This is a genomic window from Pseudomonas sp. 22490 (genome assembly GCF_052044465.1).
GTDB lineage: Bacteria > Pseudomonadota > Gammaproteobacteria > Pseudomonadales > Pseudomonadaceae > Pseudomonas > Pseudomonas aeruginosa.
This window is the reverse complement of record NZ_JBQENS010000003.1, coordinates 113,167-167,470: the sequence shown is the minus strand read 5'-3', so window position 1 is coordinate 167,470 and position 54,304 is coordinate 113,167. Positions and strand designations below refer to the sequence as shown.

General features: G+C 65.3%; 56 protein-coding genes (2 of these 56 running past the window's edge). 11 read left to right on the top strand and 45 right to left on the bottom strand.

All coding sequences use genetic code 11. From position 1 onward, the window contains the following. Nucleotides 1-234, top strand: the 3' portion of a protein-coding gene (cobM, locus tag ACTJJX_RS04825; RefSeq protein ID WP_003102926.1) for a precorrin-4 C(11)-methyltransferase. 519 nt of this gene lie to the left of the window's left edge; the window shows 234 of its 753 coding nt (coding positions 520-753); its start codon lies beyond the left edge, outside the window; it ends in the stop codon at nucleotides 232-234. 128 nt (nucleotides 235-362) lie between these two features. Next, nucleotides 363-1,310 (top strand): alpha/beta fold hydrolase, encoded by a 948-nt coding sequence (locus tag ACTJJX_RS04820; protein WP_003091085.1) that lies wholly within the window; start codon nucleotides 363-365, stop codon nucleotides 1,308-1,310. Between the two features lie 72 nt (nucleotides 1,311-1,382). Here the strand turns inward: ACTJJX_RS04820 and fabV are convergent, their stop codons facing one another. From fabV to ACTJJX_RS04805, 3 genes are all read right to left on the bottom strand, one after another. Then, nucleotides 1,383-2,579 carry an enoyl-ACP reductase FabV gene (gene fabV, locus ACTJJX_RS04815; RefSeq protein ID WP_003102929.1) on the bottom strand — a complete coding sequence of 399 codons (1,197 nt, stop codon included), beginning with the start codon at nucleotides 2,577-2,579 and terminating at the stop codon, nucleotides 1,383-1,385. Nucleotides 2,580-2,763: 184 nt separating this feature from the next. After that, the gene (locus tag ACTJJX_RS04810) at nucleotides 2,764-3,693 is read right to left on the bottom strand and encodes an electron transfer flavoprotein subunit alpha/FixB family protein (protein WP_003091099.1); all 930 of its coding nucleotides are present in this window, start codon (nucleotides 3,691-3,693) and stop codon (nucleotides 2,764-2,766) included. After that, nucleotides 3,693-4,442 carry an electron transfer flavoprotein subunit beta/FixA family protein gene (locus ACTJJX_RS04805; RefSeq protein ID WP_003091107.1) on the bottom strand — a complete coding sequence of 250 codons (750 nt, stop codon included), beginning with the start codon at nucleotides 4,440-4,442 and terminating at the stop codon, nucleotides 3,693-3,695. The genes ACTJJX_RS04810 and ACTJJX_RS04805 overlap by 1 nt, the downstream gene beginning before the upstream one ends. A 320-nt stretch (nucleotides 4,443-4,762) precedes the next feature. Between ACTJJX_RS04805 and ACTJJX_RS04800 the strand changes: the two genes are divergently transcribed. Further along, a complete protein-coding gene (locus ACTJJX_RS04800; RefSeq protein WP_003102932.1) occupies nucleotides 4,763-6,418 on the top strand; it encodes an electron transfer flavoprotein-ubiquinone oxidoreductase in 1,656 nt (551 codons plus the stop codon). Nucleotides 6,419-6,466: 48 nt separating this feature from the next. On the opposite strand, the gene ACTJJX_RS04795 is transcribed toward ACTJJX_RS04800, so the two are convergent. From ACTJJX_RS04795 to ACTJJX_RS04780, 4 genes are all read right to left on the bottom strand, one after another. Continuing rightward, nucleotides 6,467-7,036 (bottom strand): DUF1285 domain-containing protein, encoded by a 570-nt coding sequence (locus ACTJJX_RS04795; RefSeq protein ID WP_003138614.1) that lies wholly within the window; start codon nucleotides 7,034-7,036, stop codon nucleotides 6,467-6,469. After that, nucleotides 7,029-7,661 (bottom strand): DUF4823 domain-containing protein, encoded by a 633-nt coding sequence (locus ACTJJX_RS04790; RefSeq protein WP_003091112.1) that lies wholly within the window; start codon nucleotides 7,659-7,661, stop codon nucleotides 7,029-7,031. The genes ACTJJX_RS04795 and ACTJJX_RS04790 overlap by 8 nt, the downstream gene beginning before the upstream one ends. A gap of 64 nt (nucleotides 7,662-7,725) precedes the next feature. Continuing rightward, a complete protein-coding gene (locus tag ACTJJX_RS04785; protein ID WP_016852672.1) occupies nucleotides 7,726-8,622 on the bottom strand; it encodes a radical SAM protein in 897 nt (298 codons plus the stop codon). A 166-nt stretch (nucleotides 8,623-8,788) separates the two neighbouring features. After that, on the bottom strand, nucleotides 8,789-9,427 hold the full coding sequence (locus ACTJJX_RS04780) for a TetR/AcrR family transcriptional regulator (RefSeq protein WP_003091114.1): 639 nt from the start codon (nucleotides 9,425-9,427) through the stop codon (nucleotides 8,789-8,791). Nucleotides 9,428-9,512: 85 nt separating this feature from the next. On the opposite strand from ACTJJX_RS04780, the gene ACTJJX_RS04775 reads away from it, so the two are divergent. After that, a complete protein-coding gene (locus tag ACTJJX_RS04775; protein ID WP_003118082.1) occupies nucleotides 9,513-10,646 on the top strand; it encodes an aminotransferase class V-fold PLP-dependent enzyme in 1,134 nt (377 codons plus the stop codon). A gap of 225 nt (nucleotides 10,647-10,871) precedes the next feature. On the opposite strand, the gene ACTJJX_RS04770 is transcribed toward ACTJJX_RS04775, so the two are convergent. The 13 genes from ACTJJX_RS04770 to ACTJJX_RS04710 form a co-directional block, all read right to left on the bottom strand. Beyond that, nucleotides 10,872-11,648 carry a TatD family hydrolase gene (locus ACTJJX_RS04770; RefSeq protein WP_003091117.1) on the bottom strand — a complete coding sequence of 259 codons (777 nt, stop codon included), beginning with the start codon at nucleotides 11,646-11,648 and terminating at the stop codon, nucleotides 10,872-10,874. 14 nt (nucleotides 11,649-11,662) lie between these two features. Then, complete coding sequence (locus ACTJJX_RS04765) at nucleotides 11,663-12,019, bottom strand: PilZ domain-containing protein (protein WP_003091119.1); 357 nt, start codon at nucleotides 12,017-12,019, stop codon at nucleotides 11,663-11,665. 33 nt (nucleotides 12,020-12,052) lie between these two features. Further along, on the bottom strand, nucleotides 12,053-13,039 hold the full coding sequence (locus ACTJJX_RS04760; protein WP_016852671.1) for a DNA polymerase III subunit delta': 987 nt from the start codon (nucleotides 13,037-13,039) through the stop codon (nucleotides 12,053-12,055). Continuing rightward, nucleotides 13,032-13,664, bottom strand: coding sequence for a dTMP kinase (gene tmk, locus ACTJJX_RS04755; protein WP_016852670.1), 633 nt, complete (start codon nucleotides 13,662-13,664; stop codon nucleotides 13,032-13,034). The genes ACTJJX_RS04760 and tmk overlap by 8 nt, the downstream gene beginning before the upstream one ends. Nucleotides 13,665-13,692: 28 nt before the next feature. Further along, the gene (gene mltG / locus ACTJJX_RS04750; protein ID WP_003104128.1) at nucleotides 13,693-14,742 is read right to left on the bottom strand and encodes an endolytic transglycosylase MltG; all 1,050 of its coding nucleotides are present in this window, start codon (nucleotides 14,740-14,742) and stop codon (nucleotides 13,693-13,695) included. 5 nt (nucleotides 14,743-14,747) lie between these two features. Continuing rightward, nucleotides 14,748-15,563, bottom strand: a complete 816-nt coding sequence (gene pabC / locus ACTJJX_RS04745; RefSeq protein ID WP_016852669.1) for an aminodeoxychorismate lyase — start codon at nucleotides 15,561-15,563, stop codon at nucleotides 14,748-14,750. Continuing rightward, on the bottom strand, nucleotides 15,563-16,807 hold the full coding sequence (gene fabF, locus ACTJJX_RS04740) for a beta-ketoacyl-ACP synthase II (RefSeq protein ID WP_003104132.1): 1,245 nt from the start codon (nucleotides 16,805-16,807) through the stop codon (nucleotides 15,563-15,565). Before fabF ends, pabC begins: the two co-directional genes overlap by 1 nt. Nucleotides 16,808-16,935: 128 nt before the next feature. Next, nucleotides 16,936-17,172: an acyl carrier protein gene (gene acpP / locus ACTJJX_RS04735; RefSeq protein WP_003091135.1), complete on the bottom strand. Its 237-nt coding sequence runs from the start codon at nucleotides 17,170-17,172 to the stop codon at nucleotides 16,936-16,938. A 195-nt stretch (nucleotides 17,173-17,367) separates the two neighbouring features. Further along, nucleotides 17,368-18,111, bottom strand: a complete 744-nt coding sequence (fabG, locus tag ACTJJX_RS04730) for a 3-oxoacyl-ACP reductase FabG (protein ID WP_003091137.1) — start codon at nucleotides 18,109-18,111, stop codon at nucleotides 17,368-17,370. 22 nt (nucleotides 18,112-18,133) lie between these two features. Then, nucleotides 18,134-19,072, bottom strand: coding sequence for an ACP S-malonyltransferase (fabD, locus tag ACTJJX_RS04725; protein ID WP_003091139.1), 939 nt, complete (start codon nucleotides 19,070-19,072; stop codon nucleotides 18,134-18,136). A gap of 105 nt (nucleotides 19,073-19,177) precedes the next feature. Beyond that, on the bottom strand, nucleotides 19,178-20,188 hold the full coding sequence (gene plsX / locus ACTJJX_RS04720; RefSeq protein WP_071533934.1) for a phosphate acyltransferase PlsX: 1,011 nt from the start codon (nucleotides 20,186-20,188) through the stop codon (nucleotides 19,178-19,180). Nucleotides 20,189-20,191: 3 nt separating this feature from the next. After that, nucleotides 20,192-20,374, bottom strand: a complete 183-nt coding sequence (gene rpmF / locus ACTJJX_RS04715; protein WP_003091143.1) for a 50S ribosomal protein L32 — start codon at nucleotides 20,372-20,374, stop codon at nucleotides 20,192-20,194. 13 nt (nucleotides 20,375-20,387) lie between these two features. After that, on the bottom strand, nucleotides 20,388-20,924 hold the full coding sequence (locus tag ACTJJX_RS04710; protein ID WP_003091144.1) for a YceD family protein: 537 nt from the start codon (nucleotides 20,922-20,924) through the stop codon (nucleotides 20,388-20,390). Between the two features lie 109 nt (nucleotides 20,925-21,033). On the opposite strand from ACTJJX_RS04710, the gene ACTJJX_RS04705 reads away from it, so the two are divergent. After that, entirely contained in the window at nucleotides 21,034-21,612 is a 579-nt protein-coding gene (locus ACTJJX_RS04705) for a Maf family protein (protein ID WP_003113992.1), read from the top strand. Nucleotides 21,613-21,660: 48 nt separating this feature from the next. On the opposite strand, the gene sppA is transcribed toward ACTJJX_RS04705, so the two are convergent. From sppA to rluC, 3 genes are read right to left on the bottom strand one after another with little or no spacing between them, the layout of a single operon-like run. Then, complete coding sequence (gene sppA, locus ACTJJX_RS04700; RefSeq protein ID WP_003091146.1) at nucleotides 21,661-22,641, bottom strand: signal peptide peptidase SppA; 981 nt, start codon at nucleotides 22,639-22,641, stop codon at nucleotides 21,661-21,663. Continuing rightward, nucleotides 22,634-23,326 (bottom strand): HAD-IA family hydrolase, encoded by a 693-nt coding sequence (locus tag ACTJJX_RS04695; RefSeq protein WP_003104140.1) that lies wholly within the window; start codon nucleotides 23,324-23,326, stop codon nucleotides 22,634-22,636. Before ACTJJX_RS04695 ends, sppA begins: the two co-directional genes overlap by 8 nt. Next, nucleotides 23,319-24,275 (bottom strand): 23S rRNA pseudouridine(955/2504/2580) synthase RluC, encoded by a 957-nt coding sequence (rluC, locus tag ACTJJX_RS04690; protein WP_003104143.1) that lies wholly within the window; start codon nucleotides 24,273-24,275, stop codon nucleotides 23,319-23,321. The genes ACTJJX_RS04695 and rluC overlap by 8 nt, the downstream gene beginning before the upstream one ends. 576 nt (nucleotides 24,276-24,851) lie before the next feature. Between rluC and rne the strand changes: the two genes are divergently transcribed. Then, entirely contained in the window at nucleotides 24,852-28,025 is a 3,174-nt protein-coding gene (gene rne / locus ACTJJX_RS04685; protein WP_016852668.1) for a ribonuclease E, read from the top strand. A gap of 157 nt (nucleotides 28,026-28,182) precedes the next feature. Here the strand turns inward: rne and murB are convergent, their stop codons facing one another. From murB to ACTJJX_RS04645, 8 genes are all read right to left on the bottom strand, one after another. Continuing rightward, a complete protein-coding gene (murB, locus tag ACTJJX_RS04680) occupies nucleotides 28,183-29,202 on the bottom strand; it encodes a UDP-N-acetylmuramate dehydrogenase (RefSeq protein WP_019416379.1) in 1,020 nt (339 codons plus the stop codon). After that, on the bottom strand, nucleotides 29,199-29,663 hold the full coding sequence (locus ACTJJX_RS04675; protein WP_003106924.1) for a low molecular weight protein-tyrosine-phosphatase: 465 nt from the start codon (nucleotides 29,661-29,663) through the stop codon (nucleotides 29,199-29,201). Before ACTJJX_RS04675 ends, murB begins: the two co-directional genes overlap by 4 nt. Then, nucleotides 29,663-30,427 (bottom strand): 3-deoxy-manno-octulosonate cytidylyltransferase, encoded by a 765-nt coding sequence (gene kdsB, locus ACTJJX_RS04670; protein WP_016852666.1) that lies wholly within the window; start codon nucleotides 30,425-30,427, stop codon nucleotides 29,663-29,665. Before kdsB ends, ACTJJX_RS04675 begins: the two co-directional genes overlap by 1 nt. Next, nucleotides 30,427-30,612, bottom strand: coding sequence for a Trm112 family protein (locus ACTJJX_RS04665; RefSeq protein ID WP_003091157.1), 186 nt, complete (start codon nucleotides 30,610-30,612; stop codon nucleotides 30,427-30,429). Before ACTJJX_RS04665 ends, kdsB begins: the two co-directional genes overlap by 1 nt. 37 nt (nucleotides 30,613-30,649) lie before the next feature. Beyond that, complete coding sequence (gene lpxK, locus ACTJJX_RS04660) at nucleotides 30,650-31,648, bottom strand: tetraacyldisaccharide 4'-kinase (RefSeq protein WP_003091159.1); 999 nt, start codon at nucleotides 31,646-31,648, stop codon at nucleotides 30,650-30,652. Further along, on the bottom strand, nucleotides 31,648-32,088 hold the full coding sequence (locus ACTJJX_RS04655; protein WP_003091161.1) for an ExbD/TolR family protein: 441 nt from the start codon (nucleotides 32,086-32,088) through the stop codon (nucleotides 31,648-31,650). The genes lpxK and ACTJJX_RS04655 overlap by 1 nt, the downstream gene beginning before the upstream one ends. Then, entirely contained in the window at nucleotides 32,085-32,720 is a 636-nt protein-coding gene (locus ACTJJX_RS04650; RefSeq protein ID WP_003091163.1) for a MotA/TolQ/ExbB proton channel family protein, read from the bottom strand. The genes ACTJJX_RS04655 and ACTJJX_RS04650 overlap by 4 nt, the downstream gene beginning before the upstream one ends. A gap of 72 nt (nucleotides 32,721-32,792) precedes the next feature. Continuing rightward, nucleotides 32,793-35,018: a DNA internalization-related competence protein ComEC/Rec2 gene (locus ACTJJX_RS04645; protein WP_016852665.1), complete on the bottom strand. Its 2,226-nt coding sequence runs from the start codon at nucleotides 35,016-35,018 to the stop codon at nucleotides 32,793-32,795. A 130-nt stretch (nucleotides 35,019-35,148) separates the two neighbouring features. On the opposite strand from ACTJJX_RS04645, the gene ACTJJX_RS04640 reads away from it, so the two are divergent. Beyond that, complete coding sequence (locus tag ACTJJX_RS04640; RefSeq protein ID WP_003091165.1) at nucleotides 35,149-35,682, top strand: DUF2062 domain-containing protein; 534 nt, start codon at nucleotides 35,149-35,151, stop codon at nucleotides 35,680-35,682. 87 nt (nucleotides 35,683-35,769) lie between these two features. Here ACTJJX_RS04640 and ACTJJX_RS04635 read toward each other — a convergent pair whose 3' ends face one another. The 3 genes from ACTJJX_RS04635 to ACTJJX_RS04625 all read right to left on the bottom strand — a co-directional run bounded on the left by ACTJJX_RS04635 (nucleotide 35,770) and on the right by ACTJJX_RS04625 (nucleotide 39,010). Then, entirely contained in the window at nucleotides 35,770-37,014 is a 1,245-nt protein-coding gene (locus ACTJJX_RS04635; protein WP_003113987.1) for a lipoprotein-releasing ABC transporter permease subunit, read from the bottom strand. A gap of 69 nt (nucleotides 37,015-37,083) precedes the next feature. After that, entirely contained in the window at nucleotides 37,084-37,767 is a 684-nt protein-coding gene (gene lolD, locus ACTJJX_RS04630; RefSeq protein WP_003091168.1) for a lipoprotein-releasing ABC transporter ATP-binding protein LolD, read from the bottom strand. Then, nucleotides 37,760-39,010: a lipoprotein-releasing ABC transporter permease subunit gene (locus ACTJJX_RS04625; protein WP_003091170.1), complete on the bottom strand. Its 1,251-nt coding sequence runs from the start codon at nucleotides 39,008-39,010 to the stop codon at nucleotides 37,760-37,762. Before ACTJJX_RS04625 ends, lolD begins: the two co-directional genes overlap by 8 nt. Before the next feature lie 102 nt (nucleotides 39,011-39,112). On the opposite strand from ACTJJX_RS04625, the gene ACTJJX_RS04620 reads away from it, so the two are divergent. Genes ACTJJX_RS04620 through ACTJJX_RS04610 form a run of 3 tightly spaced genes read left to right on the top strand, consistent with a single transcriptional unit; the run spans nucleotide 39,113 to nucleotide 40,766 of the window. After that, on the top strand, nucleotides 39,113-39,712 hold the full coding sequence (locus ACTJJX_RS04620) for a PilZ domain-containing protein (RefSeq protein ID WP_003118087.1): 600 nt from the start codon (nucleotides 39,113-39,115) through the stop codon (nucleotides 39,710-39,712). Between the two features lie 26 nt (nucleotides 39,713-39,738). Next, on the top strand, nucleotides 39,739-40,047 hold the full coding sequence (locus ACTJJX_RS04615) for a hypothetical protein (protein ID WP_003105194.1): 309 nt from the start codon (nucleotides 39,739-39,741) through the stop codon (nucleotides 40,045-40,047). Beyond that, entirely contained in the window at nucleotides 40,044-40,766 is a 723-nt protein-coding gene (locus tag ACTJJX_RS04610) for a glycerophosphodiester phosphodiesterase (protein WP_003105190.1), read from the top strand. The genes ACTJJX_RS04615 and ACTJJX_RS04610 overlap by 4 nt, the downstream gene beginning before the upstream one ends. A gap of 42 nt (nucleotides 40,767-40,808) precedes the next feature. Here the strand turns inward: ACTJJX_RS04610 and sthA are convergent, their stop codons facing one another. The 11 genes from sthA to ACTJJX_RS04555 all read right to left on the bottom strand — a co-directional run bounded on the left by sthA (nucleotide 40,809) and on the right by ACTJJX_RS04555 (nucleotide 52,706). Then, the gene (gene sthA / locus ACTJJX_RS04605; protein ID WP_003091177.1) at nucleotides 40,809-42,203 is read right to left on the bottom strand and encodes a Si-specific NAD(P)(+) transhydrogenase; all 1,395 of its coding nucleotides are present in this window, start codon (nucleotides 42,201-42,203) and stop codon (nucleotides 40,809-40,811) included. 178 nt (nucleotides 42,204-42,381) lie between these two features. Then, nucleotides 42,382-42,609 (bottom strand): (Na+)-NQR maturation NqrM, encoded by a 228-nt coding sequence (gene nqrM, locus ACTJJX_RS04600; protein ID WP_003091178.1) that lies wholly within the window; start codon nucleotides 42,607-42,609, stop codon nucleotides 42,382-42,384. Continuing rightward, nucleotides 42,606-43,634, bottom strand: a complete 1,029-nt coding sequence (locus tag ACTJJX_RS04595) for an FAD:protein FMN transferase (protein WP_003162488.1) — start codon at nucleotides 43,632-43,634, stop codon at nucleotides 42,606-42,608. Before ACTJJX_RS04595 ends, nqrM begins: the two co-directional genes overlap by 4 nt. Continuing rightward, nucleotides 43,627-44,850 carry an NADH:ubiquinone reductase (Na(+)-transporting) subunit F gene (gene nqrF / locus ACTJJX_RS04590; protein ID WP_003143659.1) on the bottom strand — a complete coding sequence of 408 codons (1,224 nt, stop codon included), beginning with the start codon at nucleotides 44,848-44,850 and terminating at the stop codon, nucleotides 43,627-43,629. The genes ACTJJX_RS04595 and nqrF overlap by 8 nt, the downstream gene beginning before the upstream one ends. A gap of 10 nt (nucleotides 44,851-44,860) precedes the next feature. Beyond that, the gene (gene nqrE / locus ACTJJX_RS04585; RefSeq protein ID WP_003091182.1) at nucleotides 44,861-45,469 is read right to left on the bottom strand and encodes an NADH:ubiquinone reductase (Na(+)-transporting) subunit E; all 609 of its coding nucleotides are present in this window, start codon (nucleotides 45,467-45,469) and stop codon (nucleotides 44,861-44,863) included. Then, nucleotides 45,469-46,143, bottom strand: coding sequence for an NADH:ubiquinone reductase (Na(+)-transporting) subunit D (nqrD, locus tag ACTJJX_RS04580; RefSeq protein ID WP_003119802.1), 675 nt, complete (start codon nucleotides 46,141-46,143; stop codon nucleotides 45,469-45,471). Before nqrD ends, nqrE begins: the two co-directional genes overlap by 1 nt. Then, a complete protein-coding gene (locus ACTJJX_RS04575; protein ID WP_003091184.1) occupies nucleotides 46,140-46,925 on the bottom strand; it encodes a Na(+)-translocating NADH-quinone reductase subunit C in 786 nt (261 codons plus the stop codon). Before ACTJJX_RS04575 ends, nqrD begins: the two co-directional genes overlap by 4 nt. Further along, nucleotides 46,918-48,129 (bottom strand): NADH:ubiquinone reductase (Na(+)-transporting) subunit B, encoded by a 1,212-nt coding sequence (locus ACTJJX_RS04570; RefSeq protein WP_003109478.1) that lies wholly within the window; start codon nucleotides 48,127-48,129, stop codon nucleotides 46,918-46,920. The genes ACTJJX_RS04575 and ACTJJX_RS04570 overlap by 8 nt, the downstream gene beginning before the upstream one ends. Before the next feature lie 3 nt (nucleotides 48,130-48,132). Continuing rightward, nucleotides 48,133-49,470, bottom strand: coding sequence for a Na(+)-translocating NADH-quinone reductase subunit A (locus ACTJJX_RS04565; RefSeq protein WP_003113983.1), 1,338 nt, complete (start codon nucleotides 49,468-49,470; stop codon nucleotides 48,133-48,135). Nucleotides 49,471-49,728: 258 nt separating this feature from the next. Then, nucleotides 49,729-51,138 carry an amino acid permease gene (locus tag ACTJJX_RS04560; protein WP_003113982.1) on the bottom strand — a complete coding sequence of 470 codons (1,410 nt, stop codon included), beginning with the start codon at nucleotides 51,136-51,138 and terminating at the stop codon, nucleotides 49,729-49,731. A gap of 101 nt (nucleotides 51,139-51,239) precedes the next feature. Next, nucleotides 51,240-52,706, bottom strand: a complete 1,467-nt coding sequence (locus ACTJJX_RS04555; RefSeq protein ID WP_023082224.1) for a glyceraldehyde-3-phosphate dehydrogenase — start codon at nucleotides 52,704-52,706, stop codon at nucleotides 51,240-51,242. Nucleotides 52,707-52,845: 139 nt separating this feature from the next. On the opposite strand from ACTJJX_RS04555, the gene mfd reads away from it, so the two are divergent. Then, nucleotides 52,846-54,304, top strand: partial view of a transcription-repair coupling factor gene (mfd, locus tag ACTJJX_RS04550; protein ID WP_003113980.1) — the 5' portion only. Its footprint extends 1,988 nt past the window's final position; only the first 1,459 of its 3,447 coding nucleotides appear in the window; the start codon lies at nucleotides 52,846-52,848; its stop codon lies off the right edge, out of view.

The window sequence follows — 54,304 nt, the reverse complement described above, 5'->3', positions numbered from 1 at the left end:
GAACTGCTGCCGCACTACGGCGCCGACTGCCCGGTCGCGGTGATCCACCGGGCCAGTTGGCCCGACCAGGAACAGGTTCGCGGCACCCTCGGCGACATCCTGCCCAAGGTCGCCGCCAGGAATTTCCGCCGCACCGCGCTGATCCTGGTCGGCGAGGTGCTGGCCGCCGAAGGCTTCGCCGACTCTTCGCTGTACCGCGCCGAGCATCGACATCTCTATCGACCCGGCGAATGAACCGCCGTCCTTAGGTTCGGCGCCGACCACCGGCAGCACGCCTAGACTCGTCACAAGGCTTGCGACAGCGGGCCGGCACGGCTAGCGTTCAGCGCTGGCCCCTTTTTTCCTGAAGCCTTCGGACACCCATGAAACGATTCCTCCTCGGTCTGGTTCTGCTGCTGGCGGTCGCCGCCGGCGTCCTCTACTTCGTCCCGGCTACCCTCCTCGCCAGCGTACGCACCGTCGAGCGCGGTCTCGCCGGTCTCAGCGAGCACAGCGTGCAGGTCGACAACCTGGAGATCGCCTACCTGGAAGGTGGCTCGGAGAAGAACCCGACCCTGTTGCTGATCCACGGCTTCGGCGCCGACAAGGACAACTGGCTGCGCTTCGCCCGGCCGCTGACCGAGCGCTACCATGTGGTCGCCCTCGACCTGCCCGGCTTCGGCGACAGCAGCAAGCCGCAACAGGCCAGCTACGACGTCGGCACCCAGGCCGAGCGAGTCGCCAATTTCGCCGCCGCCATCGGCGTGCGCCGCCTGCACCTGGCCGGCAACTCCATGGGCGGGCACATCGCCGCGCTCTACGCGGCGCGCCATCCGGAACAGGTGCTATCGCTGGCGCTGATCGACAACGCCGGGGTGATGCCGGCGCGCAAGAGCGAACTGTTCGAGGACCTGGAGCGCGGCGAGAATCCCCTGGTGGTGCGCCAGCCGGAAGACTTCCAGAAGCTGCTCGACTTCGTGTTCGTCCAGCAACCGCCGCTGCCGGCGCCGCTCAAGCGCTACCTCGGCGAACGCGCGGTAGCCGCGTCGGCGTTCAACGCGCAGATATTCGAACAACTGCGCCAGCGCTACATCCCGCTGGAGCCGGAACTGCCGAAGATCGAGGCACCGACCCTGCTGCTCTGGGGCGACCGCGACCGCGTGCTGGACGTCTCCAGCATCGAGGTGATGCGTCCGCTGCTGAAGCGGCCCAGCGTGGTGATCATGGAAAACTGCGGACACGTGCCGATGGTCGAACGCCCGGAGGAAACCGCGCAGCACTACCAGGCCTTCCTCGACGGCGTACGGAACGCCCAGGTGGCCGGTCGCTGAAAACGCGAACCGGCGCCTGGGCGCCGGTGCGGGGGAGCGGGAGCCGTCGCGAGGACGGCTCGGATACAGGCCTCAGGCCTGGATCAGGTTGGCGATCTGTACGTCCGGGTTGACGTCCTGCTCGTAGTCGACCCCAGCGACCTCGAAACCGAACAGGTTGAGGAACTCGCTCTTGTAGCCGGCGAAGTCGGTCAACTCGTAAAGGTTCTCGTTGGTTACCTTGTCCCACAGCTCCTCGACACGGGACTGCACTTCCGGCTGCAGTTCCTTGTAGTCGGCACGCAGGCGGCCTTCCTCGTCGAGGCGCGGCTCGGCGCCGTACAGGCTCTCCCGGTACAGGCCGTCGACCTGCTCGATGCAACCTTCGTGGGTACCCTGCTCCTTCATCACCTTGAACAGCAGCGACAGGTACAGCGGCATCATCGGGATCGCCGAGCTGGCCTGGGTCACCACCGCCTTGAGCACCGACACGCGCGCGTCGCCGCCCAGCGGGGCGAGCTTGTCGCGGATACCGAGGACCTTCTGGTCGAGATCCTTCTTGGCTGCGCCGATGGAACCGTTCCAGTAGATGTCGTGGGTGATCTTCTCGCCCAGGTAGGTGAACGCGGTGGTCTTCGCGCCGTCGGCCAGCACGTCGGCCTCCAGCAGCGCGTCGATCCACATCTGCCAGTCCTCGCCGCCCATCACCGCAACGGTATCGGCGACTTCCTGGTCGCTGGCCGCCTCCAGGACCACGTCCTTGATCACTTCCTTGTCGGTGTCCAGGCCACGGAAGCTGACCGACTTGCCGATCGGCTTGAGGGTCGAGGAGAACACTTCGCCGCTCTTCGGATGGGTACGGCGCGGCGCGGCCAGGCTGTAGACCACCAGGTCGACCTTGCCGAGATCGCGCTTGATGGTCTCGATGGTCAGCCGCTTCACCTCGTCGGAGAAAGCGTCGCCATTGATGCTGCGGGCATACAGGCCTTTCTCGTGGGCGAACTTCTCGAAGGCCGCCGAGTTGTACCAGCCGGCGGTGCCCGGCTTGCTCTCGCTGCCCGGACGCTCGAAGAACACCCCGAGGGTATCGGCGCCGGAACCGAACGCGGCGGTGATGCGGGCAGCCAGGCCATAGCCGGTGGAGGAACCGATGACCAGGACCTTCTTCGGTCCGTTGACGACGGGGCCCTTGGCCTCGACGTAGTCGATCTGTTGCTTGACGTTGGCCTCGCAGCCTGCCGGATGGGTAGTGACGCAGATGAAGCCACGCACGCGCGGTTTGATGATCATGAAAACCTCGGTTGCTAGATGCCGGAAAAGCACATTCAGGAGCTAGAGACGTCGCGCATTGTAAATGAGACACCTCCGCTTGGGCGGACCGAAGGCAGGAATCGTGACCAAAGGGTCACGCGTCGCAGCCCGGACATAAAAAAACCCGCTCCGGGGAGCGGGTCTTGTCGGCTTGGAATCGGGCTCAGACGGCCTTTTCCAGCTCCGGTACGGCGTCGAACAGGTCGGCGACCAGGCCGTAGTCGGCGACCTGGAAGATCGGAGCCTCTTCGTCCTTGTTGATCGCGACGATCACCTTCGAGTCCTTCATGCCCGCCAGGTGCTGGATGGCACCGGAGATGCCCACCGCGATGTACAGCTGCGGGGCGACGATCTTGCCGGTCTGGCCGACCTGCATGTCGTTCGGCACGAAACCGGCGTCGACCGCGGCGCGGGAAGCGCCGACTGCGGCACCCAGCTTGTCGGCCAGGGCGTAGAGGATCTTGAAGTTGTCGCCGTTCTGCATGCCGCGGCCGCCGGAGACCACGATCTTGGCAGCGGTCAGTTCCGGACGGTCGGACTTGGCCAGCTCTTCGCCGACGAAGGCGGACTTGCCGGCATCGGCCGGACCGGAAACCTGCTCGACGGCAGCCGAACCGCCTTCGGCGGCGACGGCGTCGAAGCCGGTGGTACGCACGGTGATCACCTTGACCGCAGCCGAGGACTGCACGGTAGCGATGGCGTTGCCGGCGTAGATCGGACGCTTGAAGGTGTCGGGGCTGACCACTTCGACGATCTCGGAGATCTGGTCGACGTCCAGCAGCGCGGCGACGCGCGGCAGGAAGTTCTTGCCGTTGGTGGTAGCCGGGGCCAGCACGTGGCTGTAGTTCTTGCCCAGCTCGGCGATCAGCGGTGCGACGTTTTCCGGCAGTTGATGGGCGTAGGCGGCGTTGTCGGCGACCAGCACCTTGGAGACGCCCTCGACCTTGGCGGCGGCTTCGGCCACGGCGGCAACGTTCTGTCCGGCGACCAGCACGTGGATGTCGCCGCCAATGGCCTTGGCAGCGGCAACGGTGTTCAGGGTGGCAGCCGCCAGGGCCGCGTTGTTGTGCTCAGCGATAACCAGGATAGCCATTAGATTACCTTCGCCTCGTTCTTCAGTTTCTCTACCAGTTCAGCCACGGACTTGACCTTGATGCCAGCGGAGCGTGCAGCCGGCGCCTCGACCTTCAGGGTCTTCACGGTGGAAGCGGTGGAAACGCCCAGGGCGTCCGGGGTCACCACGTCCAGCGGCTTCTTCTTGGCTTTCATGATGTTCGGCAGCGACGCGTAGCGCGGCTCGTTCAGGCGCAGGTCGGTGGTGACGATGGCCGGCAGGTTCAGCGCGACGGTCTGCAGACCGCCATCGATCTCGCGGGTCACGTTGACCTTGTCGCCAGCGACCTCGACCTTGGAGGCGAAGGTGCCCTGGGCGTAGCCGGTCAGCGCGGCGAGCATCTGGCCGGTCTGGTTGTTGTCGCTGTCGATGGCCTGCTTGCCGAGGATCACCAGCTGCGGCTGCTCCTTGTCGACCACGGCCTTGAGCAGCTTGGCCACGGCCAGGGAGTTCAGCTCGTCGTTGCTCTCCACCAGGATCGCACGGTCAGCGCCCAGCGCCAGCGCGGTGCGCAGTTGCTCCTGGGCGGCGGTCGGGCCGACGGAGACAGCGACGATCTCGGTAGCCACGCCCTTCTCTTTCAGGCGCACGGCTTCTTCCACGGCGATTTCGCAGAAGGGGTTCATGGACATCTTGACGTTGGCGAGGTCGACGCCGGAGTTGTCCGCCTTGACGCGGACCTTGACGTTGTAGTCGACCACTCGTTTGACTGCTACAAGAACCTTCATGGATTCCTCGTTATTCTCCGGTGAATAAGGATGTCGCCAGACAGGCCTGGCCGGTGATGCTCGCCGGCCGGAAACCGACACTCTGCTAGACAGCGACCGCAAAACCGCCCGTATCTTGACCGGATCACCCTTTTCGGTCAATACGGCAAAAGGGTGGTTTCCCCCCCTCGAATGCCGATTCTATCAGGCTTCCAAAGAATTCAAACAAACGTTTGTATTGGACCTGCCCATGCAGCTATATATAATGCGCCCGCTCTGATCAGGGAAAGATCTCAGCCACCAATAAACAGATACCGTGAGCCTTGAGTAGGAGATCGATAGTGGAACGCGAATACATGGAATTCGACGTCGTCATCGTCGGCGCTGGCCCCGCCGGTCTGTCCGCCGCATGCCGACTGAAGCAGAAGGCCGCCGAAGCCGGTCAAGAGATCAGCGTCTGCGTGGTCGAGAAGGGTTCCGAAGTGGGCGCCCACATCCTCTCCGGCGCGGTGTTCGAGCCGCGCGCGCTGAACGAGCTGTTCCCCGACTGGAAGGAACTCGGCGCGCCGCTCAATACCCCGGTGACCGGCGACGACATCTACGTCCTGAAGAGCGCCGAGAGCGCTACCAAGGTGCCCAACTTCTTCGTGCCCAAGACCATGCACAACGAGGGCAACTATATCATCTCCCTGGGCAACCTCTGCCGCTGGCTGGCCCAGCAGGCCGAAGGACTGGGCGTGGAGATCTATCCGGGCTTCGCCGCCCAGGAAGCGCTGATCGACGAGAACGGCGTGGTCCGCGGCATCGTCACCGGCGACCTCGGCGTCGACCGCGAAGGCAACCCGAAAGAAGGCTACTACACCCCCGGCATGGAGCTGCGGGCCAAGTACACCCTGTTCGCCGAAGGCTGCCGCGGGCACATCGGCAAGCAACTGATCAAGAAATACAACCTGGACAGCGAGGCCGATGCCCAGCACTACGGTATCGGCATCAAGGAAATCTGGGACATCGACCCGTCCAAGCACAAGCCCGGCCTGGTGGTCCATACCGCCGGCTGGCCGCTGAACGACGAAAATACCGGCGGCTCGTTCCTCTACCACCTGGAGAACAACCAGGTGTTCGTCGGCCTGATCATCGACCTGTCCTACAGCAACCCGCACCTGTCGCCGTTCGACGAGTTCCAGCGCTACAAGCACCACCCGGTGGTCAAGCAGTACCTGGAAGGCGGCAAGCGCGTGGCCTACGGCGCCCGGGCCATCTGCAAGGGCGGCCTGAATTCGCTGCCGAAGATGGTCTTCCCCGGCGGCGCGCTGATCGGTTGCGACCTCGGCACCCTGAACTTCGCCAAGATCAAGGGCAGCCACACCGCGATGAAGTCCGGCATGCTCGCCGCCGACGCGATCGCCGAGGCCCTGGCCGCCGGCCGCGAAGGCGGCGACGAGCTGTCCAGCTACGTCGATGCGTTCAAGGCCAGCTGGTTGTACGACGAACTGTTCCGCAGCCGCAACTTCGGCGCGGCCATCCACAAGTTCGGCGCTATCGGCGGCGGCGCGTTCAACTTCATCGACCAGAACATCTTCGGCGGCAAGATCCCCGTCACCCTGCATGACGACAAGCCGGACTACGCCTGCCTGAAAAAGGCCAGCGAAGCGCCGAAGATCGACTACCCGAAGCCGGACGGCAAGCTCAGCTTCGACAAGCTGTCCTCGGTGTTCCTCTCCAATACCAACCACGAGGAAGACCAGCCGATCCACCTCAAGCTAGCCGATGCGAGCATTCCGATCGAGAAGAACCTGCCGCTCTACGACGAGCCGGCCCAGCGCTACTGCCCGGCAGGCGTGTACGAAGTGGTGGCCAACGACGACGGCAGCAAGCGCTTCCAGATCAACGCGCAGAACTGCGTGCACTGCAAGACCTGCGACATCAAGGACCCGGCGCAGAACATCACCTGGGTGGCGCCGGAAGGTACCGGCGGGCCGAACTACCCCAACATGTAAGGCAAACGAAAAAGGCTCCCTCGGGAGCCTTTTTTCATGCTGCGCCTGTCAGTCCGGCTGCGGGCCGATGGGAAAGAACTCGCCGTGGCTCCAGACGCCGAGCCATTCGATGCCGTCGATCCGGCGCGGCACCGCCAGCTCGACCAGCTGGTAGAACACGTTGCGATGCACCAGCGCCTCGAGGTTGTCGCGCACCCGCAGGTAGGGCGTGGGTTCCTGGGTGCGGGGGTCGATCTCGACGCGCAGCGGATGCCCGGCGTCCGCCTCGACCTCGTCCTCGACGTTGGTGGCGAAGCGCAGTACCTGCGCCCCGCCCTCGCCCTGCACCTGCAGGGTCACCGCGACGAAGGGCGCATCGTCGACGCGGATACCGACCTTTTCCACCGGAGTCACCAGGAAATAGTCGTCGCCGTCGCGGCGAATGATGCTGGAGAACAGCTTCACCATCGGCTTGCGTCCGATCGGCGTGCCCAGGTAGAACCAGGTGCCGTCGCGGGCGATGCGCATGTCGATGTCGCCGCAGAACGGCGGATTCCACAGGTGCACGGGCGGCAGGCCCTTCTTTTCGCCCCTGGGGATCTGCGCCAGCAGGTCGTTGGCCTTGCCGGTATCACTCATAGCCTGTTCCTCGACTGTTCAGGCCCAGCAATTCCTGGGCGTATTGCTCCAGCGGGGGACGCAGCAGGTCTTCCGGGGTGGCGTCGTAGAACGTCAGGAAACCGCCGCGGCTGCGGATGGTCGCGCTGTCCACCAGGAAACGGGTGCTGGTCTCGATCAGCATGACCTGGATGACACTGCGATCGCGCCCGACCCGGCCGAGTTCCTCTTCGTCTTCCCACTCCTCCCAGTTGCCGATCCTGTTGTCGCCCCGGGCGAAACGGCAGTACAGCAGGTAGTGAGCGCCGGCGGCACGCGCCTCGCGCATCGCGTCGTCCAGACCGAGCGGCGCCTTGGCGCGGCGCACCAGCGGGAAATACTCGACGAAACCTTCGAAGGCCTGCTCGGCCACCACGTTCGGCCGCGCGTACCGGTAGCCCGGCGGCACGAACGGGCCCTGGCCGATGTAGATGAAGGAGTCGGCCTGGATCCGCCGGTTGTTGCTGCGCTGGCTGGCGCTGTGATCGAGCACCCCGGCGTCGCGCAGGTAGTAGTCGGCGCCGTCGGCCAGGTCGCTGGGCTTCATGCAGGCGGACAGGCTGCCCAGGAGGAGCATCGCCAGGGCGATACGGAACAGGTGCAACATCGGTCATCTCCCCTGCCGGCGTCGGAAAACCGGCGAATGACGAGCCGATGCAGCTTCCGCGCCATCACAGGCCACGCTGCCACTCCTGGCGCAGGGCAGCGTGCTGCGGCTGCTCGATGGCCTGGCGGACCTCGGCCAGCAGGCGCGCCTTGTCGGCACCCAGTTCGCCCTTGAGCACCAGATAGTTGGAAGCGTGGTCGCTGCGAAATACCGTGTCTTCGAGCTCCAAACCCTGCAACAGGCGTTCGACCTCGACGAACAGGGCACGCCGGTCCAGCGCCTCGAAATCGGCGAAGCCAGCACGGAAACGCTGCTCGCCGGTAGGGAAACTCACCACCAGGGTCGACAGGTACTCCGGCTGGGTGGCGTTCATCAGGCGCGCGGAGTTGTCCGCGTGCTGCGCGCTCAGGGTCATTCCGCCCAGACCGTTGAGGATCATCACCGAACGACTGATCCCCGCCTCGCCAAGCTTTTCCAGCGCATCCAGGGTAGAGGAATAGGTCTCGCCCTTGTTGACCCGCGCCAGCACTTCGTCGTCGCCGGACTCGGCGCCGACATAGGCCATTCGCAGCCCGGCGTCGGCCAGTTCGCGCAACTCGTCGACCGACTTCCTGCGCAGGTTGCGCGGCAGGCAGTAGCTGGATACCCGCTCCACCTCCGGCAAGTGCTGGCGAATCGCCTGCAGCACCGCGAGCAGCCGGCGGGTCGGCAATACCAGGGCGTCGCCATCGGCGAGAAACACCCGCTTGACGATCAGGCGCTCGCCGCAGCGGCGGATCTCCTCCAGTACCTCGTTATCGTCGCGGGCGCGAAATTTCTTTTGCGGCTGGGTATACATCTCGCAAAAGCCGCATTTGTTCCAGGAACAGCCATTGGTCACCGGGAGGATCAGCGAATGCGCCTCGCTCGGGGGCCGGAACACCGGTTCGATGTAGTGGATGGGGAATTCACGGACACTCATCGGAGAACTCCTGAACGAACGTGGAGCCGCCACCGGGACGGTGCCACCGGCGGATTCGCCGGAAATGGGCAGCCGACGTCCCGCCGGCGGATCGATGGGCGACGAGTATATCCCTGCCGGCAAAGAGTGCGCGGGGCGCAGTGACTGCGTCCCGGCACCAGAGGTATCAGGCGCTGGGAGCGTCGCCTTCGCGCTTGCGCTTGTTGCCCATGCGCACGCCGATATCCATCAGGAAGTGGAAGAAACCTTCCTGGTCTTCCAGCACCTCGCGCCAGAACGGCGAGTGGTACAGCGCCACGGCGCCATGCACCAAGGCCCAGGCAGCGCAATAATGGAAGTACGGCGGAACGTTCTCCAGCTTGCCGTCGGCGATACGCTCCTTGATCAGTTGGGTCAGGCGTTCGAAGTTGGAGGCGCGGATCTTGTGCAGCTCCTCGACCATCTCCGGCACCTGGCTGGTCTTCACCACCTTCTCTTCCAGGCGGTCGAACAGGCGGTAGCGCTGCGGATCGCGCATGCGGAACTCGAAGTAGGCGCGCGACAGGGCTTCCTTGTCGCGGGCTACGTCTTCGGAATGGAACAGGGCGGCGAGATCGCGCTCGTAGTCCAGCATCAGGCGCAGGTAGATCTCCGCCTTGGACTTGAAGTGCTTGTAGATCGTGCCTTTGCCGATGCCGACGGCATCCGCGATCATCTCGACCGTTACGCTGTCTTCCCCCTGTTCGAGGAACAGCTTGAGGGCGGTATCGAGAATCTCCTGTTCACGGCGACGAAATTCACGAACTTTGCGAGGCTCTTTCTGCATAAAAAGACTGTCAGGTCAAAATGAGTCAAAAATCGAAGCCGCGTATTATGCCTATTCAGCACGAAAATGCACGGAACATCCGACGATGAATTGTTACCAGGACGAATTCGACCAGACCAACGGTCTGCGCTACCTCAACCACGCAGCGGTCGCACCCTGGCCTAGACGCGCCGCCGACGCGGTGAGCGCCTTCGCCCGGGAGAACGTCGCCCACGGCGCCAGCGACTATCCGGAATGGCTGAAGATAGAACATCGCCTGCGCGAGCGCCTTGCCCGACTGCTCAATGCGCGCGCCGGCAGCGACCTCGCCCTGGTCAAGAACACCTCCGAGGCGCTTTCCTTCGTAGCCTTCGGCCTGGATTGGCGAGAGGGCGACCAGGTCGTCATCGGCAACGAGGAGTTCCCCTCCAATAGAGTGGTCTGGGAAGCCTTGCGCCCGCGCGGCGTCGAAGTGGTCGAGGTCGGTCTCGCCGGCGACGATCCCGAGAGCGCCCTGCTCGCCGCCTGCGGCCCGCGCACCCGCCTGCTGTCGATCAGCGCGGTGCAGTACGCCAGCGGCCTGCGCCTTGACCTGGAGCGCATCGGCGCGGGATGTCGCCGCCGCGGGGTGCTGTTCTGCATCGACGCGATCCAGCAGCTCGGCGCCCTGCCCTTCGACGTACAGGCCTACGATTGTGCCTTCGCCATGGCCGATGGGCACAAGTGGATGCTCGGCCCCGAAGGGCTGGGCGTCTTCTATTGCCATCCCGAGCAGCGCGAGCGCCTGGCGCTGCACGAATATGGCTGGCACATGCTGGAACATGCCCTCGATTACGAGCGTCGCGACTGGCGGCCGGCGCGCAGCGCCCGGCGCTTCGAATGCGGCAGCCCGAACATGCTCGGCGCGATGGCCCTGGAGGCCAGCCTGGGGCTGTTGGAGGAGGTCGGCATGGAGCGGGTCGGCAGAGACATCGCCGAGCGCGTCCAGTGGCTACAGGACGGTCTGTCGGGAATTCCCGGGGTACGCCTGCACAGCCCGCGGAACCCGAGCCGACGCGCGGGCATCCTGACCTTCAGCCTGGACGGCCAGGACAATCGGACACTCTTCGAAACGCTTCGCCAGGAACGGGTCATTTGCGCCCAGCGTGGCGGAGGTATCCGTTTTTCCCCGCACTTCTACACGAGTTCGACGGTGATCGACGATACCCTGGCGATCTTGCGCCAGGTCGCAGGCACCTAGGTACTCAAGGACCGCAAGGGTATTCCAAATCTGTTTAAAAAACCGCCAGCCCTGTCTGGACGCCCCACGAACATGACCAATACTGAAAGGTACTGGCGCGCGGTATCTCCCCCCAAGTACCCAGCCAGTGAAGGTACCGAGGAATGCGTACCTTTGTTCCACTCCTAATGGTCTTGACCCGGATTCATCCCCCAGAACCCGGGTTTTTTTTATCCGTGCGCCGGCCTAGCGGGCCAACGGAAACAGCCGATGGAAATTGGCGGTAGTCTGCTCCGCCAGGGTTTCCAGGCTGACGCCACGCAACGTCGCGAGGAATTCGGCGACATCGCGCACGTATTCCGGCAGGTTCGGCTTGCCGCGATGGGGAATCGGCGCCAGGTAGGGCGAGTCGGTCTCCACCAACAGCCGGTCGGCCGGTACCTGGCGAGCCACCTCGCGCAGGGCATCGGCATTGCGGAAGGTGACGATGCCGGACAGGGAAATGTAGAAGCCCAGGTCCAGCGCCGATCGCGCCATTTCCCAGTCCTCGGTGAAGCAATGCAGCACGCCGGCCTGCGGCAACGCCGCCTCGCGCAGCAGCGCCAGCGTGTCGGCGCGCGCCTCGCGGGTGTGCACGATCACTGGCTTGGCGGTGATCCGCGCGGCTTCCAGGTGCAGGCGAAACGCCTCCTGTTGCAACTCGGCGGCTTCCGGTTCGTAGTGGTAGTCGAGGCCGGTCTCGCCGATCGCCACCACCCGCGGATGCGCCAGCTCGCCCAGCAGCCAGTCCAGCGCTGGCGCGCTTCCGGGCTCCAGGTCCAGCGGGTGCACGCCCACCGAACAGTGCACGTCGGCATAGCGCTCGGCCAGGGCCTTCACCGCCTGGGCATTGTCGGCGCTGACGCCGATGCAGAGGAATTGACCGACGCCACGCGCTCGCGCGGCATCCAGCGCCGCATCGAGCGAGCCGCCATGGGCGGCCAGGTCGAGGCGATCGAGGTGGCAGTGGGAATCGACCAGCATGATCCTGTCTAGCGTTACATCGTGTGGGTCGGCCGGTCCGACTTCAGCGCCCCGGCCAGGTAGGTTTCGATCTTGTTGCGGGCGGTGTTGTCACCGTCGTTGAACTGCACGCCGATGCCAGCCGCACGGTTGCCCTGGGCGCCCTTCGGGGTGATCCAGACGACCTTGCCGGCCACCGGGATCTTCTCCGGCTCTTCCATCAGGTTGAGCAGCATGAAGACTTCGTCGCCGAGCTTGTAGTTCTTGTTGGTGGGAATGAACAGCCCGCCGTTCCTGATGAACGGCATGTAGGCGGCGTACAGCACGGACTTGTCCTTGATGGTCAAGGACAGGATGCCGTTACGCGGCCCCAGATTGGGTGGCAAACTCATGCAGGTTCCTGCCAGTCGAATATCAGCGGGATTCTAGCCCGGCCCGGGCAGGCTTGCCCACTGCACCAGCAGGGCTTCGAGAAGCAGGACACGGTTGAGGTTGGCCTTGTTCAACACTTTCTGCCGCTGTTGCAGCAGCCAGTCCTGCATGGCCAGCACCTTGGCCTGCCCGGATTTGTCGCCCAGGTACTGGATCACCTTGCGCATGTCGGCCAACCCCAGCCCCTCCTGGTCGTGGGTCAACTGGTAGCGCAGGATGCCCAGCGTCCAGTCGCAGAACCAGTCGAAGAGCAATGGCAACGGCACGCTGTTCCAGCTTTCGGCCAGTGGGCTGGCGGCGATCTGCTGCTTGAGCAGCTTCTTCACCCCCTCGACCACCTGCGCGCGCTGCTCGCGCACGCCCTGGCCGTGCAGGCGCTGGGCGGTGAGCGGCGAGCCGCCGGAAAGCGCCAACAGTTCCTCCAGGGCCTCGGCCGGCTCGTCGGGCAGGGCCCGCGCCAGCCATTCCAGACTAGCCGCCGCGCCCGGCAAAGGGCAGGCCTGCTGCACGCAGCGGCTCTTGATGGTCGGCAACAGGCGGCTGGGCTGGTGGCTGATCAGCAGCAGCACGGTATCGCCCGACGGCTCTTCAAGGCTTTTCAACAGGGCGTTGGCGGCGTTCACGTTCATCGCCTCGGCGGGTTCGAGCAACACGACCTTGCGCCCGCCCAGTTGCGCGGTCTGCACCACGAAGCCAACCAGGTCGCGGACCTGATCGACCCGGATCGGTTTCTCCGCCTCCTCCGGCTCCAGCACGAAGTAGTCCGGATGGGTACCGGCGGCCAGCAACTGGCAGGCCTTGCACTCGCCGCATGCGCCAGCGGCGGCAGGGCGCTGGCAGAGCAGTTGGGCGGCCCAATGCTCGGCCAGGGCACGCTTGCCGATCCCGGCGGGACCGTAGAGCAGATAGGCGTGGGCGTGCTGGGCGCGGCCGCCCAGTTGGCTCCAGAGCGCCTGCTGCCAGGGATAGATATCAGCCATTCAGACGCTCCAGCAGATTCGGCAGCAGCCGATCCAGGCCAGCCTGCACCTCGGCCAGCGGCAACCCGGCATCGAGCACCTGGTAACGCTCCGGGGCCTGCGCGGCGCGCTGCAGGTAGGTCTGACGCACGGCCTCGAAGAAGCGTCGGTCCTCCTGCTCGAAACGGTCGAGCCGGCCACGCGCCGCCGCCCGCGCCAGGCCGATTTCCACCGGCAGGTCGAAGACCAGCGTGAGGTCGGGCCGCAGGTCGCCCTGGACGAAGCTTTCCAGCGCGGCGATGCGCGCCTCCGGCAAACCGCGCCCGCCGCCCTGGTAGGCATAGGTGGCATCGGTGAAGCGATCGCAGAGCACCACGGCCCCGCGCGCCAGCGCCGGGCGGATGACCCCGGCGAGATGCTGGGCCCGCGCGGCGAACATCAGCAACAGCTCGGTATCGGCGGCCATCGGCTCGTCGCTGGGCGCCAGCAGCAGTTCACGGATGCGCTCGGCGAGAGGCGTGCCGCCAGGCTCGCGGGTCAACTGCACCTCGATGCCGCACTCGCGCAGGCGCTCGGCCAGGTAGTCGCGGTTGGTGCTCTTGCCGGCCCCTTCCGGGCCCTCCAGGGTGACGAACAGGCCGGTCACACGGCACTCCTTATCTTGGCTGCGCCGCTCATTGTGGCGGCGGGGTGATGGGCGCGGGGCTGGAGCGATAGTCCGAGCGACGCTTCAACTGGTACTCGCGGACCGCCTTGTTGTGTTCGTCCAGGCTGCTGGAGAACACATGGCTGCCATCGCCGCGCGCCACGAAATACAGGGTCTCACCCTCGGCCGGATGCAGCGCGGCGCGAATCGCCTCGCGCCCGGCCAGGGCGATCGGGGTCGGCGGCATGCCCGGCACCACATAGGTATTGTAAGGGGTCGGTTCGCGCAGGTCGGCGCGGGTGATCTTGCCGTTGTAGCGCTCGCCCATGCCATAGATCACCGTCGGATCGGTCTGCAACAGCATGCCGCGCTGCAGGCGGCGGACGAAGACGCCGGCGATCTGCGAACGCTCTTCCGGCACGCCGGTTTCCTTTTCCACCAGCGAGGCCATGATCAGCGCCTGGTAGGCGTCGCGATAAGGCAGGTCCTGGCTGCGGCCATCCCATTCCTTGGCGAGGATGGTCTGCATGCGCTGGTAGGCCTTGCGCAGTATGTCGATGTCGCGCATGCCACGGGTGTAGCGGTAGGTATCGGGGAAGAAGCGCCCTTCGGCCACTTCGTCGGGCTTGCCGAGGCGTTGCATGATCTCGCCGTCGCTCAGGCCGGCCAGGGTCTGCTCCAGCTTGCCCTGCCTGGCGAGCGCTTCGCGCACCTGGCGGAAACTCCAGCCCTCGACCAGGGTCAGGCTGTACTGCACCACCTCGCCTTCGCGCCAGAGTTCCAGCAGGTCGGCGCCCTTCATCCCCGGCAAGAGGCGGTATTCGCCGCTGTGCAGGGCCTGGCCCGGCAGGTTGAAACGCCAGTAGAGGCGCAGCCAGAACGCGCCATGGAGCACCTTTTCCTGCTCCAGACGCGCGAGCATGCCGCCCGGCGTGGAGCCCGAGGAAACGTCCAGCAGGCGCTCCTCGGTCAATTGCAGGGGCTGCTCCAGCGCCCGCTGCTGCTGCCATGCAGCCAGGCCGACGCAGAGGCCAACGAACAACAGGCCACTCTCCAGCAGCACCAGCAGTTTGCGCATCAAAGTCAGAAATCCAGGTCGTCGCGAAGTTGGTCTTGCAGTTTACGGGTCAGCTTGCCGACCGGCCAGACGTGCTCGTCCAATGCCCGGACCGGCCAGATGCCGAACTGGCTGTTGCACAGAAAGACCTCGTCGGCCGTCGCCAGTTCAGCCATGGAAACATCCCGTATCGCCAGCGGGACGCCGATTCCTTCGGCGCGCTCGAGCAATTCCGCGCGCATCACTCCAGCGACGCCGCAGCGCCGCAGGTCAGGCGCCACGAGGGTGCCGTCGAGAACCAGCAGCAGGTTGCTGAACACGCCCTCCACTACCCGCTCGTGCACGTCCAGCATAAGCCCTTCGGCATGCCCGGCGTCGCTCCACTCGGCACGGGCGAGGACCTGCTCCAGGCGATTGAGGTGCTTGAGGCCGGCCAGCAGGGGCTGCTCGGCCAGGCGCGTGCGGCAGGCGAACAGGCGCACGCCTTGCTGCCAGTGGCGCTCGGGATAGGCCGGACGCGGCGATCCGGAGAGGATTCGCCGCGGCGAGGCCTCGGCAGGCGGCGCGTAGCCACGCAAACCCTCGCCGCGGGTGACGATCAGCTTGGCGACACCGTCGCCCAGCGCCGCGCAGAACGCCAGCAACTCCTGGCGCAACGCCGCGGCGTCGAGAGGGATCGCCAGGCGCCGACACCCCTCTTCCAGGCGCGCCAGGTGGCGCTCCAGGAGACGCGGCGTGCCGGCGCGCACCGCCAGGGTCTCGAACAGCCCGTCGCCATAGGCCAGTCCGCGATCGCGCACGGACAGCTCGGCGGCGGGCCGGCCGTCGACCCAGTCCAGCATCAGTCGGCGAACCTGCGGAACACCAGGGTGCCGTTGGTCCCGCCGAAACCGAACGAGTTCGACAGGGCCACGTCGATCTTGCGCGGCTTGGCTTCATGGGCCACCAGGTCGAGGTCGCAACCTTCGTCCGGGTTGTCCAGGTTGATGGTCGGCGGGGCGACCTGGTCGCGCAGGGCCAGCACGCTGAAGATCGCCTCCACCGCACCGGCGGCACCCAACAGGTGGCCGGTCATCGACTTGGTCGAACTCATCGACAGCGCATGGGCATGCTCGCCGAACACGCTCTTCACCGCGGCGATCTCGGCGATGTCGCCGGCCGGGGTGGAGGTGCCATGGGCGTTGATGTAATCGACCTGGCGAGGATCCAGGCCGGCATCGCGCAGCGCGTTCTTCATGCAGCGGGCGGCACCGGCGCCGTCTTCCGGCGGCGCGGTCATGTGGAAGGCGTCGCCGCTCATGCCGAAGCCAACCAGCTCGGCATAGATCCGCGCGCCGCGGGCACGGGCGTGCTCCAGTTCTTCGAGCACCAGGGCGCCGGAACCGTCGGACAGGACGAAGCCGTCGCGATCCCGGTCCCACGGACGGCTGGCACGGGTCGGCTCGTCGTTGCGAGTGGAGAGCGCGCGAGCCGCGCCGAAACCACCCAGGCCGAGACCGCAGGCAGCCATTTCGGAACCGCCGGCGACCATCACGTCGGCCTCGCCATAGGCGATGTTGCGAGCAGCCATGCCGATGCTGTGGGTACCGGTGGTGCAGGCGGTGGTGAGGGCGTAGTTGGGCCCCTGCAGACCCAGGTGGATCGACAGGAAGCCGGAAACCATGTTGATGATCGAACCGGGCACGAAGAACGGCGAGATGCGCCGCGGCCCCTGCTCGAACAGGGATCGGCAGTTGTTCTCGATATTGGTCAGGCCGCCGATACCGGAACCCATGGATACGCCGATACGCTCACGATTGGCGTCGGTGACCTCCAGGCCGGAATCGCGAACGGCCTGGAAGCTGGCGGCGAGACCGTACTGGATGAACAGGTCGAGCTTGCGGGCTTCCTTGGCGGACAGGTATTCCTCGACATTGAAACCCTTGACCGAACCACCGAAGCGGGTGGAATAGGCGGACAGGTCCATATGCTCGATCGGGGCGATCCCGCTGCGACCGGCGAGAATACCTTCCCAACTGCTCGGGACATCCAGGCCCAGCGGCGACAGCATGCCCATGCCAGTAATGACGACGCGTCTACGCGACACTACGACTTCCTCTTTCTCATTTCACGGGGTTGCGCCGACAGACTACCAGAGTAGGTAAGGCGCTAAAGAAAAGCCGCACGCCCTTACAGGCTGTGCGGCTTTTCCACGTCGGAAAATCCGACGACTACTTATTGCTGGTGAGCAACGATGTAGTCGATGGCTTCCTGAACGGTGGTGATCTTTTCAGCTTTCTCGTCAGGGATTTCGGTCTCGAATTCCTCTTCCAGAGCCATCACCAGCTCGACGGTGTCAAGGGAGTCGGCGCCCAGGTCTTCGACGAAGGAAGCGCTGTTGGTGACTTCTTCTTCCTTCACGCCGAGTTGTTCAGCGACGATCTTCTTAACGCGTTCTTCGATGGTGCTCATACCTTGTTTTCACTCCTATGGAAAATCCGAGCAGCTGGGCTGCGGGTAAGTGTATAGAAAGGGTTTTCTGCTTTTCAAGCTGAACGCCTCACCTTCCCACGGCCACTTCGATAATTCTATCTAATAACCCGGCTGCAATTCCGCAACGAATTCTAGACAGCGCTTATGACAGACCCGAGAAAGGTAACGTCACATTCAGCTCATGTACATCCCACCATTGACCGGCACGGTGGCCCCGGTCACATAGGCTGCGCCGTCCGAAGCGAGGAAGCCGACCACCTTGGCGATCTCTTCCGCCTGCCCCAGGCGACCCAGCGGAATCTGGCCCAGCAGCGCTTCGCGCTGGGCTTCCGGCAGCTCGCGGGTCATGTCGGTGTCGATGAAGCCCGGCGCCACCGCATTCACGGTAATGGCACGCGAACCGACTTCCCGGGCCAGCGCACGGGTGAAGCCCTCCAGGCCGGCCTTCGCCGCGGCATAGTTGGTTTGCCCGGCATTGCCCATGGCGCCGACCACGGAACCGATGTTGATGATGCGCCCCCAGCGGGCCTTGGTCATACCGCGCAGAACGGCTTTCGACAGACGGTAGAGACTGTTCAGGTTGGTGTTGACCACATCGAACCACTCGTCGTCTTTCATGCGCACCAGCAGATTATCGCGGGTGATGCCGGCGTTATTGACCACGATCAGCGGTTGGCCGAGATGCTGCTGGATGTGCTCCAGGGTCGCGGCTACGGATTCGTCGCTGGAAACGTCCAGGACCAGGCCCGCACCCTCGACGCCATTGGCCTTGAGGGTTTCGGCGATCTTCTCGGCGCCGGACGCGCTGGTCGCGGTGCCGATGACCACGGCACCCAGGCGCCCCAGTTCCAGCGCAATCGCCTGGCCGATGCCACGGCTGGCGCCGGTTACCAATGCGACCTTACCTTGCAGACTCATGGGATTCTCTCCTTTCTCTCTCTCAGGCCAGGGCGGCGCGCGTGGCGGCGAACGCCTCGACGCCATCCAGGCCATGGGTATTGATGCCCTTCGCGCAGCGCCTGTTGAGGCCTGCCAGGACCTTGCCCGGCCCGCACTCGACCAGCTCGGTGACGCCCTTTTCCGCCAGCAGCTGGATGCTCTCCACCCAGCGAACCGGGCTGTACAGCTGTGCCAGCAGGTCGCGGCGCAGCGTATCGAGATCAGCCGGCACGGCGGCGCTGACGTTCTGCACCAGCGCAATCTTCGGCGCCTGCCACTGCAGGCTTTCGACCGAGGCGGCGAACTGCTCGGCGGCCGGACGCATCAGTTCGCAATGCGACGGCACGCTGACTGGCAGCGCCACCGCGCGCTTGGCGCCGCGTGCCTTGCATGCCTCGATGGCACGCTCAACGGCAGCCGCGGCACCGGCGATCACTACCTGCCCCGGCGCGTTGAAGTTGACCGCGCTGACCACCTCGCCCTGGGCCGCCTCGGCACAGGCCGCCAATACATCGGCGTCTTCCAGGCCAAGGATCGCGGCCATGCCGCCCTGCCCCGCCGGAACCGCCTGCTGCATCAGTTGGCCCCTACGCTCGACCAGCTTGACCGCATCGGCGAACGCCAGGCTTTCGGCCGCGACCAGCGCGGAATATTCGCCCAGGCTGTGCCCGGCGACGAACGCTGGGCGCGCACCGCCCTCGGCCAGCCAGAGGCGCCAGAGCGCGATCGAAACCGTGAGGATGGCCGGCTGGGTCTTGTCGGTCTGGTTCAGGCGCTCTTCAGGACCATTCTGGACCAGCGCCCAAAGGTCGTAACCGAGCGCCTCGGAGGCCTCGGCGAAGGTATCGCGCACCAGCGCCTGCTGGGCGCCCAGCTCGGCCAGCATGCCGAGGGATTGCGAACCCTGGCCAGGGAAGACGAATGCGAGGGATGCAGACATTGAATAGGTCCCTTGTGGTCTTTTGCTCGTCGGAGATAACGCGCCAGCCGCGACTGGCGCAGGAAACTGAGTGTTGGATGGCTGCCTGGACCGCCCGGTCACACATTAGAGCAGCAGATGCTCGAGACGGCCATGCAATCGTTGCGGCAGGTTTTCCCGGACTTCCAGTGCCGCGCGACGCAAGGCGCTCTGGAAACCCTCCTCGGCGGCAGACCCATGGCTTTTCACCACTATCCCCTGCAATCCGAGGAAACTGGCGCCGTTATAGCGTGCCGGAGCGATATCGCCGCGCAGCCGGCGCAGCAGCGGCAACGCCAGCGCACCGACCAGCTTCGCCGCCAGTCCATCGCGGAAGCGCTGTTCGATCCGCGCCGACACCATGGCAGCCAGGCCTTCGCTGGCCTTCAGCAGGATGTTGCCGACGAAACCGTCGCAGACCACCACGTCGGCCTCGCCGCGATACAGGCCATCGCCCTCTATGTATCCGCTGAAATTCAACCCCTGCGCCTTCTGCAACAGACTCGCCGCCAGCTTGACCTGCTGGTTGCCCTTGATCTCCTCGGTCCCCACGTTGAGCAGGGCGACCCGGGGCGAGACGCAGCCCAAGGCCTCTGCCGCCACCGCGCCCATCACCGCGAACTGATAGAGATGCTCGGCACTGCAATCCACGTTGGCGCCGAGGTCGAGCAGATGACAATGCCCCTTCTCGGTCGGAACCGCCGTCACCATCGCAGGGCGGTCGATACCGGGCAGGGTCTTCAGCAGGTGCCGCGACAGCGCCATCAACGCCCCGGTATTGCCGGCGCTGACGCACGCGTGCGCCCGGCCGTCGCGGACCAGCTCCAGCGCCACGCGCATGGAAGCGTCCGGCTTGCCACGCAAGGCCTGGGAGGGACGTTCGTCTGAACCTATCACTTCGCTGGCCGCATGCACACGCAGGCGCTGCCGGTCGAGCGACGGATAGCGGGAAAGGAGTTCTTCGAGGAGGGCAGGCTGACCGACGAGGATCAGTTGCGAAGAGGAATTCTCGGCCAGGAAGGCAATAGAGGCCGGAACAACGCAGTGGGGACCGAAGTCCCCACCCATTGCATCAATCGCGATGATTGGTGCGGACAAGGATTACTCGTCGGAGCCCTTGTCTACTACCTTACGGCCGCGATAGAAGCCGTCCGGGGATACGTGGTGGCGCAGGTGGACTTCACCGGTGCTCTTTTCCACGGACAGAGCATTGGACTCGAGCGCATCGTGGGAACGACGCATGTCACGAGCGGAACGAGACTTTTTGTTCTGCTGAACAGCCATGATTGATTAACTCCTAAACGTTTGGGTCACGCTTCAACTGTGCCAGTACGCTGAACGGATTAGGACGCTTGTCCTCGACTTCGCTCGACTCCGGCTCGTCTTCGACGACGAATCCAGCCGGGTGCTGACATACTTCGGGGTCATGGGCCGGAACGATGGGTAAGGCGAGCAACAGCTCGTCCTCGACCAGCGCCAGCAGGTCCAGGGGTTCCTCCCCCACTTCCAGCGCATCGTACCCCTTCGGCAGACCGTCGGCGGACTGACCTTCCCGAAGAATGGCGTAGGTATATTCGCCATGCACGGGAATGGCCGCCGCATCCAGGCAGCGTTGGCATACCATGCTCACCTCGGTATCGAGCTGCATATGCATGACCGCCAGCTTCTGGTGGTCGCGCTCGAAGGAAACCTTCACGCGCACCTCACCGGCATCGCTGGTCAGTTGCTCGCATACACGCGGCATATCGGCGAGCGCGTACACACCCTCGAGGGTGGCGCCGCGGTCGACCAACTTGCGCGGATCGATATGAGGTGGAATCGGCCCATTCAACATAAGCGCGCCATTATAGGGACGCCCCCGCGCCTGTCAAAGGAAATTAGCCATAAACCGCTGTAAGGACGAGTCTTTTCGTTAAAATCGGCCGCTCGCCATGGAGAACCTCATGCCCGACCTGATCCTCGCCTCCAGCTCCCCCTACCGACGCGAACTCCTGACCCGCCTGCGCCTTCCCTTCGAAAGCGCCAGCCCCGATATCGACGAAAGCCATCGCGCCGGGGAAAGTGCCGAGGAACTGGTGCGCCGCCTTTCCGCCAGCAAGGCCGAAGCGCTGGCCGGACGCTATCCGCAACACCTGGTGATCGGCTCCGACCAGGTCGCCGTACTCGACGGCAACATCCTCGGCAAGCCGCACACCCCCGAACGCGCCATCCAGCAGCTACGGGACGCCAGCGGCAAGAGCGTGACCTTCCTCACCGGACTGGCCCTCCTCAACAGCGCCAGCCGACGCATCCAGGTGGCATGCGTGCCGTTCACCGTGCACTTCCGCCACCTCGACGAGAGCCGCATCCGCCGCTACGTCGAAGCGGAACGCCCGCTGGACTGCGCCGGCAGCTTCAAGGCGGAAGGCCTGGGCGTCAGCCTGTTCCGCTCCACCGAAGGAGAGGACGCCACCAGCCTGGTGGGACTGCCCCTGATCCGCCTGGTCGACATGCTCCTCGAGGAAGGCGTCGAAATCCCCTGAGCCGGCATTCCCATATCCGGCATTCCCATATAAAGAAGGGAAACGCTCTCAGCGCAGTACCGGCCCCTGCCAGCCCATCCAAAGCGCGAGGCGCTCCGCCACACTGGCACCGAACTTCTTGGCGAAGCGATCGAACGGCGACTCCTGCACGGTGTAGTCCTCGATCTTCTTCTCCTTCACCACTTCGCGCGCCACATAGCTGGCATTGCCCAGACCGTCGATCAAACCGAGCTGCAATGCCTGTTCGCCGGACCAGACCAGACCCGAGAACAGCTCCGGATGCCCCTCGACCTTGAGCCGGTCGCCGCGCCCTTTTTTCACGCTGTCGATGAACTGCTTGTGGGTGGTATCCAGCACCTGCTGCCAGAACTGGGTCTCCTCGGGCTTTTGCGGCTGGAAAGGATCGAGGAACGACTTGTGCTCGCCGGAGGTATAGACGCGCCGCTCGACACCGAGCTTCTCCATGGTGCCGACGAAACCGAAGCTGGCCGCCGTCACGCCAATGGAACCGACCAGACTGGCCTTGTCGGCGTAGATCTGGTCGGCGGCGCTGGCGATGTAGTAGGCGCCGGAGGCACCCAGGTCGCTGATCACCGCATAGACCTTGACGTTCGGGTGCTCGCCGCGCAGGCGACGAATCTCGTCATAGATATAGCCCGACTGCACCGGACTGCCGCCCGGACTGTTGATCCGCAGGACGATCCCCTTGGTACCCTCATCCTTGAACGCCGCGCGCAAGGCCGTGACGATATTGTCGGCACTGGCCGGCTCATCGTCGGCGATCATGCCCTTCACCTCGATCAGCGCCGTGTGGCTACCGCTGCGCGAGGCCGATTTCTCCAGGCTGCCGAACGGACTGAAGGCCAGCAGCACGACAAAGAGATAGATGAAGGTCAGCGACTTGAAGAATATCCCCCAGCGCCGCGCCCGCCGCTGCTCCTGGACCCCGGCGAGGACCGCCTTTTCCAGCAGCTTCCAGCTCTTGTCGTCATTCGCCTTCGGCGTTTCCGACTTCCACTCGTCAGACATGCTCAACCACTCCTGAAACCGCCTCACGTCGAGCACCGCCCAACCAGGCGCGCAACTCGGTGAAATGCTCAACTTCCAGCCGCGGCGCATAAGGCCGCAACTGCTCCAGCGATTGGGCGCCATAGGCCACCGCAACCGAATCCATCCCCGCCCGTCGCGCCATTTCCAGGTCGAACGGCGAATCACCGATCATCAGCGCCCGCCCCGGCTCGACCCGGCAGTGCGCCAGGATCTCGTGGAGCATCAACGGGTCCGGCTTGCTGGCCGTTTCGTCGGCGCAGCGGGTGATATCGAAGAAATCGCTCCAGCCATGCCCCGCCAGCACCCGGTCCAGGCCGCGCCGACTCTTGCCGGTGGCGACCGCCAGGCGGAACCCGGCCTCGCGAAAATGCACCATGGCTTCGGCCACGCCGGGGAACAACCGCGACGGCTGCGCTTCCTGCGCCAGGTAATGCTCGCTGTAGGCACACCGGAAACGCTCGACCAGAGCAGGATCGCCAACCTCCGGATAGAGCGAAGCGATCGCCTCGGGCAAGCCGAGGCCGATGATGCCCTTGATCCGGGTATCGTCCCGCTCCGGCAGAGCGGTTTCCCGCGCCGCCGCCTTCATCGAATCGACGATGCGCGCGATCGAGTCGACCAGGGTGCCGTCCCAATCGAATACCAGCAACGCGTAGTCAGTCATTCAAACGCTCCAGCGAACGCTGCCACATCTCGTCCACCGGCGCCTCCAGCTCCAGCACCTGCCCGTCGGGCAGCGGCACGCGCAACTGCGCGGCATGCAGGAACAGGCGCTTGCCGCCCAGCTCGCGGATCTCGCGGGAGAAATCCTCGTCGCCATACTTCGGGTCGCCGGCGATGGCATGCCCGGCGTGCTTGGCATGCACGCGGATCTGGTGGGTCCGCCCGGTGATCGGGCGTGCTTCCACCAGGGTGGCGAAATCGCCGAAGCGACGCAGCACCCGGAACTCGGTCAGCGCGTCCTTGCCCTCGACGTTCACCTCTACCATTCGCTCGCCCGAACGCAGGTTGTTCTTCAGCAGCGGCGCGCGCACGTTCTTCTTGCCAGCCGGCCAGTGGCCACGGACCAGGGCGTGATAGCGCTTGTCGACGATCTTCTCGCCCCGCAGGGCCTCATGCAGGTGACGCAACATGCTGCGCTTCTTGGCGATCATCAGCAGGCCGGAGGTATCGCGATCGAGACGATGCACCAATTCGATATCCTTGGCATCGGGGCGCAACTGGCGAAACACCTCGATGACCCCGGCGCTCACGCCGCTGCCGCCATGCACGGCGATCCCGGCGGGCTTGTTGACCACGATCAGCGCCTTGTCCTCGTAGACGATCGCCGCCTCCATCCGCTCCAGCAGCCCCTGCGCCAGCGGCGCCGGCTCATCACGCTCGGCCAGGCGCAGCGGCGGCACGCGCACCTGGTCTCCGGCCTGGAGCCGATAGTCGGGCTTGATCCGCCCCTTGTTCACGCGCACTTCGCCCTTACGCAGGATGCGATAGATCAGGGTCTTGGGCGCACCCTTGAGACGGGCGATAAGGAAATTGTCGATACGTTGACCAGCCAGTTCCGGCGGCACATCGAGCAGCTGGACACCGGTGGTCGGAGAGGCGGGAGTAGTCATCCGTACATCATAACAATTTTTCATTCAATTGAAGCACTTAATCATTGCTGCTATAGTCGGGAAGCCGCCATAAGCGGCCTGGCCTGCGGATGATTGCCAACCTGCATTTCCCCCTCGCCTGCAAACACTTTGAACGGACGTCAGGCCGTCCTACAGAGGCGTTTCAGCGGAAATACGAAAATTTCCAACCCGCTAACGACTCGAAACCAAAGCCTTGAAACATGAGCCGCGACCACTTCGGTGAGCGCGAGATGCCAACCCGCTCCGGATACTGCGAGCGGCGCCCGATTCTTAAGGAACATGTGTAGGGTGGAGATGTACGGCTGTTGGACTGCGTAGCTTCTAGCTTGATCCAGACGCATTTTTCGTCCGCCTCCGACAGCCGATTCCTCCTCCTGACTCAAGTGCTTCTGAAACACAGGAAGCAGGAGACGTAGTCGCGGACCGGCACCCAGTGCCGAGCGCCGCTGGACACGGGAATGGCCCGCCATTCCTGAATACGCGCCCGAGCACCGACCGTGAGAGTCGTGTGTGCCGATCGCCGTTTCCGGTAGCCCCGGAAACCATTGGTACTACATGAAAAGAATGCTGATCAACGCGACTCAACCCGAGGAGTTGCGTGTTGCACTGGTCGACGGCCAACGCCTGTTCGACCTCGACATCGAGTCGGGCGCCCGCGAGCAGAAGAAGGCCAACATCTACAAAGGCCGCATCACTCGCGTCGAACCCAGCCTCGAAGCCGCCTTCGTCGACTTCGGCGCCGAACGCCACGGCTTCCTCCCCCTCAAAGAAATCTCCCGCGAATACTTCAAGAAATCCCCCGAAGGCCGGATCAACATCAAGGAAGTCCTGAGCGAAGGCCAGGAAGTCATCGTCCAGGTCGAGAAGGAAGAGCGCGGCAACAAGGGCGCCGCCCTGACCACCTTCATCAGCCTGGCCGGCCGTTACCTGGTGCTGATGCCGAACAACCCGCGCGCCGGCGGCATCTCCCGCCGTATCGAAGGCGAAGAGCGCAACGAGCTGCGCGAGGCCCTGAACGGCCTCAACGCACCGGCCGACATGGGCCTGATCGTGCGCACCGCCGGCCTCGGCCGCAGCACCGAGGAACTGCAGTGGGACCTCGACTACCTGCTGCAACTGTGGAGCGCGATCAAGGAAGCGTCCGGCGAACGTGGCGCGCCCTTCCTGATCTACCAGGAAAGCAACGTCATCATCCGCGCCATCCGCGACTACCTGCGCCAGGACATCGGCGAAGTGCTGATCGACAGCATCGACGCCCAGGAAGAAGCCCTGAACTTCATCCGCCAGGTGATGCCGCAGTACGCCAGCAAGGTGAAGCTGTACCAGGACAGCGTTCCGCTGTTCAATCGCTTCCAGATCGAGAGCCAGATCGAGACCGCTTTCCAGCGCGAAGTGAAGCTGCCGTCCGGCGGCTCCATCGTCATCGACCCGACCGAGGCCCTGGTTTCCATCGACATCAACTCGGCGCGCGCCACCAAGGGCGGCGACATCGAGGAAACCGCCCTGCAGACCAACCTGGAAGCGGCCGAGGAAATCGCCCGCCAGCTGCGCCTGCGTGACATCGGCGGCCTGATCGTCATCGACTTCATCGACATGACCCCGGCGAAGAACCAGCGCGCCGTGGAAGAGCGTGTCCGCGAAGCCCTCGAGGCCGACCGCGCGCGCGTCCAGGTCGGTCGCATCTCGCGCTTCGGCCTGCTGGAAATGTCCCGCCAGCGCCTGCGTCCGTCCCTCGGCGAGACCAGCGGCATCGTCTGCCCGCGCTGCAACGGCCAGGGCATCATCCGCGACGTCGAGTCGCTGTCGCTGGCCATCCTGCGCCTGATTGAGGAAGAAGCCCTGAAGGACCGCACCGCGGAAGTCCGCGCCCGCGTGCCCTTCCAGGTCGCCGCCTTCCTGCTCAACGAGAAGCGCAACGCCATCACCAAGATCGAACTGCGTACCCGCGCGCGCATCTTCATCCTGCCGGACGATCATCTGGAAACCCCGCATTTCGAAGTCCAGCGTCTGCGCGATGACAGCCCCGAACTGGTTGCCGGCCAGACCAGCTACGAAATGGCCACCGTCGAGCACGAAGAAGCCCAGCCGGTCAGCTCGACCCGCACCCTGGTCCGCCAGGAAGCAGCAGTCAAGACCGTCGCTCCCCAGCAGCCCGCACCGCAACACACCGAAGCACCGGTCGAGCCGGCCAAGCCGATGCCCGAGCCGAGCCTGTTCCAGGGCCTGGTGAAGTCCCTGGTCGGCCTGTTCGCAGGCAAGGATCAACCTGCCGCCAAGCCTGCTGAAACCAGCAAGCCGGCTGCCGAGCGCCAAACCCGCCAGGACGAGCGTCGCAACGGCCGCCAGCAGAACCGCCGCCGCGATGGCCGCGATGGCAATCGCCGCGACGAAGAGCGCAAGCCCCGCGAGGAACGCGCAGAGCGCCAACCGCGCGAAGAGCGCGCCGAACGCCCGAACCGCGAAGAGCGCAGCGAACGTCGCCGCGAAGAGCGCGCCGAGCGCCCGGCTCGCGAGGAGCGCCAGCCGCGCGAAGGCCGTGAAGAGCGCGCCGAGCGGACACCCCGCGAAGAACGCCAGCCGCGCGAAGGCCGCGAAGGTCGCGAGGAACGCAGCGAACGCCGCCGCGAAGAGCGCGCCGAACGCCCGGCTCGCGAAGAGCGCCAACCCCGCGAAGGCCGTGAAGAACGCGCCGAGCGCCCGGCCCGCGAAGAGCGCCAGCCGCGCGAGGATCGCCAGGCTCGCGACGCCGCGGCCCTGGAAGCCGAGGCGCTGCCGAACGACGAGAGCCTGGAGCAGGACGAGCAGGACGATACCGATGGCGAGCGCCCGCGCCGCCGCTCCCGCGGCCAGCGTCGTCGCAGCAACCGCCGCGAACGCCAGCGCGAGGTCAGCGGCGAGCTGGAAGGCAGCGAGGCGACCGATAACGCCGCCGCGCCGCTGAACACCGTCGCAGCCGCCGCTGCTGCCGGTATCGCTGTCGCCAGCGAAGCCGTAGAAGCAAACGTGGAGCAAGCCCCGGCCACTACCAGCGAGGCTGCCAGCGAAACCACGGCAAGCGATGAAACCGACGCACCGACCAGCGAAGCCGTCGAAACCCAGGGCGCGGACAGCGAGGCCAATGCCGGCGAAACCGCCGACATCGAAGCGCCGGTGACCGTCAGCGTGGTCCGGGACGAAGCCGACCAGAGCACCCTGCTGGTCGCGCAAGTCACTGAAGAAGCTCCCTTCGCCAGCGAAAGCGTGGAAAGCCGCGAAGACGCCGAGAGCGCCGTGCAACCGGCAACGGAAGCGGCCGAAGAAGTTGCCGCTCCGGTGCCCGTCGAAGTAGCAGCCCCTAGCGAGCCCGCAGCCACCGAGGAGCCGACCCCGGCCATCGCGGCGGTGCCGGCCAACGCGACTGGCCGTGCCCTCAACGACCCACGGGAAAAACGTCGCCTGCAACGCGAAGCCGAGCGTCTGGCACGCGAAGCCGCAGCAGCAGCCGAAGCGGCAGCTCAGGCCGCTCCCGCCGTCGAGGAGATCCCGGCTGTAGCGAGCGAGGAAGCGTCGGCCCAGGAGGAACCTGCTGCACCCCAGGCTGAAGAAATCACCCAGGCCGACGTTCCGTCCCAGGCGGACGAAGCCCAGGAAGCGGTACAGGCCGAGCCTGAAGCTTCCGGCGAAGACGCCGCCGACACGGAGCACGCGAAAAAGGCCGAGGAAAGCGAAACCTCGCGCCCGCATGCCTGAGTGACAGGCTGAAAAAAGGGGATGCCATGGCATCCCCTTTTTTTGCGCGCCATTCCGCGGCACTCCGGCATACCGCCCGTCATGACCAGAGCCGCCGAACACGCACAATGAAAAAGGGATGCCGCCGGCATCCCTTTTTCATTCTCCAGCCGCACCCTCAGTAGAGATTGGGTTCAGGCTCCAATTCGACGCCGAAACGCCGACGGACGTCCTCCTGGATACGCTCGGCCAATGCCCGGACCTGGGCACCAGTGGCGCCGCCATGGTTGACCAGGACCAGCGCCTGCTGCGCGTGTACCCCCACCGGGCCATCGCGAAAGCCCTTCCAGCCGCCCTTGTCGATGAGCCAGCCTGCGGCCAGCTTCAACCGACCGTCCGCCTGCGGATAGCCAACCAGATCCGGGAAGGCCTGACGCAAGCGCTCGGCCTGCGTCGCATCCACCAGCGGGTTCTTGAAGAAGCTGCCGGCATTGCCCAATACGGCGGGGTCGGGCAGCTTCTCCCGGCGAATGGCGCAGATTACCCGGCTTACGTCCCTGGCCGTCGGACTGGCGATGCCCTCCTCCTCCAGGCGCTGGCGTACCGGCCCGTAGTCCAGGTGCAGCCTCTCCCGCCGTGTCAGGCGCAGGCGCACGCGGAGGATCAGCCAGCGATCAGGCTCCTGCTTGAACAGGCTGTCGCGGTAGCCGAAACGGCAGGCCTGGCGATCGAACTCACGCAGGGTTCCATCCTGGCGATCCAGCGCCGTCAGGCTGTCGAAGACATCCTTCAGCTCCACGCCATAGGCGCCGATGTTCTGCATCGGCGCCGCACCCACGGTGCCGGGAATCAGGCTGAGATTTTCCAGACCGGCCAGGCCCCGCTCCAGGCTCCATTGTACGAATGGGTCCCAGGCCTCGCCCGCCTCCGCCTCGACCAACACCGAATCCGCGGCATCGGAAACAATTCGCCGCCCCTGGCTGGCCATGCGCAAAACCAGCGCCTCGACGTCACGGGTCAGCAGCAGGTTGCTGCCACCACCGATCACCAGCAGCGGCAATCCACGCTCCCGAGCCAGGGCCAGGGCCTCGCGCACATCAGCCTCGTCCCGGGCGCGGGCCAGCAGGCGGGCGCGCACGTCGATGCCGAAGGTGTTATAGGGCTTCAGCGAGCAATGCTCTTGCAGTTCCAGGCTCACAGTCGCCCCTTGGCTTCGATCAACAGACGGTCGCAGGCATGTTCGATCAGGTCGAGGACCTGCTCGAAGCCTTCTTCGCCGCCATAGTAGGGATCGGGCACTTCGTCCCGCTCGGATCCGTAGCGACGCAGGAACAGATCCAGTTCGGCGGCACCGCGCCCGGCACGCAGGGTCTCGAGGTCAGCCAGGTTGGACAGGTCCATGGCCAGGATCAGGTCATGGCGGGAGAAATCCTCGATGCCGACCTGGCGTCCACGCAGTGCCGACAGGTCGTAGCCACGCCTTTGCGCGGCCAGGCGGGTGCGCTGGTCGGGCGCCTTGCCGACATGCCAGCCGGCGGTACCGGCGGAATCGACATGGATGCGGGAAGCCAGCCCGGCCTCCTCGACCTTGCGCCGGAACACGCCTTCGGCGGTGGGCGACCGGCAGATGTTGCCCAGGCAGACGAACAGGACGCGCATCAGCCCCCCAGCACGCGGCGAACGCGTTCAAGGTCTTCCGGCGTATCCACGCCCGGAAGCATGTTTTCGCGGGCATCGGCCACATGGATTCGCACCCCGTGCCAGAGCGCGCGCAATTGCTCAAGGCTTTCGGCGTTCTCCAGCCAGCACGGTCCCCAGGCGACGAAATCGGCAAGGAAACCCACGCGATAGGCGTAGATGCCGATGTGGCGACGATAGGGCACGCCCTCCGGCAGGCTGTCGCGATCGCGGGCGAAGGCGTCGCGAGCCCAGGGCAAGGGCGCACGACTGAAAGTCAGGGCCAGGCCGTCGATGTCGGTGGCGACCTTGACCACGTTCGGATTGAACAGCGCGGAGACCTCATGGATCGGCTCGGCCAGGGTAGCGATGGCAGCTTCCGGGTGCGCCGCCAGGTTGGCCGCCACCTGGTCGATGAGCGCCGGGGGGATCAGCGGTTCGTCGCCCTGGACGTTGACCACGATGGCATCGCTGGCCAGGCCGAGCCGGGAAGCGACTTCCTCCAGGCGATCGGTGCCGGAGTTGTGCTCGGCACGCGTCAGCAGCGCCTCGGCGCCGAACCCCTGGCACGCCGCCAGGATGCGTTCGTCGTCGGTGGCGACGACCACGCGGCTGGCGGCGCTCTTGCGGGCCTGGTTCCAGACGCGCTGGATCATTGGCTGGCCGGCGATATCCTGCAATGGCTTGCCGGGCAGGCGAGTGGAGGCGTAGCGGGCGGGAATGACGACAGTGAACGCCTTGGTCATTACTTGTCCAGCCGCTCGTCCACGTTCAGGGAGCGAGCCTCGCTCTCCAGCATCACCGGGATGCCGTCGCGGATCGGATAGGCCAGGCCGGCCTGCTTGCTGATCAGTTCGGTCTTGTCTTCGCTGAGCACCAGCGGGCCCTTGGTCAACGGGCAGGCAAGGATATCGAGGAGTTTCGGGTCCATGGCGGAGTCCTTCATACAATGGCGGCACGGCCGCCGGTCAGCGCGCCAGGAGATGCTCGAGTCGGGCGTCGAACCAGGCGACGAATGCTGGGGAAGGCACCGCATCGACCGCCAGGTACCACCAGTCGGCCGCTGCGAAAGCCCGGCATTTAACGGCATCCTTCTCGGTCATCAGCAGCGGCAGCGGCGGGCTGAACGCCAGTTCGGCCGCCGTGTAGGTCGCGTGATCCGGGAAGGCATGCGGAATCGCCCGCCAGTGTAGCGCCTCGAGCGTCCTGAAGAAACGCTGCGGATTGCCGATCCCGGCCAGGGCATGGACCTCCTGGCCCGCGGGAAAATGCTCCAGCGGTCGGCGCTCGCCGCTCTGCAGGTTGATCAGCGCAGTAGGCTGCAAGCGGAATGCGTAACCGCCGTCAGGATCCTCGTCGGCGCCGTTGTAAAGCAGCGCGTCGACGCTTTCCAGACGCTCCGCCGGTTCGCGCAACGGACCGGCCGGCAGGCAACGACCATTGCCGAGACCGCGCGCGGCATCGATCAGCACCAGTTCCAGATCGCGCGCCAGGCGATAGTGCTGCAAGCCATCGTCGCAGAGGACCAGGTCCAACTGCTCTTCGGCGAGCAGCGCCTGCAGGGCGCGCGGACGATCCGGGTCGATCATCAGCGGCACGCCGCTGCGCCGGACGATCATCAGCGGTTCGTCGCCAGCCTCCGCGGCGTCCTGCTCGGCCCGCACCCGCCACGGCGTGGTGGGCGGCCGGGCACCATAGCCGCGGCTGATCACGCCAACCCGCAAGCCGCGAGCCCTGCAGTGCTCGATCATCCAGAGGATCATCGGCGTCTTGCCGGTTCCGCCGACGGTGATATTGCCTACCACCAGCACCGGCAGCGGTGCCCGGTAGGCGGGCTTGCGCCCGGACAGGAAGTCCGCCCGGCGGCCGTTCGCCACCCGACGATAGAGAGCCTCCAGCGGACGCAGCAGCGCCAGCGCCGGATGCCCCTGGTACCAGGCGGCGAGCAGTCGCTCGGAGAACGACATCAGGGCTTGGCCGCCGTGTTCTCGACCGTGGTGATGCGCAGGTGGACGAAGCCCAGCTTGCCCGCTGCGTCCATCGCCGTGACCACCGACTGGTGGGTGGACTTGGCATCGGCGCTGATCACCACCGGCAGGTTGTTGTCGCCCGCCGATTCACGCTGCATCGCCGCCATCAGGGTGGCCAGGTCGCTCTTGGCCAGCGCCTGCCCGTTCAAGGCGTAGTGCCCCTCGGCATCCACCGAGAGTTCCAGTTGCTTCTGCTCGGTGCCGGCGGTTTCGCCGCTCTCCGCCGATGGCAGCTCGATGTTGAGCTGCTCGGGGCGGGTGAAGGTGGTACTGACCACGAAGAACAGCAGCAGGACGAAGATCACGTCGATCAGCGACGCCAGGTTGATGAAGACGTCTTCACGGGCGGCACCCGCCCGTCTGCGGCGGAATTTCACGCTTTGCCTTCCTCGACGTAGTCGACTTCACGATCGCCCTGCACCACTTCCACCAGCTTGATGGCCTCCTGCTCCATGGCGATCACCAGTTCGTCGACCCGCCGCAGCAGGTAGCGATGGAAGAACACCGCCGGAATCGCCACCAGCAGGCCGGCGGCGGTGGTGATCAATGCCTTGGAGATGCCCGCGGCGAGCATCGGCGAGTTGGCCATGCCGTTGTCCATGAAGGCGCCGAAGATCTGGATCATGCCGAACACCGTACCCAGCAGGCCCAGCAGCGGCGCCATCGCGGCGATGGTACCGAGGGCGTTGAGGTAGCGCTCCAGCTCGTGGATGACACCGGAAGCAGCCTCCTCGATGCACTCCTTCATGATCTCGCGACCGTGCTTGGAGTTGGCCAGACCGGCGGCGAGGATCTCTCCCAGCGGCGAGTTGGCGCGCAGGTCCTTGAGCTTCTGGGCGCTCAGTTGCTTTCCCTTGATCTGCTTCCACACCTGGCCGAGCAGCTCGGGCGGCGCGACGCGGCTCTTGCGCAGCGTCCACAGGCGCTCCGCGACGATGGCGGTGGCGGCGATCGAACTCAGAATGATCGGCAGCATCATCCAGCCGCCGGCTTGAACCAGTTCCCACACAGTGGCATATCCCCGAAAAAAAAGTGGCGCCACTCTAGCACAGCGACCCTTTTCCGCCGACCGCCACGGTTCTCATTTTTCCCGCCAGAAGTGCGCCGAATCACGCTCCCGGCGTGCGCCGCCACGGCTTCCGAGGAGAAACGTCAGGGCACCGTCGCGTGCCGTGTCGTGGACCTGCGCGGCGACCCTCGCGTAACGCTCCATCACTTCGCCATGGGGATGGCCGAAGGCGTTGCGCCAACCTCGCGAGACCAGCACATGGCGAGGCCGCGTACGCAACACGAAGGCGACTCCGGAGGAACTGCGGCTGCCATGATGCGGCGCCAGCAACCAGTCGACCCGGGGATCGGCCTGTCGCGCCAGCCAGGCATGCTCGGCCGCACGCGAGATGTCCCCGGTCAGCAGCAGGACTTCGCCATCGGCCTCGACCCTCAGCACACAGGAGCGGTCGTTGCTGTCGCCGGCCTGTGCCCATGCCCACTGTTCGAAAACCACGCCATCCCAGGACCAGCTCCGCTCGTCGCAGCTGTCCGCGAACAACGGCGAAGGCAGGCGCGCGGGTTCGCCGCTGACCAGCCAAACCGGCGGGAATCGGGAAGCGACCGTAGGAGCACCGCCTGCATGGTCGTTGTCGGCATGGCTCAGCAACAGGCCGTCCAGGCGCCGCAGGTCCAGGCTGCGCAGCACCGGCACCACCACCCGCTCGCCCATGTCGAACGCCCCCTGCCGCGCACCGCTGTCATAGAGCAAGGCATGCTCCCGGGTACGCACCAGCACGGCCAGCCCCTGGCCGACGTCCAGCACCCGCACTTCCGCCCGCCCCCATTCGACAGGCGGCGATGACGGCAACAATGCCGGCAGTAGCAACGCGGCACCGAGGGCACGCAACGGCAAGCCAGCCGGCGCCAGCCAGCAGAGCGCGCCGAGCATGCCCAGCGCTACGCTCCAGGCCGCTGCGGCGGGTGGCTGCCAGGCCTCGGCCAGGCCCGCCAGCAGGCCAAGCGCACGAAACAGCAGGTCCAGCGAAACGCCAGCGGCGCGAAGCAACCCCTCGCCCAGCCCGGGCACCCACAGCAGCAGGCTCCCCGCCAGGGCCGGGGGCACTACCAGCAGTTCGATCCAAGGCACCGCCAGCAGGTTGGCCGGCGCTCCGCTCAGGCTCAACGGCAGGCCCAGCGCCAGCAGCGGCATCGCCAGCCCCAGCGCCATCCCCCACTGCGCCCGCCCCCAGGCCGCCCACCAGCGCCAGCGCCCAAGGCGCCCGGCGAACAGCCAGAGCAGCAGGGCAACCGCCAGGAACGACAGCCAGAACCCCGCCTGCAGGCTGGCCAGCGGCTCGACCAGCAAGACCAGCACCAGCGTTGCCAGCAGCGGGGTCAGCAAGCCCAGGTGGCGGAAACGCAGGCGCCAGACCAGCGCCAGGCTGACCATCAGGCAGGCGCGCCGCACCGGGACCTCGAAACCCGCCATCAACCCGTAGCTCCAGGCACCAAGCAAACCCAGGGCGCAGGCACAGGGCAGCCAGGGCAGGCGCCGCGGCCAGCAGCCCAGGCGATGCAAGGCCGCCACCAGGCCATAGAGCATCCCCGCCAGCAACGATATATGCGAACCGGAGATGACCATCAGATGCACGGTGCCGGTGTCCTGGAACATTCGCCACTCGGCCGCGCTCAGCCCCGAGCCATCCCCCAGCACCAGCGCCGCCAGGGCGGCGCCGCGCCCCTGTGCGTCGACCGCCAGCAGGCGTTGGCGCCAGGCGTCGCGCCAGGCATCCAGGCCGCTGGCCGGCTGCAGGCGCTGGCCCGCCTTCACCGTGCCAACGGCACCGACCCGCTGCGCCAACAACCAGGCCTCGTAGTCGAAACCCGCCGCGTTCACCAGGCCGCGGGGGCGTTTCAGGGTCACCGCCAGGCGCCAGCGTTCGCCGCCCATCAGCGGCGGCGCGCCGCGCCAGCTCAGGCGCAGACGCTCGGGAAGAAGCACGCCCCGCGCACCGCGGACCTCCTCCAGCCGGAAGCGCGTGACGCCCTCGCCGCTCGCCGGCAGATCGACCACACGCCCCTCCAGCCAAAGGGTGCGACCATCCAGCTCGGCGGCCAGGCGTCCGTCCAGGGCGACTTGCGCCGAGCCGCAGGCCCAGGCGAACCCGAGCAGGAACAACCCCAGCCAGTACAGCCGGCCGAACAGCAGCAACAGTCCGGCGGCGGCCATGCCCAGCAGCCAGCCGACCGACGGCAATTCCGCCAGGAAGCGCAGGGCCAGCAGCCCCGCGGCGAGGGCTGGCAATCCCAGGCGCATGAACGGTTCCTCCCATCCCCGTGGCGTGCCCTCCGCTCCCCGACATGTCACATGGGGTCATACAATGGGCAACGAAATCCTGTCATCTTGCTTGGCATAATACGCAAGCCTATATCCACCGAGAGCCCACATGCCGCGTCGCCTGTTCAAGCGCTACATGCCCGATCCGGAAAGCATCCGCTCGCAGAAGTCGCTGCGCTTTCTCGGCAAGTTGACGCACGATCCCAACCTTTGGCATCTCAATCGCCACTCGGTATCGCGCGCCATGGCCGCCGGGCTGTTCGCCGCCTTCATCCCGATGCCGATGCAGATGCTGCTGGCGGCCGGTCTGGCGGTGTGGATTCGGAGCAATCTGCCAATCTCCGTCGGATTGGTCTGGCTGACCAATCCGATCACGATGCCCCCGGTCTTCTATTGCACCTACAAGCTGGGCGCCTGGTTGATGCAGGTGCCGCCGCGCACCCTGCCGGACCATCTCACCTGGGAATGGATCAGCCAGGAGCTGTCCAGCCTCTGGCAGCCCTTCCTGCTCGGTTCGGTGGTGTGCGGCATCATCGCCGCCATCCTCGGCTACGCGCTGACGATGCTCTACTGGCGCTGGTGGGTGCAGCGCAGTTGGAGCCGACGCTGCCGGCAACGTCGCGAACGGGTCGCCGCGAAGTGATCCGCCGGACATGAAAAAGCCGCCTCGAAGGCGGCTTTTTCGTGGGCCTTGTCCGCCCCGTGCTGGGACTGGCGCAGGCCTTCTCGCTCACTCGTAGCGCAGCGACTCGGCCGGTTGTGTCCGCGCCGCGCGCCAGGATGGGTACAGGGTGGCGAGGAAGCTCATCAGCAATGCAGCGCTGCAGATCAGCACCACGTCCAGCACCTGCAGATCGGAAGGCAGGTAGTTGATGAAGTACACATCCGAGCTGAAGACCTTGTGTCCGACCAACCGTTCGATGCGGTCGATCATCCCGGTGATGTTCAACGCCGCGAACACCCCGAGTACCCCGCCGATGACCGTCCCGATCACGCCGATGACGGTGCCCTGGACCATGAAGATCGCCATGATCTGCCGCGGCGTGGCGCCGAGGGTACGAAGAATCGCGATGTCGGTGCGCTTGTCGGCGACCACCATGATCAGGGTGGCGATGATGTTGAAGGCGGCGACCGCGATGATCAGCAGCAGGAGCAGGCCGATCATGGTCTTTTCCATCTTCATCGCGTTGAACAGGCTGCCCTGGGTCCTGGTCCAGTCGCTGGACCTGAAGCCCTGCCCCAACTCCTTGACCACCTTGGCGGCGACCTGCGGCGACTGGTAGAGATCCTTCAGCTCCAGGCGCACGCTCGGCACCTGGCCCGGTTGCAGGCGCAGCAACTGGCCAGCATCGGCGATGTCGATCAGCGCCAGCGAGTTGTCCAGTTCGGCACCGACCTTGAACAGGGCGACGATGGTGAAGCGCTGCATGCGCGGAGTGATGCCGCCCGGCGCGCTGGTGGCTTCCGGGACGATCAGGGTCAGCTTGTCGCCGACATTGACATGGAAGCGCCGCGCGGTGATCTCGCCGAGGACGATGCCGAACTCGCCAGGCTTGAGGTCGTCCAGGCTGCCCTGGACGATGTGCTCACCGACGATGGAAACCTTGCGCTCCTCCTGCGGGTCGATGCCGTTGACCAGCACCGGCAGCATATTGCCCTTGTACGACAGCATGCCCTGCAGTTCGGCGAACGGCGCCGCGCCGACCACCTCGCGGTGCCGAAGCGCCGCGTTGGCGACGGTCTGCCAGTCGTCCAGCGGCTGCGCCGCGCTGATGGTGGCATGCGGCACCATGCCGAGGATCCGCGTGCGCATTTCCTTCTGGAAGCCGTTCATCACCGAGAGCACGATGATCATCGCCAGCACGCCCAGCGCCAGGCCGATCATCGAGGTCAGCGAGATGAACGAGATGTAGTGGTTGCGGCGTTTGGCGCGGGTGTAGCGCAGGCCTATGAAGAACGGTAACGGTCTGAACATGTCGCGGATGCACCGAGTCGATGGGGGATTCGCCGGACGGGAGCGGACGGCGGGCACGCCGTCGCCCCGCTACGCGGCGATCAGTCGGCCTTCTTCCAGGCGCAGGATGCGATCCATGTGCCCGGCCAGCTGGAGATCGTGGGTTACCACCAGGAACGAGGTCTGCAACGAACGGCTCAGTTCCAGCATCAGCTCCTGGATACCCTGGGCGGTATGCTGGTCGAGGTTGCCGGTGGGCTCGTCGAGCAGTACCAGCTGCGGACGGTTGACCAGCGCGCGGGCGATCGCCACCCGCTGGCGCTCGCCGCCGGACAGCTCGGCCGGCTTGTGCGACAGGCGATGCCCCAGCCCGACCCGCTCCAGCAGCTCGGCCGCCCGCTGGCGGGCTTCCGCGATCGGCGTGCGGCCGATCAACAGCGGCATGCAGACGTTCTCCAGGGCGGTGAACTCCGGCAACAGGTGGTGAAACTGGTAGACGAAGCCCAGCGCGCGGTTGCGCAGCAGCCCGCGGGCCGTCTCGTTCAGCGCCGAGAGTTCCTCGCCGGCGAGCCAGACGCTGCCGGCGGAGGGCGTGTCCAGGCCGCCGAGCATGTTCAGCAAGGTGCTCTTGCCCGAACCGGAGCTGCCGACGATAGCCACCCGCTCCCCAGGCAGCAGGTTCAACTCGACGCCGGACAGCACCTGCACCGATTGCGGCCCCTCGTCGTAGCTCTTGCTCAGGTTGCGGCAACTCAGCACCGACTTGTCATTCATAACGCAAAGCCTCCGCAGGCTGGGTGCGCGCCGCACGCCAGGCTGGATACAAAGTGGCGAAGAAGCTGAGGACCAGGGCCGCGCCGCAGACCAGCACGACATCGTCGAGCATCAGTTGCGACGGCAGGTAATCGATGAAGTACACGTCGGACGCGAGGAACTGGTGGCCCAGCAGCTTTTCCAGGGCGGAAATCCAGGCGCTGACGTTGAGCGCCGCGACCACCCCGAGGACCCCGCCGACCAGCGTGCCGATCACCCCGATCACCGTGCCCTGGACCATGAAGGTAGCCATGATCTGCCCCGGCGTGGCGCCGAGGGTACGAAGGATGGCGATGTCCGACTTCTTGTCGGTGACCACCATCACCAGGGTGGAAATGATGTTGAACGCGGCGACCGCGACGATCAGCAGCAGCAACAGGCCGATCATGGTCTTTTCCATGCGGATGGCCTGGTACAGGTTGCCGTGGCTGCGCGTCCAGTCGCGGGCGTAGAAGTCATTGTCGGTCAGGGTCCGGGCGATCTCCCAGGCCACCCGCGGCGCCTGGAACAGGTCGTCGAGCTTCAGGCGCAGCCCCTGTACCTGGTTGGTCTTCCAGCGCTGCAGGCGCGCGGCGTCTTCCAGGTGGATGAGCGACAGGCCGCCATCCAGTTCGCCGGCGCCGACGCGGAAGGTGCCGACCACGGTGAAACGCTTCATCCGCGGGAATACCCCGGCCGGGGTGACCGCCACCTCGGGGAGGATCAGGGTGACCTTGTCGCCGATGCCGACGCCGAGCTTCTGCGCCGCCAGTTGGCCGATGACGATGCCGAAGCCGCCGGCCTTGAGTTCCGCCAGCGAGCCCTGCTTGAAGAAATCGGGAATGATCGAGACCTTGGCCTCTTCCAGCGGATCGACCGCATCGACCATCACCGTCTGCACCGCGCCATTGGCGCTGAGCATGCCCTGCATCTGGGTGAACGGCGCTACCGCGGTGACATGCTCGTGGGCCTTGACCTTCTCGGCCAGGGCGCGCCAGTCATCGATGGGCTGGTACGACTCGACGGTGGCCTGCGGCACCATGCCGAGGATGCGGGTACGCATTTCGCGATCGAAGCCGTTCATCACCGAGAGCACCACGATCATCACCAGCACGCCCAGTGCCAGGCCGATCATCGAGGTCAGCGAAATGAAGGAGACGAAATGGCTGCGACGTTTGGCCCGCGTATAGCGCGTGCCGATGAAAACGGACAGGGGTCTGAACATGTCGCCCTTAGCTGGCAGAAAATGGATGCGTCGGGATGGCGAAGTGGCGAGGCATCGCCGGCGGCCTTACACTCTGACCATCACTGCCGCCGTGGGTTCGCCATGTCCACTCGTGACGCGGATGACCGCCGCGAATACTACCGTATCGAAGATACCCTCGCACTGGAATTTCGCCCTGCCGGGGCCGTCGAAGACGGCCTGGAGAGCGGGCCGGGGGCCACCCTGTTCAGCCTGCTCAGCGACCTCCACCTGATGGATTACGAGTCGCAGCACCTTCTGCGCCACATCAGCGAACGCGACCGCACGCTGGCCAACTACCTGAAGGTGATGAACAAGCGCATCGACCTGCTTGGCCAGGTCATGGTGCAGAGCCTGCTCAAGGAGATCGGCGAACCGCGCAAGGTCAGCCTGTCCGAGGGGGGAGTCAGCTTCCGCCACGACCGCGCATTGCCGGTCGGCCAGTTGCTCGTCCTGCGCATGGTCCTGTTGCCGCAGGGGTTCGGCCTCGAACTGCGGGCCCGGGTAATCCACGCCCAGCCACACGACGACGAATTCGAGATCGGCACCGAGTTCGAAGCGTTGAGCGACGCACAGCGCCAGTTGCTGGCCCGGCATATCCTCCAGAAGCAGGCCCAGCAGCGCCGCCTGGCACGGGCCGGACAGGGCCCGCTCGGCGAGCCGGGCCAACCTTCTTCGACCTGAAACCTTCTTCGACCTGAGATGTGCCGATGCTCCGTTCGCTACTGCTGTGCTCCCTCCTCCTCGCCCCGCCGCTGTTCGCCGACACCCTGAGCATTCCGCTGGGCGCCCAGGGCGATACCCGGGTCGCCCTGCCCGCGCACGGCGAAAGCCGCGAAGCCGTGCTGCAACGCTTCGGCCTGGCCGACGAGGAACATCCCGCGGTCGGCCAGCCGCCCATCGTGCGCTGGGATTACCGCGACTTCTCGGTATATTTCGAAAGCGGCCGGGTGCTCGACAGCGTTCGCCATCATCGGCCGCGGAATCCCGCGCAACCCTCGAACAAGGAGCCACAGTGACTCTCATCTATGGACATCGCGGCGCCAAGGGCGAAGCGCCGGAAAACACCCTGGCCAGCTTCCAGCGCTGCCTGGAGCATGGCGTCAACCGTTGCGAACTGGACCTGCACCTGTCCCGCGACGGCGAACTGATGGTGATCCACGACCCGACCCTGAAGCGCACCACCGGCCGCCGCGGTAAGGTCGCCGAACACGACGCGGCCACCCTGGTCACCTACGACGCGCGCAAGGGCGGCCCCGGCTGGGTACGGCCGACGCCGATCCCGCGGCTGGAGGAGTTGTTCGAGAAGTGCCCGTTCGAGCACTGGCAACTGGAAGTGAAGAGCGCCTCGCGCGAACGCGCGGCGCGGACGGTAACGCGGATCAGGGAGCTGACCGAGCGCTTCGGCAACCGCGACAAGGTCACCGTCACCAGCGGTTCGCGGACCGTGCTCAAGGCCCTCAACGAACTGACCCCAGAGCTGTCGCGCGGGCTGGTCGCCGAATACGCCTGGCTCGACCCGCTGAAGGTCGCCCAGCACTATGGCTGTGCCCTGCTCGCCCTGAACTGGACCCTATGCACCCCGGAACGCCTGCTCAAGGCCCAGCGCCAGGGGCTTCACGTCTCGGTGTGGACGGTCAACGAACCGGCGCTGATGCGCCGGCTCGCCGACTTCGGCGTGGACAGCCTGATCACAGACTTTCCCGGTTTGGCCAGCGCCACCCTCGGGAATCGCTGAGCACATCCCCTCCGGCCGGCTCAGGCCGCCGGCCGGAGTCCTTCAAAAAAGCCGGTTGAGGCCGTCGAACGCCGCTACCCGATAGGCTTCCGCCATGGTCGGGTAGTTGAAGGTGGTGTTGACGAAGTACTTCAGGGTATTCAGCTCGCCCGGCTGGTTCATGATCGCCTGACCGATGTGGACGATTTCCGAAGCCTGGTCGCCGAAGCAGTGCACGCCGAGGATCTCCAGGGTCTCGCGATGGAACAGGATCTTCAGCATGCCCACCGGCTCGTTGGAAATCTGCGCCCGGGCCATGCCCTTGAAGAACGCCTTGCCCACTTCGTAGGGAATCTTCGCCGCGGTCAGTTCGCTTTCGTTCTTGCCGATCGAGCTGATCTCCGGAATGGTGTAGATGCCGGTCGGCACATCGTTGACGAAGCGCCAGCTGTCGCTCTCGACGATGTTGCCGGCGGCCGAGCGGCCCTGGTCGTAGGCAGCGCTGGCCAGGCTCGGCCAGCCGATCACGTCGCCGGCGGCGAAGATGTTGCTCACCGAAGTGCGGTAGTTCTCGTCCACCTCGATCTGGCCACGGCTGTTGACCTTGATGCCGACGTTCTCCAGGCCGAGCTTGTCGGTGTTGCCGGTCCGGCCGTTGCACCAGAGCAGCGCGTCCGCCTTGATCTTCTTGCCCGACTTCAGGTGCAGGATGACACCGTTGTCCAGCCCCTCGACGCGCTCGTACTCCTCGTTGTGGCGGATCAGCACGTTGTTGTTGCGCAGGTGGTAGCTCAGCGCATCGGAAATCTCGTCATCGAGGAAGCTGAGCAACTGGTCGCGCGTATCGATCAGGTCCACCAGCACGCCCAGGCCGCTGAAGATCGACGCGTATTCGCAGCCGATCACCCCGGCTCCGTAGATGATCAGCCGGCGCGGGGTGTGGCTCAGGGACAGGATGGTGTCGCTGTCGTAGACCCGCGGGTGGTTGAAATTGATGTCCGAAGGACGATACGGGCGCGAGCCGGTGGCGATCACGAACTGGTCGGCGACCAGGCGCTCCACCGCGCCGCTCGGCGTCACCACTTCGACGGTGCGTTCGTCGACGAAGCTGGCGGTGCCGGTGAACATGTCGATGCGATTGCGCGCGTAGTAGCCGGTACGCGAAGCGACCTGCTTGGAGATCACCCGGTCGGCGCTCTTCAGCACGTCGGGGAAGGAGAACCAGCGCGGCTCGCCGATCTGGCGGAACATCGGGTTGGTGTTGAACTCGATGATCTGCTTCACCGAGTGGCGCAGGGCCTTGGAAGGAATGGTGCCGAGGTGCGTGCAGTTGCCTCCGACCACGCGACGGCTGTCGACTACCGCCAGCTTGCGTCCGTACTTGGAGGCGTTCATCGCCGCCCCTTCGCCCGCCGGACCCGTGCCCAAAATCACCACGTCGTAGTTGTAGACAGCCATGCGTACTCCTCAGAACAGGCCGAGGCGCCCACTGGCGCCTCCGGCAAAGCCGCTGCACAACATGTGCGCGGCGGATCGATTCGATCATCGGGTCGGTGCGAACGACGGCATTCGCCGGGCAAGGCTCGGTCCGACCTCGAGGCGGGCATATGTTACGCCCTGTGCGAAATGTCGCACATTAGCGTTTGGTCGCGTCGTAGGCGAGTTTTCCGGGCACTACAGATTCGTCGCGGTTGGCTTCCTCGCATTTCTGCCGGTCGCCGCCGCAGATCGAGCATTCCTTCTCGATCCCCAGGTTAGCGATGCCGCCGCAGGAACCGGCGATCGGCTTGCGGCCCATGATGACGCCGATGGACATGCCGAAGACCACCAGCAGCATGATGACGAAGACCAGTAGCCAGGTCATGGACGTTCTCCTTGGTTGCCGAACAGTTGCTCGTAGCGTGGCGTGGTGCGGCTGTCGAAACCGTTGCCCTGGCGACTGACGAACAGCGCCGCCAGTCGGTGCTTCTCGGCGAAACGGTAGCCCTCCTCCGGACCGAGCGCCATCAGCAGGGTCGACAGGCCGTCGGCGTTGCGCGTCGACGGATCGATCACCGTGACCGAAGCCAGGTGATGGTCGATCGGCGCGCCGGTGCGCGGGTCGAAGGTGTGCGAATAGCGCTGGCCGTTCTCTTCGAAATAGTTGCGGTAATCGCCCGAGGTCGAGACGCCGTAGCCGTCCAGCGCCAGCACCTGCTGGGCGACCCGCTGGCCCTCGCGCGGCGCTTCGATAGCGATGCGCCAGGGCGTGCCGTCCGGCTTGCGCCCTTCGGCTTTCAACTCGCCGGTGATTTCCGCCAGGTAGCTGCGCACGCCAAGCTCCTTCAGGCGTTCGCCTACCGCGTCCACCGTATAGCCAGCGGCGATGCTGTCGAAGTCCAGCTGTACGGCGGCGTCCTTGCACAGGCGCTGGCCGTCGATGCGCAGGTGTCGATGGCCGACGTCACGGCGCACCGCGGCGATCTGCTCGGCGCTGGGAACCTTCTCCACCCGCGCCTGCGGACCGAAGCCCCAGAGGTTCATCAGCGGCTCGACGGTCATGTCGAAGGCGCCCTGGCTCTGTTCCGACAACTCGCCGCCGTAGCGCAGCAACTCCAGCATCGGTGGCGGCAGCTCCATGCAGGACTGCGCCGGCAGCGCATTGAAACGCGAGACCAGGGAATCGTCGCGGTAGGTGGACATCTGCCGGTCGACCTCGGCGAGGATCGCCTCCACCGCGGCTTTCGCCGTCTGGACGTCGGGCGCCGAGGCGCCGCGCACGTACTTGATCGAATAGGTGCTGCCCATGGTCGGGCCGCCGAAGCTTTCCAGGGTGTCGCCGCAACCGGCCAGGACCAGCGCCAGCGCTGCCAGTCCGGCCATGGCAAGCGGACGGAAACGCTCAGCCACCGAAATCGTCCAGCAGGATATTCTCGCGCTCCACGCCCAGGTCGGTGAGCATCTTGATCACCGCGGCATTCATCATCGGCGGGCCGCACATGTAGAACTCGCAGTCCTCGGGCGCCGGGTGGTCCTTCAGGTAGTTCTCGAACAGCACGTTGTGGATGAAACCGGTCAGGCCGGTCCAGTTGTCCTCCGGCTGCGGGTCGGACAGCGCCAGGTGCCACTGGAAGTTGGGGTTCTCCGCCTGCAGCTGGTCGTACTCCTCGGTATAGAAGGCCTCGCGCAGCGAGCGCGCGCCGTACCAGAAGCTGATCTTGCGGTTCGACTTGAGCCGGCGCAACTGGTCGAAGATGTGCGAACGCATCGGCGCCATGCCGGCGCCGCCGCCGATGAAGACCATCTCGGCCTCGGTGTCCTTGGCGAAGAACTCGCCGAACGGCCCGTACACGGTGACCTTGTCGCCCGGCTTGAGGTTGAACACCCAGGACGACATCTGCCCCGGCGGCAGGTCGCTGCCTGGCGGTGGCGAGGCGATGCGGATGTTGAACTTGACCACGCCCTTCTCTTCCGGGTAGTTGGCCATCGAGTAGGCGCGGATCACCGTCTCGTCGACCTTCGACACGTAGCGCCACATGTTGAACTTGTCCCAGTCGCCGCGATATTCCGACTGGATATCGAAGTCCTTGTACTCGACCACGTGCGGCGGGCATTCCAGCTGCACGTAGCCGCCGGCACGAAAGTCCACGCTCTCGCCGTCCGGCAGGCGCAGGGTGAGTTCCTTGATGAAGGTGGCGACGTTGGGGTTGGACTCCACCGTACACTCCCATTTCTTCACCCCGAAGACCTCTTCAGGCACGCGGATCTGCATATCCTGCTTGACCGGCGTCTGGCACGACAGGCGCCAGCCTTCCTTCGCCTGGCGCCGGGTGAAGTGCGACTCCTCGGTGGGCAGCATCTCGCCGCCGCCCTCGACCACCACGCATTTGCACTGCGCGCAGGTGCCGCCGCCGCCGCAGGCGGAAGACAGGAACACGTTGTTCGCCGCCAGGGTTTGCAGCAGCTTGCCGCCGGCCGGCACGGTCAGGCTGTGCTCGCCGTTGATCTGGATGGTCACGTCTCCACTCGACACCAGCTTGGCGCGGGCGACCAGGATGATCGCCACCAGGCCCAGGACGATGGCGGTGAACATGCCGATGGCCAGGAAAATCTCGAATCCGATCACGGGCCTCTCCTTACAACTGCACGCCGGAGAACGACATGAAGCCCAACGACATCAGGCCGATGGTGATGAAGGTGATCCCCAGGCCCTGCAGGCCCTCGGGGACGTCGCTGTACTTGAGCTTCTCGCGGATACCCGCCAGCGCGGCGATCGCCAGCGCCCAGGAAAAGCCCGAGCCGACGCCGTACACCGTGCTCTCGGCAAGGTTGTAGTCGCGCTCGACCATGAACAGCGAGCCGGCCATGATCGCGCAGTTCACCGTGATCAGCGGCAGGAACACGCCCAGCGCGTTGTAGAGGCTGGGTACGTACTTGTCGAGGAGCATCTCGAGGATCTGCACGATGGCGGCGATCACCCCGATGTAGCTGAGCAGGCCGAGGAAACTCAGGTCCACCTCGGGCAGCCCGGCCCAGGCCAGCGCGCCGTCCTTGAGCAGGTAGGTGTAGATCAGGTTGTTGGCCGGCACGGTGATGGTCTGCACCACGATCACCGCGATACCCAGGCCGATGGCGGTCTCCACCTTCTTCGAGATGGCGATGAAGGTACACATGCCGAGGAAGAACGCCAGCGCCATGTTCTCGACAAACACGGCCTTCACGAACAGGCTGATGTAGTGCTCCATCAGTAAGCCTCCTTGCTGGATACCTGCGGGGCCATCTTGTAGGTCGGGGCCTCGACCTGGTCTTTCTTCCAGGTCCGCAGGGCCCAGATGATCAGGCCGATCAGGAAGAACGCCGAAGGCGGCAGCAGGAGCAGGCCGTTCGGCTGGTACCAGCCGCCATCGTTGACCGTCGGCAACACGCTGATGCCGTAAAGCTTGCCGGCGCCGAACAGCTCGCGGACGAAGCCCAGCACCAGCAGCATGGCGCTGTAGCCGAGACCGTTGCCGATGCCGTCGAAGAACGACACGAGCGGCGGGTTGGCCATGGCGAAGGCTTCGGCGCGGCCCATCACGATGCAGTTGGTGATGATCAGCCCGACGAACACCGAGAGTTGCTTGCTCAGGCTATAGGCATAGGCCTTGAGCACCTGGTCGACGACGATCACCAGCGAGGCGATGATCACCATCTGCACGATCATCCGGATCGAGCTGGGAATCTGCCGGCGGATCATCGAGATGAACAGGTTGGAGAAGCCGGTCACCAGGGTCAGGGCGATGGCCATGACGGTAGCGGTCTTCAGGTTCGAGGTTACCGCCAGCGCCGAGCAGATCCCGAGGATCTGCAGGCCGATCGGATTGTTCTGGAAGACCGGATTGAACAGGACTTCGCGGATCGTGGGTTGAGCAGCCATCACGCCTCCCCTTTGCGCAGATTGGCGAGGAAGGCGTCGAAACCGTCCTTGCCGAGCCAGAAATGCAGCAGGTTGTCGACACCCTTGCTGGTCAGGGTGGCGCCGGCCAGGCCGTCGACCTGGTGGGTCGCCTTCGCCGATTGCGGGTCCACCGAGCCCTTGATGATCTGTACGGCAAGATCGCCCTGGGCGTCGTAGAGGGTCTTGCCGACCCACAGCGCCTTCCATTTCGGATTGTCGACCTCGCCGCCGAGACCGGGGGTCTCGCCATGCTGGTAGAAGCCGAAGCCGGCGACCGTGTTGAGGTCGCCCTTGAGCGCCAGGAAGCCGTACAGGGTCGACCACAGACCGTAGCCGCGCACCGGCAGGATCAGGGTGTCGAGCTTGCCGTCGGTCTCCACCAGGTAGACCGTGGTGTAGCGCTCGCGGCGCTTGATCGAGGCGATGTCCTCGGCGGCGGGCAGCGCCTCCGACAGCGCCGGGTCCTTGGCCGCTTTCAGCGGGTCGTAGCCGAGCGGGTCCTGGGCATCGCTGAAGGTGCCGCTCTGCAGGTCGACCACCTTGGCGGTGATGCGACTGTCGAACAGCGCCTTGACCTCTTTGCCGGACATGCCCGGCTCGCCGAGACCGGCGATGGCGAGGATGCTGCGCTGCTTGTCGAGCAGGCGGTTTTCCGCCTGGGTCGGCTTCAGCGCCACCGCCGCGCCGGCGACGAACACCGAGCTGACCAGGCACACCACCAGGGCTACCAGCAGTGTGCGGGTGGTGGATTCTTGATTAGCCATTGCGCGCCAGCCTCCGCTTGATGTTGGCCTGAACGACGAAATGGTCGATCAGCGGTGCGAACAGGTTGGCGAACAGGATCGCCAGCATCATGCCTTCCGGGAACGCCGGGTTGACCACCCGGATCAGCATGACCATCACTCCGATCAGGGCGCCGAACAGCCACTTGCCGGTATCGGTCATGGACGCCGAGACCGGGTCGGTGGCCATGAAGATCATGCCGAAGGCGAAGCCGCCGGTGACCAGGTGCCAATACCAGGGCATGGCGAACATCGGGTTGCTGGCCGAGCCGATGGCGTTGAACAGGTAGCTCATGGCGACCATCCCCAGCATCACCCCGGCGACGATGCGCCAGGAGGCGATGCGGGTCAGCAGCAGCACGGCGCCGCCGATGAAGATCGCCAGGGTGCTGGTCTCGCCCATCGACCCCTGCATGTGGCCGAGGAAGGCATCCATCCAGGTCAGGCCGTGGCCGAGGATGTTGTCCACCCCGCCGGCGGCGGCCAGGCTCAGCGAGGTGGCGCCGGCGAAGCCGTCCACCGAGGTCCATACCGCGTCGCCGGACATCTGCGCCGGGTAGGCGAAGAACAGGAAGGCCCGGCCGACCAGTGCCGGATTGAGGAAGTTCTTCCCGGTGCCGCCGAACACTTCCTTGCCCAGCACCACGCCGAAGCTGATCCCCAGGGCTACCTGCCACAGCGGGACGGACGGCGGCAGGGTCAGGGCGAACAGCACCGAGGTGACGAAGAAGCCTTCGTTGACCTCGTGGCGGCGGATGCTGGCGAACAGCACCTCCCAGAAACCGCCGACGATGAAGGTGGTCAGGTACACCGGCAGGAAGTACGCGGCGCCCTGGACCAGGCAATCCCACAGGCTGTTCGGGTCGAACCCGGCCAGCGCGCCGATCAGGGCGAAGCGCCAGCCATCCTGGGCGCTCAACAGGTCGGGGCTCTGGGCGAAGATCAGGTTGGCCTGGTGGCCGACGTTGTACATGCCAAAGAACATCGCCGGGAAGGTGCACAGCCAGACGATGATCATCATGCGCTTCAGGTCGATGCCGTCGCGCACGTGTGCAGTGGTGCGGGTGACGCTGCCGGGACGATAGAGGAAGGTGTCCACGGCTTCGTACAGCGGGTACCACTTCTCGTAGCGCCCGCCCTTCTCGAAATGATGCTCGACCTTGTCGAGCAGGTTACGCAAACCCATGGCTCAGCCCTCCTGCTCGATGCGTGCCAGGTTGTCCCGCAGAATCGGGCCGTATTCGTACTTGCCGGCGCAGACGTAGCTGCACAGCGCCAGGTCCTCTTCGTCGAGTTCCAGGGCGCCGAGCTTCTGGGCCATTTCCGTGTCGCCGACGATCAGGTAGCGCAGCAGTTGGGTCGGCAGGATATCCAGCGGCATCACCGCCTCGTAATTGCCTACCGGCACCATCGCACGCGGGCTGCCGTTGGTGCTGGTGGTGAAGGCGAAACGCTTGCCACCGAGCAGCCTGGAGACGAACACGTTGAGCAGCGAATGCTTTTCCACCCCGGCGCGCAGGTAGTGGAGGAACTCGCGCTGGTCGCCCTCCTTGAGACAGGACAACTGCAGGTGGTAGCGCCCCAGGTAGGCGTAGGCGCCATGGGCGGTGCGACCGCCCAGCACGGAGCCGGAGATCAGCCGGTTGTTGCCCGGCTGCAACTGGCCGGCGGCCAGTTCGTCGAGGTTGGCGCCCAAGCGGGTGCGCACCAGACGCGGCTTTTCCACCACCGGACCGGCCAGGGCGATCACCCGCTCGGTCCACAATTGCCCGGTCGTGAACAGCTTGCCGATGGCGATCACGTCCTGGTAGTTCAGGTTCCACACGCTCTTGCCGGCACCCACCGGGTCAAGGAAGTGGATATGGGTGCCGGGCAGGCCCGCCGGATGCGGACCGGAGAATGCTTGCGCGGTCACGCCGGAGAGCGCCTCGCCGGGTAGCGAAACGCCTTCCGCCTTGCACAGGAACACCCGGGCCAGGCGCCCGAGCACCGTCAGCCCGGCCTGGAAGGCCTCGCCCTGCTCCGCGATAACCACCTGCGGATCGGCGGCCAGCGGCTGGGTATCGATGGCAGTGACGAAAATCGAACTGGGGCTGGACTCGGGATCGGGCACCTTGCTGAACGGCCGGGTCCGCAGCGCGGTCCACAGGCCCGACTGCAACAGGTTGTCGCGGACCTGCTCGGCGCTCAGCGTGGCGAGTTTGTCAGCGGGATAACGGGCGAACTCCAGTTGCTCGTCGCCGTCGAGATCGATGACCACCGATTGCAGGACGCGCTTCTCGCCACGATGGATGGCACTGACCACACCGGCGCCGGGTGCGGTATAGCTGACGGAGGGATTCTTCTTGTCGGTGAACAGCACCTGCCCCAGCTTCACCCGGTCGCCTACCTGCACCGCCATGGTCGGCTTCATGCCGTGGTAGTCGAAACCGATCAACGCCACGCTGCGTACCGGGCGTGCTGCCTCGATGCGCTGTTCGGGGGCGCCGCTGATGGGCAGGTCCAGGCCACGTTTTATCTTGATCATGTCTAGTGCCTAGTGGTCGTGGACAGAAAAGACGAGGCCCAAGTCAGAAAATGACCATCATCGCGCGCAACGTACTGAATTGGCACGATTGATGAATGGCCCCGCAAGGTAACCCCGGGATTATAAAGAGCCACCTCCCCGGGAGCCACCCAAGCCGCACACCGGGTCTTGAAACGCGTAACAGAAAACGACAGAAAAACATGCCCGTGCGAAATGAAAAACGGGAGCCGAAGCCCCCGTTCTGCGCCACCCGCAGGCTCAGGCCTGCTGGCCGAGCCCGCGCCTTTCCGCCAGCGACAGCTTGACCCGGTAGCACAACCACATCAGCAGCAGCCAGAATGGAATGGCGTACACCGAGATGTTGATCCCGGGGATCATCAGCATGATGCCAAGGATGAACAACACGAAGGCCAGGCACAGGTAGTTGCTGAACGGCGACCAGAGCGCCTTGAAGAAGGTGTCCACGCCCTGGCGCTTCATCGCCGCGCGGAACTTCAGGTGCGACAGGCTGATCATCGCCCAGTTGATCACCAGCGCCGCCACCACCAGCGACATCAGCAGCTCCAGCGCCTTGTGCGGCAATACGTAGTTGACGATCACGCAGAGGAAGGTGATCAGCGCCGAGACCAGGATCGACAGCACCGGCACGCCCCGGCGGTCCACCGACATCAGCACCTTCGGCGCGTCACCCTGGGCGGCCAGGCCGTAGAGCATCCGGCTGTTGCAGTAGACGCCGCTGTTGTAGACCGACAATGCCGCGGTGAGTACTACGAAGTTGAGGATGTTGGCCGCGGTGCCGCTGCCGATCAACGAGAAGATCTGCACGAACGGGCTGCCGCTGTAGTCGTCGCCGGAAGCGTTGATGGTCTCCACCAACTGGTCCCATGGATACAGCGAGAGCAGCACCGCCAGGGCGCCGATATAGAAGATCAGGATCCGGTAGATCACCTGGTTGATCGCCTTCGGGATCACCTTCCGCGGCTCGGACGCCTCGGCGGCGGTGATACCCACCAACTCCAGCCCCCCGAAGGAGAACATGATGATCGCCAGGGTCATCACCAGGCCGCTGAGACCGTTGGGGAAGAAGCCGCCGCGGTCCCACAGGTTGCTCACCGAGGCTTGCGGTCCGCCACCGCCGCCGACCAGCAGGTAGATACCGAGCAGGATCATGCCGACGATCGCCGCTACCTTGATGATCGCGAACCAGAACTCGGTCTCGCCGAAGGCTTTCACGTTGGCCAGGTTGATCGCGTTGATCAGCACGAAGAACGCCGCCGCCGTCGCCCAGGTCGGCACGTCCGGCCACCAATACTGGATGTACTTGCCCACCGCGGTCAGCTCCGACATGCCCACCAGGATGTACAGCACCCAGTAGTTCCAGCCGGAAAGGAAACCGGCGAATCCGCCCCAGTACTTGTGTGCGAAGTGACTGAAGGAGCCGGCCACCGGCTCCTCGACGATCATCTCGCCGAGCTGGCGCATGATCAGGAAGGCGATGAAGCCGCCAATGGCGTAACCGAGGATCATCGACGGGCCGGCCGTCTTGATGACGCCCGCCGAGCCGAGGAACAGCCCGGTGCCGATCGCCCCGCCCAGCGCGATCAACTGGATGTGGCGATTCTTCAGGCCACGCTTCAGCTCGCCCTGGTGCAGATGTTGACCATCCATTGAAAAACCCTAAATCGAAGTGAGTAGTTTCTTGTTCTGGTTATCCACAGAAATGAAAAACGGGAGCCCGAGAGCTCCCGTTTTCCTCTACGCCTTGCGCATCAACGCGGGAAGGCCGGCGGGTTGACCCCAGCCATGTCTTCCATCACGCGCACTACCTGGCAGCTGTAGCCGAACTCGTTGTCGTACCACACGTACAGGACGACACGGTTGTCGTTGCAGATGGTCGCCTCGGCGTCCACCACGCCGGCATGGCGCGAACCGACGAAGTCGGTGGAAACCACTTCCTGGGAGCTGACGAAGTCGATCTGCTTCTGCAGGTCCGAGTGCATGGCCATCTGGCGCAGGTACTCGTTGATCTCTTCGCGGGTGGTGGCCTTTTCCAGGTTCAGGTTGAGGATCGCCATGGACACGTTCGGCGTCGGCACACGGATCGCATTGCCGGTCAGCTTGCCTTTCAGTACCGGCAGGGCCTTGGCCGCGGCGGTGGCGGCACCGGTCTCGGTGATCACCATGTTCAGCGGCGCGCTGCGGCCACGACGACTGCCCTTGTGGAAGTTGTCGATCAGGTTCTGGTCGTTGGTGTACGAGTGAACGGTCTCGACGTGACCGTTGACGATGCCGTACTGGTCGTTGACGGCCTTCAGCACCGGCACGATGGCGTTGGTGGTGCAGGAGGCGGCCGAGATGATCTTGTCGTCGGCGCCGATGTCGCTGTGGTTGATACCGTGCACGATGTTCTTCAGCGCACCCTTGCCCGGAGCGGTAAGGACCACGCGATCGATCCCCGGGCACTTCAGGTGCTGGCCGAGGCCTTCGGCGTCGCGCCACTTGCCGGTGTTGTCGACCAGCAGGGCGTTCTTGATGCCGTACTGGGTGTAGTCGATCGACGCCGGGTCGTTGGAGTAGATCACCTGGATCAGGTTGCCGTTGGCGGTCAGCGTGTTGTTTTCTTCGTCGATGGTGATGGTGCCGTCGAACGGACCGTGCACCGAGTCCCGACGCAGCAGGCTGGCCCGCTTGACCAGGTCGTTCTCGGCGCCCTTGCGCACGACGATCGCGCGCAGGCGCAGGCCGTCGCCGCCGCCGGTCTTCTCGATCAGGATGCGCGCCAGCAGGCGGCCGATGCGGCCGAAGCCGTAGAGCACGACGTCGGTGCCTTCGCGGGCATCGCCGTTCTGCTTGCCGACCACCTCGGCCAGCTCGGCCTTGACGAAGTCCTCGATGCTGCGGCCGTTACCTTCTGCCTTGAACTTGGCGACCATCTTGCCCAGATCGACGGAAGCGGCGCCCAGCTTGAGCTCGCTCATCGCCTTGAGGATCGGGAACGTCTCGTGAACCGACAGCTCGGCGTCATCAGCCATGCGATGACGGGCGAAACGATGCGCCTTCATGATCGCGATCACCGAGCGGTTGATCAGACCACGGCCATGGATCGAGGTCACCACATTGTTATTGCGGTAGAGCTGGCCAATCAGCGGGATCATGGCTTCCGCGATGGCTTCACGATCGATCCATTCACCGAGACACTGGTCGGGCTTCTGAGTCACGGGCAATACCTTCCACATGTAGGGGATGAAAAAAGGGGCTACATTATGACCGCGCCGGCCAGGCTCGGCAATCTGCAGCAGTCGGAAGACTGACATCCAGCAGTCGGGAAAGTTACAATCCGGCGGGTCAAATTCCCGACCGGAGCCCAGCTTGCCCGTGTCCGTACTGCGTCTTCCCAGCCTGCCGGCCAGCGCCGGCAAGCAACACTGGGGCAACCTCCCCGGTGCCGCGCTGAGCCTGGCTGTCGCCGAGGCCGCCAGTTCCGCCAAGCGCTTCACCCTGCTGCTGACCGCCGACAGCCAGAATGCCGAACGCCTGGAACAGGAACTGCGGTTCTTCGCCCCCGACCTGCCGGTATTGCATTTCCCCGATTGGGAAACCCTGCCCTACGACGTCTTTTCACCGCACCAGGACATCATTTCCCAGCGCATCGCCGCCCTCTACCAGTTGCCGCAGCTCAAGCACGGCGTGCTGGTGGTGCCGATCTCCACCGCCTTGCACCGCCTGGCGCCGACCCGCTTTCTGCTCGGCAGCAGCCTGGTCCTCGACGTCGGCCAGAAACTCGACGTCGAGCGGATGCGCCTGCGCCTGGAAGGCGCCGGCTACCGCTGCGTCGACACGGTCTACGAGCACGGCGAGTTCGCCGTCCGCGGCGCGCTGATCGACCTGTTCCCGATGGGCAGCGAGTTGCCCTTCCGTATCGACCTGTTCGACGACGAGATCGAGACCCTGCGCACCTTCGACCCGGAGACCCAGCGCTCCATCGACAAGGTCGAGTCGATCCGCCTGCTGCCGGCACGCGAATTCCCCCTGAACAAGGAAGCGGTCACCGGCTTCCGCGGCCGCTTCCGCGAGCGCTTCGACGTCGACTACCGGCGCTGCCCGATCTACCAGGACCTCGCCAGCGGTTTGACACCCTCGGGAATCGAGTACTACCTGCCGCTGTTCTTCGAGGAAACCGCGACCCTCTTCGACTACCTGCCGCAAGACACCCAGGTGTTCTCCCTGCCCGGCATCGAACAGGCCGCGGAGCAGTTCTGGAATGACGTACGCAGCCGCTACGAGGACCGCCGGGTCGATCCGGAACGGCCATTGCTGCCGCCGGCGGAAGTGTTCCTTCCGGTGGAAGACTGCTTCGCCCGGCTGAAGAACTGGCCACGGGTGGTCGCCAGCCAGGAGGACGTCGAGCCGGGCGTCGGGCGCGAGCGCTTCCCGGCCCTGCCGCTGCCGAACCTGGCGATCGAAGCCAAGGCCGCCGAGCCGCTGGCCGCGCTGCGCCGGTTCATCGAGGAGTTCCCCGGCCGCGTACTGTTCTGCGCCGAATCGGCCGGACGCCGGGAAGTCCTGCTGGAGCTGCTGGCCCGACTGAAGCTGCGCCCCGAGGAAGTCGACGGCTGGCCGGCCTTCCTCGCCAGCCAGGCACGCCTGGCGATCAGCATCGCGCCGCTGGACGAGGGCCTGCTGCTGGACCATCCGGCCCTCGCCCTGGTCGCCGAAAGCCCGCTGTTCGGCCAGCGCGTCATGCAGCGCCGGCGCCGGGAAAAGACCCGCGACGGCGGCGACGCGGTGATCAAGAACCTCACCGAGCTGCGCGAAGGCGCGCCGGTGGTGCACA

What these genes read in the sequence shown, in the direction of transcription:
- fabV (WP_003102929.1), bottom strand. Translation starts at nt 2,579, where the DNA reads ATGATCATCAAACCGCGCGTGCGTGGCTTCATCTGCGTCACTACCCAT.
- ACTJJX_RS04625 (WP_003091170.1), bottom strand. Translation starts at nt 39,010, where the DNA reads ATGTTCAGACCCCTGTCCGTTTTCATCGGCACGCGCTATACGCGGGCC.
- fabG (WP_003091137.1), bottom strand. Translation starts at nt 18,111, where the DNA reads ATGAGTCTGCAAGGTAAGGTCGCATTGGTAACCGGCGCCAGCCGTGGC.
- lpxK (WP_003091159.1), bottom strand. Translation starts at nt 31,648, where the DNA reads ATGTCGTTCTCCGAGCGACTGCTCGCCGCCTGGTACCAGGGGCATCCG.
- ACTJJX_RS04615 (WP_003105194.1), top strand. Translation starts at nt 39,739, where the DNA reads ATGCTCCGTTCGCTACTGCTGTGCTCCCTCCTCCTCGCCCCGCCGCTG.
- ACTJJX_RS04565 (WP_003113983.1), bottom strand. Translation starts at nt 49,470, where the DNA reads ATGATCAAGATAAAACGTGGCCTGGACCTGCCCATCAGCGGCGCCCCC.
- ACTJJX_RS04575 (WP_003091184.1), bottom strand. Translation starts at nt 46,925, where the DNA reads ATGGCTAATCAAGAATCCACCACCCGCACACTGCTGGTAGCCCTGGTG.
- ACTJJX_RS04645 (WP_016852665.1), bottom strand. Translation starts at nt 35,018, where the DNA reads ATGCGCCTGGGATTGCCAGCCCTCGCCGCGGGGCTGCTGGCCCTGCGC.
- ACTJJX_RS04570 (WP_003109478.1), bottom strand. Translation starts at nt 48,129, where the DNA reads ATGGGTTTGCGTAACCTGCTCGACAAGGTCGAGCATCATTTCGAGAAG.
- ACTJJX_RS04710 (WP_003091144.1), bottom strand. Translation starts at nt 20,924, where the DNA reads ATGTTGAATGGGCCGATTCCACCTCATATCGATCCGCGCAAGTTGGTC.
- sthA (WP_003091177.1), bottom strand. Translation starts at nt 42,203, where the DNA reads ATGGCTGTCTACAACTACGACGTGGTGATTTTGGGCACGGGTCCGGCG.
- lolD (WP_003091168.1), bottom strand. Translation starts at nt 37,767, where the DNA reads ATGAATGACAAGTCGGTGCTGAGTTGCCGCAACCTGAGCAAGAGCTAC.
- ACTJJX_RS04795 (WP_003138614.1), bottom strand. Translation starts at nt 7,036, where the DNA reads ATGAGTGATACCGGCAAGGCCAACGACCTGCTGGCGCAGATCCCCAGG.
- ACTJJX_RS04695 (WP_003104140.1), bottom strand. Translation starts at nt 23,326, where the DNA reads ATGACTGACTACGCGTTGCTGGTATTCGATTGGGACGGCACCCTGGTC.
- mltG (WP_003104128.1), bottom strand. Translation starts at nt 14,742, where the DNA reads ATGCGCAAACTGCTGGTGCTGCTGGAGAGTGGCCTGTTGTTCGTTGGC.
- ACTJJX_RS04790 (WP_003091112.1), bottom strand. Translation starts at nt 7,661, where the DNA reads ATGTTGCACCTGTTCCGTATCGCCCTGGCGATGCTCCTCCTGGGCAGC.
- ACTJJX_RS04765 (WP_003091119.1), bottom strand. Translation starts at nt 12,019, where the DNA reads ATGAGTTTGCCACCCAATCTGGGGCCGCGTAACGGCATCCTGTCCTTG.
- ACTJJX_RS04705 (WP_003113992.1), top strand. Translation starts at nt 21,034, where the DNA reads ATGCCCGACCTGATCCTCGCCTCCAGCTCCCCCTACCGACGCGAACTC.
- ACTJJX_RS04665 (WP_003091157.1), bottom strand. Translation starts at nt 30,612, where the DNA reads ATGGACCCGAAACTCCTCGATATCCTTGCCTGCCCGTTGACCAAGGGC.
- nqrM (WP_003091178.1), bottom strand. Translation starts at nt 42,609, where the DNA reads ATGACCTGGCTACTGGTCTTCGTCATCATGCTGCTGGTGGTCTTCGGC.
- rpmF (WP_003091143.1), bottom strand. Translation starts at nt 20,374, where the DNA reads ATGGCTGTTCAGCAGAACAAAAAGTCTCGTTCCGCTCGTGACATGCGT.
- ACTJJX_RS04560 (WP_003113982.1), bottom strand. Translation starts at nt 51,138, where the DNA reads ATGGATGGTCAACATCTGCACCAGGGCGAGCTGAAGCGTGGCCTGAAG.
- sppA (WP_003091146.1), bottom strand. Translation starts at nt 22,641, where the DNA reads ATGTCTGACGAGTGGAAGTCGGAAACGCCGAAGGCGAATGACGACAAG.
- ACTJJX_RS04555 (WP_023082224.1), bottom strand. Translation starts at nt 52,706, where the DNA reads ATGTGGAAGGTATTGCCCGTGACTCAGAAGCCCGACCAGTGTCTCGGT.
- ACTJJX_RS04810 (WP_003091099.1), bottom strand. Translation starts at nt 3,693, where the DNA reads ATGGCTATCCTGGTTATCGCTGAGCACAACAACGCGGCCCTGGCGGCT.
- kdsB (WP_016852666.1), bottom strand. Translation starts at nt 30,427, where the DNA reads ATGACCAAGGCGTTCACTGTCGTCATTCCCGCCCGCTACGCCTCCACT.
- ACTJJX_RS04780 (WP_003091114.1), bottom strand. Translation starts at nt 9,427, where the DNA reads ATGCAGAAAGAGCCTCGCAAAGTTCGTGAATTTCGTCGCCGTGAACAG.
- rluC (WP_003104143.1), bottom strand. Translation starts at nt 24,275, where the DNA reads ATGACTACTCCCGCCTCTCCGACCACCGGTGTCCAGCTGCTCGATGTG.
- ACTJJX_RS04675 (WP_003106924.1), bottom strand. Translation starts at nt 29,663, where the DNA reads ATGCGCGTCCTGTTCGTCTGCCTGGGCAACATCTGCCGGTCGCCCACC.
- ACTJJX_RS04820 (WP_003091085.1), top strand. Translation starts at nt 363, where the DNA reads ATGAAACGATTCCTCCTCGGTCTGGTTCTGCTGCTGGCGGTCGCCGCC.
- nqrE (WP_003091182.1), bottom strand. Translation starts at nt 45,469, where the DNA reads ATGGAGCACTACATCAGCCTGTTCGTGAAGGCCGTGTTTGTCGAGAAC.
- rne (WP_016852668.1), top strand. Translation starts at nt 24,852, where the DNA reads ATGAAAAGAATGCTGATCAACGCGACTCAACCCGAGGAGTTGCGTGTT.
- ACTJJX_RS04760 (WP_016852671.1), bottom strand. Translation starts at nt 13,039, where the DNA reads ATGGCTGATATCTATCCCTGGCAGCAGGCGCTCTGGAGCCAACTGGGC.
- ACTJJX_RS04635 (WP_003113987.1), bottom strand. Translation starts at nt 37,014, where the DNA reads ATGTTCAGACCGTTACCGTTCTTCATAGGCCTGCGCTACACCCGCGCC.
- ACTJJX_RS04805 (WP_003091107.1), bottom strand. Translation starts at nt 4,442, where the DNA reads ATGAAGGTTCTTGTAGCAGTCAAACGAGTGGTCGACTACAACGTCAAG.
- pabC (WP_016852669.1), bottom strand. Translation starts at nt 15,563, where the DNA reads ATGCTGGACTGGGTCGACGGCCGGCCCGCCGCCGAGCTGTCCGTGCGC.
- ACTJJX_RS04620 (WP_003118087.1), top strand. Translation starts at nt 39,113, where the DNA reads ATGTCCACTCGTGACGCGGATGACCGCCGCGAATACTACCGTATCGAA.
- acpP (WP_003091135.1), bottom strand. Translation starts at nt 17,172, where the DNA reads ATGAGCACCATCGAAGAACGCGTTAAGAAGATCGTCGCTGAACAACTC.
- fabD (WP_003091139.1), bottom strand. Translation starts at nt 19,072, where the DNA reads ATGTCTGCATCCCTCGCATTCGTCTTCCCTGGCCAGGGTTCGCAATCC.
- ACTJJX_RS04785 (WP_016852672.1), bottom strand. Translation starts at nt 8,622, where the DNA reads ATGAGTGTCCGTGAATTCCCCATCCACTACATCGAACCGGTGTTCCGG.
- ACTJJX_RS04775 (WP_003118082.1), top strand. Translation starts at nt 9,513, where the DNA reads ATGAATTGTTACCAGGACGAATTCGACCAGACCAACGGTCTGCGCTAC.
- ACTJJX_RS04640 (WP_003091165.1), top strand. Translation starts at nt 35,149, where the DNA reads ATGCCGCGTCGCCTGTTCAAGCGCTACATGCCCGATCCGGAAAGCATC.
- ACTJJX_RS04770 (WP_003091117.1), bottom strand. Translation starts at nt 11,648, where the DNA reads ATGCTGGTCGATTCCCACTGCCACCTCGATCGCCTCGACCTGGCCGCC.